The organism is Endozoicomonas sp. Z74, from assembly GCF_057680865.1.
Genome location: NZ_JBLYZI010000028.1, coordinates 1 through 56,730, shown reverse-complemented (window position 1 = coordinate 56,730; position 56,730 = coordinate 1). Strand labels below are relative to the sequence as shown.

55 protein-coding genes and 1 pseudogene are annotated in these 56,730 nt (G+C 51.9%); 21 read left to right on the top strand and 35 right to left on the bottom strand.

Going from position 1 to position 56,730, the window contains the following annotated elements; translation table 11 throughout:
• Positions 1-179 precede the first annotated feature (179 nt).
• On the bottom strand, positions 180-572 hold the full coding sequence (locus tag ACNRUY_RS10625) for a hypothetical protein (protein ID WP_488111606.1): 393 nt from the start codon (positions 570-572) through the stop codon (positions 180-182).
• A 291-nt stretch (positions 573-863) separates the two neighbouring features.
• Here ACNRUY_RS10625 and ACNRUY_RS10620 point away from each other — a divergent pair, with 291 nt between their 5' ends.
• Positions 864-1,430: a DUF4202 domain-containing protein gene (locus tag ACNRUY_RS10620; RefSeq protein ID WP_488111605.1), complete on the top strand. Its 567-nt coding sequence runs from the start codon at positions 864-866 to the stop codon at positions 1,428-1,430.
• Positions 1,431-1,482: 52 nt separating this feature from the next.
• Here ACNRUY_RS10620 and ACNRUY_RS10615 read toward each other — a convergent pair whose 3' ends face one another.
• Entirely contained in the window at positions 1,483-2,898 is a 1,416-nt protein-coding gene (locus tag ACNRUY_RS10615; RefSeq protein WP_488111604.1) for a hypothetical protein, read from the bottom strand.
• A gap of 219 nt (positions 2,899-3,117) precedes the next feature.
• Here ACNRUY_RS10615 and ACNRUY_RS10610 point away from each other — a divergent pair, with 219 nt between their 5' ends.
• The 7 genes and pseudogenes from ACNRUY_RS10610 (at position 3,118) to ACNRUY_RS10580 (ending at position 9,827) form a co-directional block, all read left to right on the top strand.
• Positions 3,118-4,539, top strand: a complete 1,422-nt coding sequence (locus ACNRUY_RS10610; protein WP_488111603.1) for an ATP-binding protein — start codon at positions 3,118-3,120, stop codon at positions 4,537-4,539.
• A gap of 51 nt (positions 4,540-4,590) precedes the next feature.
• Positions 4,591-5,153, top strand: a pseudogene (locus ACNRUY_RS10605) (response regulator transcription factor).
• 187 nt (positions 5,154-5,340) lie between these two features.
• A complete protein-coding gene (locus ACNRUY_RS10600) occupies positions 5,341-5,916 on the top strand; it encodes a TVP38/TMEM64 family protein (protein ID WP_488111602.1) in 576 nt (191 codons plus the stop codon).
• Positions 5,917-5,995: 79 nt separating this feature from the next.
• Positions 5,996-6,889, top strand: coding sequence for an alpha/beta hydrolase (locus ACNRUY_RS10595; protein ID WP_488111601.1), 894 nt, complete (start codon positions 5,996-5,998; stop codon positions 6,887-6,889).
• A 93-nt stretch (positions 6,890-6,982) separates the two neighbouring features.
• Positions 6,983-7,477 carry a LabA-like NYN domain-containing protein gene (locus tag ACNRUY_RS10590; protein WP_488111600.1) on the top strand — a complete coding sequence of 165 codons (495 nt, stop codon included), beginning with the start codon at positions 6,983-6,985 and terminating at the stop codon, positions 7,475-7,477.
• A gap of 39 nt (positions 7,478-7,516) precedes the next feature.
• Positions 7,517-9,001: an MATE family efflux transporter gene (locus ACNRUY_RS10585; protein WP_488111599.1), complete on the top strand. Its 1,485-nt coding sequence runs from the start codon at positions 7,517-7,519 to the stop codon at positions 8,999-9,001.
• 616 nt (positions 9,002-9,617) lie between these two features.
• Positions 9,618-9,827, top strand: a complete 210-nt coding sequence (locus ACNRUY_RS10580) for a cold-shock protein (RefSeq protein ID WP_488111598.1) — start codon at positions 9,618-9,620, stop codon at positions 9,825-9,827.
• 300 nt (positions 9,828-10,127) lie between these two features.
• Here the strand turns inward: ACNRUY_RS10580 and modC are convergent, their stop codons facing one another.
• From modC to mobA, 8 genes are all read right to left on the bottom strand, one after another.
• A complete protein-coding gene (gene modC / locus ACNRUY_RS10575) occupies positions 10,128-11,201 on the bottom strand; it encodes a molybdenum ABC transporter ATP-binding protein (protein WP_488111597.1) in 1,074 nt (357 codons plus the stop codon).
• A gap of 145 nt (positions 11,202-11,346) precedes the next feature.
• Positions 11,347-12,012 (bottom strand): molybdate ABC transporter permease subunit, encoded by a 666-nt coding sequence (gene modB / locus ACNRUY_RS10570; protein ID WP_488111596.1) that lies wholly within the window; start codon positions 12,010-12,012, stop codon positions 11,347-11,349.
• Positions 12,012-12,821, bottom strand: a complete 810-nt coding sequence (modA, locus tag ACNRUY_RS10565; protein WP_488111595.1) for a molybdate ABC transporter substrate-binding protein — start codon at positions 12,819-12,821, stop codon at positions 12,012-12,014. Before modA ends, modB begins: the two co-directional genes overlap by 1 nt.
• A gap of 29 nt (positions 12,822-12,850) precedes the next feature.
• Positions 12,851-13,288, bottom strand: a complete 438-nt coding sequence (gene moaE / locus ACNRUY_RS10560; protein WP_488111594.1) for a molybdopterin synthase catalytic subunit MoaE — start codon at positions 13,286-13,288, stop codon at positions 12,851-12,853.
• A 9-nt stretch (positions 13,289-13,297) separates the two neighbouring features.
• Positions 13,298-13,549, bottom strand: coding sequence for a molybdopterin converting factor subunit 1 (gene moaD / locus ACNRUY_RS10555; RefSeq protein ID WP_488111593.1), 252 nt, complete (start codon positions 13,547-13,549; stop codon positions 13,298-13,300).
• Positions 13,546-14,079 carry a cyclic pyranopterin monophosphate synthase MoaC gene (moaC, locus tag ACNRUY_RS10550; protein ID WP_488111592.1) on the bottom strand — a complete coding sequence of 178 codons (534 nt, stop codon included), beginning with the start codon at positions 14,077-14,079 and terminating at the stop codon, positions 13,546-13,548. Before moaC ends, moaD begins: the two co-directional genes overlap by 4 nt.
• A complete protein-coding gene (moaB, locus tag ACNRUY_RS10545) occupies positions 14,079-14,615 on the bottom strand; it encodes a molybdenum cofactor biosynthesis protein B (RefSeq protein WP_488111591.1) in 537 nt (178 codons plus the stop codon). The genes moaC and moaB overlap by 1 nt, the downstream gene beginning before the upstream one ends.
• Before the next feature lie 24 nt (positions 14,616-14,639).
• Positions 14,640-15,242 carry a molybdenum cofactor guanylyltransferase gene (gene mobA / locus ACNRUY_RS10540; RefSeq protein ID WP_488111590.1) on the bottom strand — a complete coding sequence of 201 codons (603 nt, stop codon included), beginning with the start codon at positions 15,240-15,242 and terminating at the stop codon, positions 14,640-14,642.
• A 98-nt stretch (positions 15,243-15,340) separates the two neighbouring features.
• Here mobA and ACNRUY_RS10535 point away from each other — a divergent pair, with 98 nt between their 5' ends.
• A complete protein-coding gene (locus tag ACNRUY_RS10535; protein ID WP_488111589.1) occupies positions 15,341-16,108 on the top strand; it encodes an HpcH/HpaI aldolase family protein in 768 nt (255 codons plus the stop codon).
• A gap of 3 nt (positions 16,109-16,111) precedes the next feature.
• On the opposite strand, the gene ACNRUY_RS10530 is transcribed toward ACNRUY_RS10535, so the two are convergent.
• The gene (locus tag ACNRUY_RS10530; RefSeq protein WP_488111588.1) at positions 16,112-16,567 is read right to left on the bottom strand and encodes a YcgN family cysteine cluster protein; all 456 of its coding nucleotides are present in this window, start codon (positions 16,565-16,567) and stop codon (positions 16,112-16,114) included.
• Positions 16,568-17,491: 924 nt separating this feature from the next.
• Between ACNRUY_RS10530 and ACNRUY_RS10525 the strand changes: the two genes are divergently transcribed.
• A complete protein-coding gene (locus ACNRUY_RS10525; protein WP_488111587.1) occupies positions 17,492-20,380 on the top strand; it encodes a hypothetical protein in 2,889 nt (962 codons plus the stop codon).
• 151 nt (positions 20,381-20,531) lie between these two features.
• The gene (locus tag ACNRUY_RS10520; protein ID WP_488111586.1) at positions 20,532-21,077 is read left to right on the top strand and encodes a porin family protein; all 546 of its coding nucleotides are present in this window, start codon (positions 20,532-20,534) and stop codon (positions 21,075-21,077) included.
• A gap of 73 nt (positions 21,078-21,150) precedes the next feature.
• Here ACNRUY_RS10520 and ACNRUY_RS10515 read toward each other — a convergent pair whose 3' ends face one another.
• The 9 genes from ACNRUY_RS10515 to hcp all read right to left on the bottom strand — a co-directional run bounded on the left by ACNRUY_RS10515 (position 21,151) and on the right by hcp (position 32,969).
• The gene (locus ACNRUY_RS10515) at positions 21,151-21,702 is read right to left on the bottom strand and encodes a protein disulfide oxidoreductase (protein WP_488111585.1); all 552 of its coding nucleotides are present in this window, start codon (positions 21,700-21,702) and stop codon (positions 21,151-21,153) included.
• On the bottom strand, positions 21,689-23,872 hold the full coding sequence (locus ACNRUY_RS10510; RefSeq protein WP_488111584.1) for a protein-disulfide reductase DsbD family protein: 2,184 nt from the start codon (positions 23,870-23,872) through the stop codon (positions 21,689-21,691). The genes ACNRUY_RS10515 and ACNRUY_RS10510 overlap by 14 nt, the downstream gene beginning before the upstream one ends.
• Positions 23,873-23,895: 23 nt before the next feature.
• The gene (locus tag ACNRUY_RS10505; protein ID WP_488111583.1) at positions 23,896-24,285 is read right to left on the bottom strand and encodes a hypothetical protein; all 390 of its coding nucleotides are present in this window, start codon (positions 24,283-24,285) and stop codon (positions 23,896-23,898) included.
• 162 nt (positions 24,286-24,447) lie between these two features.
• On the bottom strand, positions 24,448-25,062 hold the full coding sequence (locus ACNRUY_RS10500; RefSeq protein ID WP_488111607.1) for a YceH family protein: 615 nt from the start codon (positions 25,060-25,062) through the stop codon (positions 24,448-24,450).
• 47 nt (positions 25,063-25,109) lie between these two features.
• A complete protein-coding gene (locus ACNRUY_RS10495; RefSeq protein ID WP_488111582.1) occupies positions 25,110-25,925 on the bottom strand; it encodes an alpha/beta fold hydrolase in 816 nt (271 codons plus the stop codon).
• Positions 25,926-26,253: 328 nt separating this feature from the next.
• Positions 26,254-27,066 (bottom strand): protein-tyrosine phosphatase family protein, encoded by an 813-nt coding sequence (locus ACNRUY_RS10490; RefSeq protein WP_488111581.1) that lies wholly within the window; start codon positions 27,064-27,066, stop codon positions 26,254-26,256.
• Between the two features lie 36 nt (positions 27,067-27,102).
• Positions 27,103-29,916 carry a S8 family peptidase gene (locus ACNRUY_RS10485; protein WP_488111580.1) on the bottom strand — a complete coding sequence of 938 codons (2,814 nt, stop codon included), beginning with the start codon at positions 29,914-29,916 and terminating at the stop codon, positions 27,103-27,105.
• A gap of 258 nt (positions 29,917-30,174) precedes the next feature.
• Complete coding sequence (locus tag ACNRUY_RS10480) at positions 30,175-31,227, bottom strand: FAD-binding oxidoreductase (protein ID WP_488111579.1); 1,053 nt, start codon at positions 31,225-31,227, stop codon at positions 30,175-30,177.
• Positions 31,228-31,316: 89 nt separating this feature from the next.
• Entirely contained in the window at positions 31,317-32,969 is a 1,653-nt protein-coding gene (gene hcp, locus ACNRUY_RS10475) for a hydroxylamine reductase (protein ID WP_488111578.1), read from the bottom strand.
• Between the two features lie 396 nt (positions 32,970-33,365).
• Here hcp and ACNRUY_RS10470 point away from each other — a divergent pair, with 396 nt between their 5' ends.
• Positions 33,366-33,914 (top strand): hypothetical protein, encoded by a 549-nt coding sequence (locus ACNRUY_RS10470; protein ID WP_488111577.1) that lies wholly within the window; start codon positions 33,366-33,368, stop codon positions 33,912-33,914.
• A 13-nt stretch (positions 33,915-33,927) separates the two neighbouring features.
• On the opposite strand, the gene ACNRUY_RS10465 is transcribed toward ACNRUY_RS10470, so the two are convergent.
• The 6 genes from ACNRUY_RS10465 to ACNRUY_RS10440 all read right to left on the bottom strand — a co-directional run bounded on the left by ACNRUY_RS10465 (position 33,928) and on the right by ACNRUY_RS10440 (position 38,696).
• Positions 33,928-35,385 carry a hypothetical protein gene (locus ACNRUY_RS10465; protein ID WP_488111576.1) on the bottom strand — a complete coding sequence of 486 codons (1,458 nt, stop codon included), beginning with the start codon at positions 35,383-35,385 and terminating at the stop codon, positions 33,928-33,930.
• Positions 35,386-35,637: 252 nt separating this feature from the next.
• Positions 35,638-36,681 carry an N-acetyl-gamma-glutamyl-phosphate reductase gene (gene argC, locus ACNRUY_RS10460; RefSeq protein ID WP_488111575.1) on the bottom strand — a complete coding sequence of 348 codons (1,044 nt, stop codon included), beginning with the start codon at positions 36,679-36,681 and terminating at the stop codon, positions 35,638-35,640.
• A gap of 107 nt (positions 36,682-36,788) precedes the next feature.
• The gene (locus ACNRUY_RS10455) at positions 36,789-37,145 is read right to left on the bottom strand and encodes a HopJ type III effector protein (RefSeq protein ID WP_488111574.1); all 357 of its coding nucleotides are present in this window, start codon (positions 37,143-37,145) and stop codon (positions 36,789-36,791) included.
• Positions 37,146-37,361: 216 nt separating this feature from the next.
• A complete protein-coding gene (locus ACNRUY_RS10450; protein WP_488111573.1) occupies positions 37,362-37,577 on the bottom strand; it encodes a DUF3820 family protein in 216 nt (71 codons plus the stop codon).
• A gap of 23 nt (positions 37,578-37,600) precedes the next feature.
• Positions 37,601-38,329, bottom strand: a complete 729-nt coding sequence (locus ACNRUY_RS10445) for an LrgB family protein (protein WP_488111572.1) — start codon at positions 38,327-38,329, stop codon at positions 37,601-37,603.
• Entirely contained in the window at positions 38,322-38,696 is a 375-nt protein-coding gene (locus ACNRUY_RS10440; RefSeq protein ID WP_488111571.1) for a CidA/LrgA family protein, read from the bottom strand. The genes ACNRUY_RS10445 and ACNRUY_RS10440 overlap by 8 nt, the downstream gene beginning before the upstream one ends.
• Positions 38,697-38,806: 110 nt before the next feature.
• Here ACNRUY_RS10440 and ACNRUY_RS10435 point away from each other — a divergent pair, with 110 nt between their 5' ends.
• From ACNRUY_RS10435 to ACNRUY_RS10400, 8 genes are all read left to right on the top strand, one after another.
• Entirely contained in the window at positions 38,807-40,576 is a 1,770-nt protein-coding gene (locus ACNRUY_RS10435; protein ID WP_488111570.1) for a chloride channel protein, read from the top strand.
• Between the two features lie 211 nt (positions 40,577-40,787).
• The gene (locus tag ACNRUY_RS10430) at positions 40,788-42,254 is read left to right on the top strand and encodes a hypothetical protein (RefSeq protein WP_488111569.1); all 1,467 of its coding nucleotides are present in this window, start codon (positions 40,788-40,790) and stop codon (positions 42,252-42,254) included.
• A gap of 150 nt (positions 42,255-42,404) precedes the next feature.
• Entirely contained in the window at positions 42,405-42,824 is a 420-nt protein-coding gene (gene hemJ, locus ACNRUY_RS10425; protein WP_488111568.1) for a protoporphyrinogen oxidase HemJ, read from the top strand.
• A 154-nt stretch (positions 42,825-42,978) separates the two neighbouring features.
• Positions 42,979-43,803 carry a DUF805 domain-containing protein gene (locus ACNRUY_RS10420; protein WP_488111567.1) on the top strand — a complete coding sequence of 275 codons (825 nt, stop codon included), beginning with the start codon at positions 42,979-42,981 and terminating at the stop codon, positions 43,801-43,803.
• A gap of 268 nt (positions 43,804-44,071) precedes the next feature.
• Complete coding sequence (locus ACNRUY_RS10415; protein WP_488111566.1) at positions 44,072-45,262, top strand: acetate kinase; 1,191 nt, start codon at positions 44,072-44,074, stop codon at positions 45,260-45,262.
• A 193-nt stretch (positions 45,263-45,455) separates the two neighbouring features.
• Positions 45,456-47,552, top strand: coding sequence for a phosphate acetyltransferase (gene pta, locus ACNRUY_RS10410; RefSeq protein WP_488111565.1), 2,097 nt, complete (start codon positions 45,456-45,458; stop codon positions 47,550-47,552).
• Positions 47,553-47,887: 335 nt separating this feature from the next.
• Entirely contained in the window at positions 47,888-48,166 is a 279-nt protein-coding gene (locus ACNRUY_RS10405) for a GDCCVxC domain-containing (seleno)protein (RefSeq protein ID WP_488111564.1), read from the top strand.
• A gap of 49 nt (positions 48,167-48,215) precedes the next feature.
• Positions 48,216-48,698 carry a hypothetical protein gene (locus ACNRUY_RS10400; RefSeq protein ID WP_488111563.1) on the top strand — a complete coding sequence of 161 codons (483 nt, stop codon included), beginning with the start codon at positions 48,216-48,218 and terminating at the stop codon, positions 48,696-48,698.
• Between the two features lie 25 nt (positions 48,699-48,723).
• Here ACNRUY_RS10400 and ACNRUY_RS10395 read toward each other — a convergent pair whose 3' ends face one another.
• The 4 genes from ACNRUY_RS10395 to ACNRUY_RS10380 form a co-directional block, all read right to left on the bottom strand.
• A complete protein-coding gene (locus ACNRUY_RS10395) occupies positions 48,724-49,383 on the bottom strand; it encodes a YiaD family glycine zipper/OmpA-like lipoprotein (RefSeq protein ID WP_488111562.1) in 660 nt (219 codons plus the stop codon).
• A gap of 88 nt (positions 49,384-49,471) precedes the next feature.
• Positions 49,472-50,113, bottom strand: a complete 642-nt coding sequence (locus ACNRUY_RS10390) for an MBL fold metallo-hydrolase (protein ID WP_488111561.1) — start codon at positions 50,111-50,113, stop codon at positions 49,472-49,474.
• Between the two features lie 51 nt (positions 50,114-50,164).
• The gene (locus ACNRUY_RS10385; protein ID WP_488111560.1) at positions 50,165-50,770 is read right to left on the bottom strand and encodes a histidine phosphatase family protein; all 606 of its coding nucleotides are present in this window, start codon (positions 50,768-50,770) and stop codon (positions 50,165-50,167) included.
• A complete protein-coding gene (locus tag ACNRUY_RS10380; RefSeq protein WP_488111559.1) occupies positions 50,751-51,143 on the bottom strand; it encodes a hypothetical protein in 393 nt (130 codons plus the stop codon). The genes ACNRUY_RS10385 and ACNRUY_RS10380 overlap by 20 nt, the downstream gene beginning before the upstream one ends.
• Positions 51,144-51,391: 248 nt before the next feature.
• On the opposite strand from ACNRUY_RS10380, the gene ACNRUY_RS10375 reads away from it, so the two are divergent.
• A complete protein-coding gene (locus ACNRUY_RS10375) occupies positions 51,392-52,705 on the top strand; it encodes a dicarboxylate/amino acid:cation symporter (RefSeq protein WP_488111558.1) in 1,314 nt (437 codons plus the stop codon).
• 4 nt (positions 52,706-52,709) lie between these two features.
• Here ACNRUY_RS10375 and ACNRUY_RS10370 read toward each other — a convergent pair whose 3' ends face one another.
• The 5 genes from ACNRUY_RS10370 to ACNRUY_RS10350 form a co-directional block, all read right to left on the bottom strand.
• The gene (locus ACNRUY_RS10370; protein WP_488111557.1) at positions 52,710-53,201 is read right to left on the bottom strand and encodes a 6,7-dimethyl-8-ribityllumazine synthase; all 492 of its coding nucleotides are present in this window, start codon (positions 53,199-53,201) and stop codon (positions 52,710-52,712) included.
• A 176-nt stretch (positions 53,202-53,377) separates the two neighbouring features.
• Positions 53,378-54,670, bottom strand: a complete 1,293-nt coding sequence (gene bioA / locus ACNRUY_RS10365; protein ID WP_488111556.1) for an adenosylmethionine--8-amino-7-oxononanoate transaminase — start codon at positions 54,668-54,670, stop codon at positions 53,378-53,380.
• Positions 54,671-54,901: 231 nt separating this feature from the next.
• Positions 54,902-55,711 (bottom strand): hypothetical protein, encoded by an 810-nt coding sequence (locus tag ACNRUY_RS10360; protein WP_488111555.1) that lies wholly within the window; start codon positions 55,709-55,711, stop codon positions 54,902-54,904.
• Positions 55,701-56,327 (bottom strand): tetratricopeptide repeat protein, encoded by a 627-nt coding sequence (locus ACNRUY_RS10355; RefSeq protein WP_488111554.1) that lies wholly within the window; start codon positions 56,325-56,327, stop codon positions 55,701-55,703. Before ACNRUY_RS10355 ends, ACNRUY_RS10360 begins: the two co-directional genes overlap by 11 nt.
• The coding region (locus ACNRUY_RS10350; protein WP_488111553.1) for an ISAs1 family transposase at positions 56,317-56,730 on the bottom strand (414 nt) is incomplete at its 5' end. The genes ACNRUY_RS10350 and ACNRUY_RS10355, both read right to left, overlap by 11 nt.

Here is a 56,730-nt window from a genome sequence, read left to right as displayed (position 1 = left end):
CCGGAAATACCTTGTGCATCACCGGCAATGGGTGAGGGCGGCAGAGTTTTATGGAGGACACCGATCTGCTCTGGGGACATCATGGGTATGGACTTCAGGATGTCTTGGAATTGCTGAGGTTTCATGGCTGGAACTCCACTTTACACGACAATTCTCATGCTCAGGGAGTATAGACCATGTTAGCAACATTTAATTTGAACAGCGCCAAGCTCTCCCATAAACGCTGAAAACCAGAATATGCGAAACCATTGAACCTGACAGACTGTTTCAGAAGACAACAGACATGTAAAATCAAGATCAACAGCATTTGATTCCAGCTCTCTATTATTTCCACCAGCCATTGCAGAGTGGAAAATGAATCTATTATTATTCGAAATTGAGAATTGATGCTCATCAGGCAAAAAGGTAATCTTCAATCTTTTTCCAGATGCATCCCCAACACCAATAAACTGCCTATTCTGAAATCCATGGGGCCCGGCAAAAACAACTCCACGACAAGAAGAAAACAAAATAGAAATAAGAGTTAAAAATAGCAGCCACCAAAAAGAACCTCGACCAACCCGCTGTTTCATGACATAGATCAGCAGTACCTTTCAGATACTGACTCCTTAGCCAAAAACACAAAGGATAGCACTCGTTCCATCAAAACCTGGGACAACCTCAAACTGGCAGTGTTTTCTCAATCACCTTGCCAACGCCATCCAGCCACTCTAACTGAGTACCTCACTGAAGTAGAGGACGACCACTATTTCTCACTCCTGATCAACAAGGACTCGCAATAGCAGCCAAAATCCAGTACAAAGCAGGACATAACAAACGACATATGACTCTCAGTCATATCACAATAACCACTGGGGAATGCCATGACACCACTTCAGGCCACACTGGCGGCCATTGACAAACTCCACGCCCAGGATCCAAAAACCATTAACGGTGAAGCCGCTGAACTGATCTACGCCCGGCGAATGACACAGTGGCTTCAGCAGTTGGCCCCCCACGCCACTGAGGAATTGCAGATTGCGGTTCGCAGCCAGCACCTTTGCCGCTGGGAAATCCCCCGCTCCGAATTCCCAACGGGACGCACCGGATATCTGAAATGGCGGATGGAACTGGGCAGGCTTCATGGGGAGAAAGCGGCAGAGGTGATGGCCAGCCAGGGTTACCCCCGTGAGCGTTGTGACCGGGTCCGGACCCTTATTCGAAAACAGGGCATCAAGCGGGATAACGACATCCAGACCCTGGAGGACTGTGCCTGCCTGGTATTTATTGAGCATGATTTTGCCACTTTTGCCGAAAAGCACCCTGAGGAGAAGGTGCTCGATATTGTCCGGAAAACCTGGGGAAAAATGTCAGACCAGGCCCAACAACGGGCATTGGGATTGCCCTTGCCAGACAGTGCCCTGAACCTGCTTGGCAAAGCCCTGCAATAATAAAAACCCGATTAAAGCTATTTCTTTAATCGGGAATAATACAACTCTTTTATTAACTTGACTTCGGTACTAACGCAGAGTAGTGGCCTCCATGGGAAGCACTATACAAGTACTTTTTCTTTTCTTTCTGTGCATAATCAGCTGCATAGTCAGAAGAAGCGCTCCTTAATTTCTCAAGGTAATCTTGCCAGCGTTTGTTTGGACTCTCCTCTACCTCAAAGACCGAAATATTGAATTTATCACAAACCTTGACTAGACAGCGTTGATAATAATACTCATAAGCGTCCTTGTAAGCTGACTTATAAATTCCACCAGCCGTTTCCTTTACATGTTCATCTCCATAAAGTCGCCCTTCATTAGGATTAAATCGATGACAGTATTTCATACCACCGGTCTTATGATTGATAGAGCCTCTCATTTGAACCATAATAACAGGAAGCTCCCCATCAGCATCCATGCGTCGGCTTCGACTATTAACATACAGCTGACCGTTATCGTTAAAGACCTCTACAATCTCAACATCCACACCATAGCGCTGATAAATGGTTTCACATATTCGCCAACCAATATTCTCATCGCCAAGTTCAATCAGAGCTCCTTCATCTACTGTGCCTGTCAGACTGGTACGCACATCCTTGACAAAGGCATTACACTCATCTTTGTTGTCGCCAAAGACCTTCCTTGCCTGCGCTAGACTGCCGGAAAGGCTATCACCACTTATCCCTTGCGCTCTTAACGCTATGAAAACAGATCTAGGAAGGCAATTATTGTCTTTTCCACTGACAGGCAAAGAAGTGAATCCACGGGGTGAGTAGTCAGCTTCGATTTCACCAGATGAAGCAACAGGTCCCAAATAAACCTCCTCAAGCAACTCTCCATATGCTGGCTGCATACCCTGTATGTTCTTTTGTATTTGACGAGCAAGATGATAACGTGGATCATCTTTCTCTTCGGAGGATTCATTATCAGCAGCATCATTGCCCAATCCCTCAGAAGAGTCAAAGCTCTCTGTTTCAAGCTCACTCTGCCGTTCTTTATTGTCGCTACCCAATAGACTCTCATCACTGGAATCAGCACTGTCTAAATCACAACTGTCTGTATCTTCAAAACCACTATCACTATCAGAACGATCCAGGGCTACCAAGCGCGTTTCAACTTGATCATACTTTTCCCTTAGCATTCCCACATTTATATCAAAATAGTCTTTATTTATACGAACGTTGTAATACTGCTCAAATTCGTTAAATATATGAGCATTTCCCGGAGTGCACTTTAGCTTTTTCATTTTATCAAAATCAGACTTTATGCAACTCGCCATGTATAAATTGTACTTAAACCATGACGGACTAGGTTCTGCTGTTTTAACCCCATGTGAGGCAAGGTACGCTGCAGCAGGATGTTTATTTTTTTCAAAACCACCCGCCTGTCGAGGAGAGGGCATCCCGCCCTTTGAAGAAACTGTATCCATACATTACCCCTTTCTTTAATCCTTTATGATCAACAGGCAATATCACACAGATCCGATTGCAACCCCCTAACTAAAACGTTAGAACCAGTAACTAAAGATAAAAATACCACCCCCAAAAATCTTAATTTCCTCCTGTAAAGCCGTTAAGCTTCTCCCAGGACCTTCACTGGCAGCTAACCATCGCCCTGCTCACTTTCTCTGGCACATCACACAACCACAATGACTAAAAAAGCAAAAAGCTGGATCGAAGCTCCCAATCTGGCGATCGGAGCCACTAATCTCCGCCGGGTCTGCTGGCTGCGCGCTATCCTGATCGCCTCTGAAACCCTTGCCCTGCTGTTTTCTCAGTACTATCTGCAACCTTTAAGTAGCCTGGCCATTCCCCCAACAGGCCCTCTGCTTCTACTGACCACGAATATACTGGTTACCCTGATCACTCTGTGGCGGCTTCAGGCCCTTCCCCACCCAGTCAGAAACACCGAGTTTTTCGGGCAGCTGATGTTTGATGTCTTAAGCCACAGTCTTCTGCTCTATTTTACCGGGGGTTATACCAACCCCCTGGTGTCCGTTTACCTGATCCCCATCACCATTGGTGCTGCACTGCTCCCACCCCGCTTTAGCTGGGGCCTGACATTGTCATCCATTGTCGCCTACACCCTGCTGATGAACTGGTATCAGCCAGCCGGAGCTCATATCGACCATGAAATGCCCGGCGACCATCAACAGGCCATTGCTCTGCATCTGGCTGGTATGTGGGGCACTTTTGTTCTAAGCGCCCTGCTGATCAATGTTTTCATTGTATTAATGGCCAACACCGTCAGACAGCAACAGGCTGCCATCGCCCAGGCCAGGGAGAGACAGCTTCGGGATGAAAATATTCTTGGCATCGCTCTTCAAGCTGCTGGAGCGGCCCATGAACTGGGAACCCCTCTGGCTACCATGGCGGTGGTTCTTGGGGATCTTCTGGAAGAGCAGGAAGGTGAACAGGGAGGCAGTGCTGCACTGGTGGATGACCTGACGCTGCTGCGCAACCAGGTGGAAGAGTGCAAAAAAAGATTGAATCAGGTGGTTGCTGACAGTCAGCACACCCAGATAGAAACCATTGCCGTCAGCCATTTTATCAGCCAGGTTTTGAGTCAATGGCAACTGCTCCGCCCTGAATCGAACCTACAATATGCCACGCCCTCCTGGTCACACTCCACTGGCATACGCTGTGATAACTCCCTGTATCAGGCCGTCATTGCCCTGCTGGATAATGCGGAAAACGCCAGCCCCGGTCAGGTCATGCTGTCGGTAGGCATGGACGGTCATCAGATCATTATAAAGATCACTGACCAGGGCGGTGGCCTTCCAAAAGCAATAACAGAGCAAATAGGTACACTGCTTATTGATGAGGGCCTGGAAGATGACGGTCCCACAGACCTCAAAAAAACCATCAAAAAAACACGCCCTCCTCACTTTGCTCCTCTTAAAGCTGGAGCATCACACCAAAAGAAAAACCAGGGTATGGGCGTTGGGTTATTGCTCAGCCAGGCCAGCATTGAGCGTCTTGGGGGACAAGTCAGGCTGTATCGCCTGACTCGGGGCACACTGACTGAAATCTCTCTGCCCGTCACCGCCATTCAAAAGAGTCAAACTTGAGTATTTTCTCAAAACCGACAGAATACTCATAACCTCAACGAGGAGCGATGAATGACTTTACCGGCACTTTCACCGCCTGAAGCCAATACGATTCTGGTGGCCGACGATGACCAGACCTTTCTGCAGGTTCTGGCCCGCTCCCTGCGTAAACGGGGGTTTGAAGCCATCACCGCAGACTCTGTCACCAGAGCCACCACACTGCAACAGAAGCACAAACCGGATGGAGCAGTGGTCGACCTGAAAATGGGTAGCCAAAGCGGGCTTACCCTGATTCCGGAATTACTGAACTTCAATCCACAGATTCATATTGTCGTGCTGACCGGCTATGCCAGTATTGCCACTGCGGTTGAAGCCATGAAACTGGGAGCAAAGGATTACCTGTGCAAACCCGCAGACACCCGGCAGATATTGAACGCCCTGGGAATAAAGCAAAAGTCACCGAAGAGAAACCGGAAGTGCCCCCCACTCCCATGTCATTCAACCAGCTGGAGTGGGAACACCTTCAAAAAGCACTCCAGGAAAATGACGGTAACATTTCGGCGACCGCCAGAAGCCTGGGGATGCACCGGCGAACCCTGCAGAGAAAGCTGAACAAGAAACCAGGCTATCGATGAACAACCTGGACTTTTCCATTGGAAAAAGTATTCTTCAACCCTCACAATGAATCACTGATCACCTGCCTTGCTATTCAAACGTTTTCTTATAAAAAATCGAAGCCTGTTGTCAGGGGTGGGTATTGCTGGCTTGACTCCCCTGGTTTGCAGCACGCTGATCACTGCCTGGGCTGTTCAGAACCACGCAATGATTCAGTCCATGACCAGCGGCCACTGGCTACTGGCTTTTTTCCTCAGCACCTTCACCATGGCCCTGGCCATTACTCCCACCACATTCATTGCTCTGATCAGCGGCTACTTTCTGGGATGGAAAGCGCTACCGGGGATGACCGCTGCCTACCTTCTGGCTTCCGTTCTGGGGTTTATGATCGGACAGCGTCTGGACGGAGGAAAGCTGCTGAAGAGCATCCCCCACCGCTCTGCCTTCTTCAAACTGGCTGAGACCATGAAGCAAAAGGATTTTCTGTTTATGATCCTGGTCAGAGTGTCTCCGGTTCTTCCTTTCTCGCTTATCAATCTTTTATTACCGGCACTGGGCATTCGCCTGAGAGTATTTGTCACTGCCGGATTTATCGGTATGCTGCCACGAACCCTGTTTTCCCTGTGGGCCGGCATGCAGGCGTACAGCCTGGTGACCCTGGTCAGCAACCCTGACCACAACAACCTGACAATTTCTGTACTGGTCATCACCGGACTTCTTTCTGCAGGAGGCCTGCTTTACCTTGCATTAAGGGCCTCATCTCAGTGGTTAAGCTCCAACTAACTCCTGCCTGACTCAATACCCCTGCCATTCAGTCGACATCCTTTAAACGCGATGTGGACTTTCGCAGGAGGCTGAGACTATGAAAGGAGGCTATGAGGCTGTCACCCCTTTCCTCAAAAAAACCGGTTCGCTGTGGTTCGTGTTATTCCTGGTGGTATTCCTGACCGCCTGCAACAGTACCTGGTTTTACCGCCCCAATAAAATTGACTACAGAGCATTGGGGCCTATCCCACCCTATACTCCTTACACCATTCCCTCTCTTTCAGGCAATACATTGGAAGTGGCTGTTATACCCGCTGTACCTCAGGCCAACCGAAACAGAACCCTGCTGGTACACTTTCATGGCAATGCCACCAACCTGTCCTGGACATCACAGCGCTATGACTGGCTCACAGAATACGGCTATGACCTTCTGGTGTTTGACTACTCCGGCTATGGTCAGTCAACCGGTACACCTACACCCCGGAATACCACCCTCGACGGCCTGACCCTGCTGGAGCATGCAAAACGGCTGAAGGCCTCAGGGCAATGGGACCGCATCATTCTGATTGGGACGTCACTGGGGGGAAATATTCTGCTCCACAGCCTGGCTCAATTCCCCCACAGTGATGAATTCCAGCGAATCGTTATCGACAGCAGCTTTCTCAGTTTCCAGGGGGTCGCCTCCTCCCTGATTGCCAAGGGGGCCGGAGGGCAGGCCTTTACATGGCTATCCCGGCTGGTGATCTCTGACCGTTATTCCGCCGCCAGTCAACTTGAATCAATGCCCGATCGCCCGCTGATCGTGGTCCACTGCCAAAGCGACTCTCTGGTGGATTTTACTCTGGGCTATGCTCTTTACCGGCGCGTCCCCTCCTCCCATAAAACCTTCTGGGCATTGCCAGACTGCCAGCACGCCCGGGGACTTACACGGCAACACCCGGAAAACCACAGCACGTTTCTCTCCCTGCTGGCGCCTGACCGGATCAACTGAACTCTCCTCAGCAAATCCCCCCACCGTAAACATTGCCGCAATACATCCCCCTCCAGTACACTGAGGCCAGGAACAGAAGGGCCGGGGAAAAGCATGGCAGACGAAAAGGTGGCCATTTTCGTAGATGTACAGAACATCTACTACACCACACGACAGGCGTATCAGTGCCATCTTGATTACAATGCCTTCTGGGCCCGGGTTACCCGGAATCGCAAAGTGATCAAGGCCATTGCTTATGCCATTGACCGCGGCGATAGCCGACAGCAGCAGTTTCAGAACATTCTCAGGGCCATCGGCTTCGAGGTAAAACTGAAGCCCTATATCCAGCGCACCGATGGCTCCTCCAAAGGCGACTGGGATGTAGGCATTACCCTGGACGTTATGTCCTGGGCTCCGGAAGTGGATACCGTGGTTCTGGCCTCCGGTGATGGCGACTTTGACCTGCTTCTGAAGAAAGTCATCCAGGAGTATGGTGTCTCTACAGAAGTCCACAGTGTGGAACCTCTGACCGCAGCCTCCCTGATTCAGGCCAGCAGCCGTTTTATTCCCTTATCCCAGGAGTTACTGCTCCCTATCCGCAAACCCTGAACAGACGACACCGCCTTAATTTTCCAGACAGGAACAGCCATGAGCCACGCGCGCTTTACTGAAGGTTCAACCATGCGGCACATCTGCGTTATGAGCCTCAGTGGAGCAACGGGGATAACGGCCCTTTTTCTGGTCGATATGCTGGACCTGTTTTTTCTCAGCCTTCTGGGAGAAAAGTACCTGGCGGCAGCTGTCGGGTACGCAGGCACCATCCTGTTCCTGACCACATCCATCGGAATTGGCCTCTCCATTGCGTCTGCAGCACTGGTCTCAAAAGCCATAGGCGCCGGAGATCGCAGGCAGGCCAGCCGGTATATGATCAATGTTATTGCCCTCACCCTGACCATCAGTGCCATCGTCGCCCTGGTGGTGTGGCTGGCCATCCCCTGGCTGCTGACCCTGGTGGGGGCTCGGGGAGAAGTTCACGCCTTGGGGGAGCAATATCTGCGCATACTGATTCCATCCATGCCGGTAGTGGCTGTGGCTATGGGCTGTGGTGCAGGCCTGAGAGCTCTGGGGGACGCCAGGCTTTCCATGTCATCAACCCTGGCGGGCGGAGCGGTCAACGCGGCCCTGGATCCAGTGTTTATTTTTCTGCTGGGGATGGGCATTGAAGGCGCCGCAGTAGCCTCAGTTTTTGCCCGGTTTACCATCCTGGCCGTTTCCGCCTATGGCATCTTTTATAAGCACCGGTTGTTCTGTCGCTTTCAATGGTCTCATTTTACCCGGGACCGGTCCGCTATCACCCGGATTGCCTTGCCCGCAATGTTCACCAATCTGGCCACCCCATTCAGCTCCCTTTTTGTCACCCGTGCCATCTCTGATTTTGGCGACAGTTACGTGGCAGGCTATGCCATTATCGGAAGAATCATCCCGGTCGCCTTTGGCGTTATTTTTGCCCTTTCCGGAGCTGTCGGACCCATCGTCGGGCAAAATTATGGTGCCCACCGGTTCAACCGGGTAAAACAAAGCCTTAAAGACGCCTACCTGTTTGCCTCGGTCTACATCCTGGCCGTGTCCCTGGTGTTACTGCTGGGGCAGAATCTGCTCGTCTCCCTGTTTAATGCCCGGGAGCAAACGGCAGAGTTCGTTCAGTACTTCTGCACATTTATTGCCATCAGTTTCATCTTCAACGGCTGGCAGTTTATTGCCAACGCTGCCTTCAACAACCTGGGAAAAGCGACCTGGTCAACCTGGTTGAACTGGGGAAAAGCCACCCTCGGAACCCTACCCTGTATAGCCCTGGGTTCCGAACTGGCCGGTGCTGAAGGTATTCTGATGGGACTGGCCGTTGGAGGTATACTCTTTGCCCTTGTCGCAGTGGTTCTGTCTTTCCAGTTGGTCAGCCATGCCCGGTCACTGGCAGAGGAACAAAAGCTGAAGGATGCCCGTTCTGAACCCACACCCGAAAACACATCACTGCCCTGCAGTTTGAATCCCCTTTCTTCAGAATGCGCACAGATGTGCCAGATTGCTGAAGAGGCAGAATGTGAAAACCCATTAGTAGAAGAAGCCAGCCATTGAGCCACTCAACTGTTCGCTTTATAAAGTCCTGATCACTCTTCATAACCGCAACTTGAGCCTGATAATGGCTAGCATTTTCATTCACTGTTAAAACCTGAATGCCAGCTTAATAAATCTTCAATAATCCTGAAACAGAGGCTCTATCCCGGTACCTGACAATAAAGGCAAAACCGGAAACAGCTGTATTTTTATCATAAAATAAATTGACATAAGTCAGACATAACTCAAACAAATCGCTACTCACCTGGAAGTAGCAGCCGTTTTTTCCAACCTCTCAGCAAATGGCCAACCCCTGATATTCAGAGGGCTTGAACAGATGGTCAGAACCGCTTACATCCCTCTTTTTTCAGTCTGTCCCCCTTTACAAATTCTCCCGGAACAAACGCTACAAAATCTTTGACATCCCAACGGACAGCTATTAGAGTTCCTAGTGGCCATTATTGAGAAGAACGAAAATCGTGTAGCTTTTTGAGTACTTCCTTATCGTCACACCACTTCTTAGTTTAAGTTATGCGGCTTTAAATGCTTTACTCTTAAATAGTTATATGAAGATGTGACTGCACATTGGCTTAACGCGTGTACAACGCATTTTTATAGAATATTCAGGAGACATTGCATGTCTAAATCTACAGGTACTGTGAAGTGGTTCAGCGAAGAGAAGGGCTTCGGCTTTATCGCACAGGACAATGGCGGTCCAGACGTGTTCGTTCACTTCCGTGCCATTTCTGGTGACGGCTTCAAGACGCTGGCTGAAGGCCAGGCAGTTACTTTCGACGTTGAGCAGGGTCAGAAAGGCCTGCAAGCTGCCAACGTAGAAAAAGTATAAGTTTTATTGAGTCCAGACTCGATAAACAGAAAAAGAGCGCTTTATGCGCTCTTTTTTTATGACCAGGGAAGGTCTGTATGCTGGCAACGCATGGAGCAGTTGCCAGTATATAGCCATGGATGGCTTGTATCCTGAAAATGCACGACCACATGGATGTGGGAGCTAGGGCGACGCAGGATGCCAAAGCCGTGGAGCAATTTTCAGGGTATGACCAAGCTTTTGTTGCGCTTCGCTGTGCTCAGCAGCAACCTACACTCCAGAAATCCCAGAAGAATGCTGGACGAGCCCTGCCCAAACTACTTAAACAACATCCAGACAGGCCGCCTTGAAATGAGCATACACCGTCTGACCAACGGATAACCCCAACCCTTTCAGGGACTTTCGGGTAATGAGTGCCAGCATCTGCTGACTTTCAAAAGCCAGGGACAGCAGAACGTGATGAGACCCCAGCTCTCGAATCCACTGAATGCGGACTGAAAGGCGGTTTTGCACACTGGTACAGCTGATATCATCCAGAACAATACTGACTTCATGGGCAGGCAGAACAACCCGAACCCACTCCCCCTTCTGAACAGAGAGCCGGTTCACCACCAGGGTCTGATCATCCAGCTGTAACTCCGTCAAAGGGTAATCCGGATCATGACGAACCACCCGGGCTTCCAGAACCGAAAGCGCCTGGTCATCATTGGCCAATGGCGAACCTGCCCGACTCATCAGATCACGACAAAAGCCACGATCCACTACATGGCCATGGTTTATCAACAATAACTGATCCGCCAGTCTCGCCACTTCTTCCCGGGCATGGCTGACCATAATGATGGGGATTTGAAAATGCCGCTGAATATCACGGAGCCGGGGCAGAATACTGACTTTTGATGCCCAGTCCAGAGAGGCCAGCGGCTCGTCCATCAACAACACCCGAGGAGCATTCAGGAGCGTTCTGGCTATGGCGACCCGCTGCTTTTCACCGCCAGACAACCGTGCAACACCCCGTCCCAACAGAGGCTCTATACCCAGCTGCTCAACCACCTCGGAAAACTCGGGAACCTTCCCGGAAGGTCTTGCCCTGCAGCGGGCAAACTCCAGGTTACCCATAACATCCAGGTGAGGGAACAGCCTTGCTTCCTGGAAGATATAACCAATTCCACGCTGCCGGGGAGGCACCCAGATACCCTGACCGGTATCCTGCCAGACCTCTCCCTGGAAAGTAATTCGCCCCTGCGCCCGACTCTCTAATCCCGATAGAGAACGAAGCAGTGACGTTTTGCCACACCCGGAAGGCCCCATAATCGCCCAGATCGCTCCGGTATCCAGAGACTCCTCAACCTGCAACGAAAACCGGTCGCGGGGTAATTGAATTGCAATCTCCAGCATACAGCTCCCTGTCTTCTATACCCAAAGGATTTCATGTTGCTACGCGGCGGCAAAAGAATGAGGCCCCAGGAGCTTAGATAAACTAAGTGACTGGGGCGAGTGATTGCTGCCAACAAAGTAGCAACTTGAAAGGCGACGGGTATATCTATCGTCTGGTGTCCCGGCGATTATCCAGGCTGTACAACACCACCAGCATGACCATGGCAAACAGCATCAATCCCGCTGCAATACTGTGAGCCTGCCCAAACTGCTGGGACTCCACTGCATCAAACAGGGCAATGGACAGCACCTGAGTCTCACCCGGAATATTGCCACCGATCATCAATACCACTCCAAACTCCCCCACGGTATGGGCAAAGCCCATACAGGCAGCCAGCACCAGCGCCCGGCGGGAACAGGGAAGAACGATATTGAAGAACCGGTCCAGAGGCCCGGCCCCCATCATCGCAGCGGCTTCCAGAAGCCCCTTGTCCAGTTGCTCAAAAGCCCGTTGCAGAGGCTGGACCACAAAGGGCATAGAGTAAATCACGGAAGCGATCACCAATCCGGAAAAGCTGAACGCCAGGGTTCCACCGGTCAGCTTCTGCCAGAATTGCCCAAAGGCATAGTTAGGTGAAAAACAGAGCAGCAGATAAAACCCGAGCACCGTTGGTGGCAACACCATGGGCAACCCAACCAGGGCTTCCAGCACCGGCTTGAACCGGCTATTCATGGTGGCCAGCAACCAGGCCATCATTGGCCCGATCACCATCAGGATCAGTGTGGTAACCATGGCCAGCCGGACAGTGACCCACACTGCCGTCACCAGCATTAAAGGGATTCTCCTCTGGAACCTTGAGGAACGGGCTGCTCAGGGTCTGCCGCCAGATGCTGCTCACCGGCGCTTTTTACAGGAGAAAGATACCCACGACTGGCAATCATCTCCTGGGTCTTTGAAGACAAAAGAAAGTCCACAAACTGCCTGGCCTGTTGAGGCTGGCCGGTTCTTTTCAAAATGACCAGCTCCTGGCGGATCGGTTCATACAGATCCGCTGGAATCGGTGTCACGGCATTGCTGGCGGAAGTGGCGGGATCCAGCTGGGAACTGGCCACCATGCCTATGGGGGCGTTGCCACTGGCCACAAACTGCCAGGCCTGTTGAATGCTGTTGCCCTGAATCAGCCTGCCCTGATAGGTGGACCACAATCCCAGTTTTTCCAGAACCTGCCGGGCTGCCAAACCATAAGGAGCGGTCACCGGATTGGCAATGGCAAGGCGCCCTTTCCAGGAAGCCAGAGCTTTCAATCCCGAGGGCTCGCCACTGCGGTTCCATAGCACCAGCTGGCCATAAGCATAAGGTGTTCTGCTGTCCGCCATGGCCAGCCCCTGCTCATCCAGCATCCTGGGCCGCTGGCTGTCCGCCGACAGAAAAACATCAAAAGGGGCACCATGGATAATCTGGTTATAAAGAACCCCGGTTGAAGCGGAAGAAAGCACAACCTTCTGTCCTGTGGTCTGGTGATAGCGAACCACCAGCTCATCCAGCACCGGTTTGAAATTGGCAGCCACCGCTACCCGCAACTCTGACGCAATCCCCGGCAGTGCAAACAGAACCAGGAACAATCCTACAATACTTCTCATTGAGCCCCCCCGGAAGGATCCGGCTTGTTTTACCAGCGTTCAGCCGCATCCTTGTCCGATGACCGCTCTTCCACCCAGCGATCCCCCTCAGGCGTACTTTCCTTTTTCCAGAAAGGGGCACGGGTTTTCAGGTAATCCATCACAAATTCACAGGCATCAAACGCTTCCTTGCGGTGAGCACTGGAGACACCCACAAACACAATACGGTCACCGGGGTGCATCTGGCCGACCCGGTGAATCACCCGCACCGCCAGTAAATCCCAGCGTTCACGGGCTTCATCGATAATGGCCTGCAAGGCGTTTTCAGTCATGCCCGGATAGTGTTCAAGGTACAATCCCCCGACCTGGTCTCCCAGATTCATATCCCGAACCGTGCCGGTAAAGGTGACAATCGCACCGGTGGACTGACAGCCAAGACGCTCATGCTCATGGCCCGGGTTAAAATCTTCGGTTTGAATGGAAATCATCTTGTTTCCTCAGCCGCCCGTAACCGGGGGGAAAAACGCGACTTCATCCCCCGCCTTAAGGGCGCTGTCGGAACGGGTCATGGCCTGATTAACGGCGACCAATGTGCGCTTGTCATTCAGTACCTCACGCCAGTCGTCGCCTTTTTCAGCCAGCTGGGAGCGCAGATCCGACAGATTCTCTGGGTACTCCCCTTCAGAAAGGGTCAGCTGGTCACAGTTGAGCTTTTCACGGTAGCTGGCAAAAAACAGCACCTTAATCATGTCTTTTCTCCAGTCAGGGCTTTTCCTGCCTGATTTTCTCCTGTAGGAGCGGCGGTTTCAGACCACTGATAATGCCCGCTGCGGCCACCGCTTTTTTCCAGGACACGAATACCTTCAATGTGCATTTCCTTGTCTACGGCCTTGCACATGTCGTATACAGTCAGAGCCGCCACTGAAGCAGCGGTCAGCGCCTCAATTTCCACTCCGGTTTTACCACTGAGTCGGCAGCAGGTTTCGATGCGAATTCTCTGATGCTCTGGCTCCAGCCCGAACTCAACACCAATGAAATTCAGCATCAGGGGATGACACAGTGGCACCAGCTGGCTGCACTGTTTGGCCGCCTGGATACCGGCAATTCGGGCAACCGCTAGTACGTCCCCTTTTTTGAGGCCGTTATCCTGCACCAGTGACAGGGTTTGCGGCGCCATGTAAATAAAACCTTCAGCTCTGGCCTCACGGCGGGTGATGTCTTTATCACCCACATCCACCATGCTGGCCTTGCCCTCGGCATCGGTATGGGTCAGAGCCATCAGTCTGCCTTCTTCAGCTGTTCAATAAAGTTACAGGGGCGGTGCTGGCTGTTCAGCTGGTCACGGATAATCCCTTCCCAGGCGGTCTTGCAGGCATTGTTAGAGCCCGGCATGACAAACACCACAGTCCCATTGGCCATACCCGCTACAGTACGGGACTGAATGGTGGAAGTTTTGATCTGTTCGTAGGACAGCTGACGGAACAGTTCACCATAGCCATCGATCTGTTTATCAAACAATGGCAGAACCGCTTCCGGAGTGCTGTCTCTCCCGGAAAAGCCGGTGCCGCCGGTAATCAACACCGCCTGCACAAAAGCTTCAGAAGCCGGTGTGCTGGCAATCCAGCGGGACAGGACTTCACGGATCTGGTAAATATCATCTTTGACAATCACCTTGTCCGCCAGCTTATGGCCTGCCGCCTGCAGGCTGTCCACCAGCAGGTGACCGGACGTGTCATTCTCTTCCGTACGGGTATCGGAAACGGTCATTACCGCAATATTTACAGGAATAAACTCACTCACCTGTTTATGCGCCATGGGAATTTTTACTCCTGTTCAGGTTTAAGCACTGTCTTCAAGCTGCTTGATGCAGCTGCGCCAATCTTCGGGGGTATTGGCATTACCGAAAGCACGAGCCAACGGTTCGGGTAAGGGGATAATGCCGCCATCCAGCTTCCGGTGAAGCCGCCACAGGGCATAGTCTTTTGGGTGATCACTCTCAATGGCCTGCTGCACAGCCTCTCGCAAAACTTCACCAACCACCAGCAACAGGGGCAGGGAGTAATCCCTGAAATGACACGTCCGATGCTCTCTGGTCAGCAGCTTCAGGGCAGACTCGGGCAGCAGGGGCATATCCACTGGCACCACCACCAGCCGATCGCCGTCGTCTAACTCTGGTAAGACCCCGTGGATTCCACTGAGAGGCCCCCGTCCAGGAATACGGTCAGGGACAGAAGCGGTTTCAGTGGTCCCGAAGCCGCTGCCACTGATCAATACCCTGTCCATACCGGACCTTTCCAGAAGTGAAACCATGTGCTGGTACAGGGGCTTTCCCTGCCAGAGCAGCTGAGATTTGTCCCGCCCCATTCTGGAAGAGCGCCCCCCCGCCAGAACCAGTCCTGTCAACCTGCCGGGACGGGTGGTGATGAAAGGTTTTTTTTGCACAGGACGAGCCAGGACCACCAGAGGCCTCCCACCGGAACCAAAATGAAATCGTCTAGTCTAAAGGTTTCCCCCCCACAGGCAAGTCTCTGGATTTCAGAATGAAAAAAAACCCGCTTCGCGACTTATTCCGGCAGAAAAAAACCGCCATCAATGGCTGGCTGATCCATCCCTGTCCGCTCACTGCCGAACTGATCGCCCACCAGGGCTTTGACTCCCTGACCATTGATATGCAGCACGGCATGATCGGGTTTGAAACAGCCCTGGCCATGCTTCAGGCCATTGCCACCACCGAGGTCACCCCGCTGGTTCGGGTTCCCTGGCTGGAACCGGGCATCATCATGAAAATGCTGGATGCCGGTGCTTATGGGGTTATCTGTCCGATGATTGAGACCGCCGGGCAGACCCGGGATTTTGTAGCCGCTTGTCGTTACCCCCCCAGAGGGTATCGCAGCTTCGGCCCAAGTCGAGCCATGATCCATGCAGGTCCTGACTACGCGGAGTACGCAGACGACACTCTGCTTCCCATGGTGATGATTGAAACCCGGCAGGCACTGGACAATCTGGATGAAATTCTGGCCACCGAAGGTCTTGGTGCCGTGTATATAGGCCCCTTTGACCTCTCCTATGCCCTCGGCTGCCGTCCAGAACCGGATCATTATGAACAGCCGGTACTGGACGCCATTGACCATATCCTTTCGCGCTGCCAGCACTTCTCGGTACCGGCCTGCATTCACTGCATTGGCCCGGAATATGCGGCCAAAATGAGGAAAAAGGGATTCAGTCTGGTGACCGCGGGCTGCGATGCGGACTTTATCCGTTCAGGCGCCACCCATAGCCTTCGTCAGTTGCGCACATCACAAGAGTAACGATCAACCAACCCGGATAATATAGTCAAACCACTGCGAGGGGTCTGGCTGATCCTCTTCAGAGACCAGATCTTTGCCTTTCACTGAAAACCCGGCTTCGTGGACGGACTCAGGTGAACCGGTGATCAGAGGGTGCCAGTCCGGCAGATCGAACCCATCATAGATCAGCCGGTAAGCACAACTGTCCGGCAGCCACTTCAGGTGCTCATGCATGGACTTGGGGGTAAATTTAATACAGTCCGGTACCTGTTTGCGACGATGCTTGTAGTTTTTACACTGCCCGGTTTCCAGATCCAGCAACCGACAGGCTACAGCCGTTGTGTAAATTGCATCGGTATCCGCATCAACCACTTTATTCAGGCAACATCGACCACAGCCATCACAGAGCGATTCCCATTCATCAGGGGTCATCTGCTCCATGGCTTTTGTGCGCCAGAAGGCAGGTTTAAATTCATTCATAGCCATTCATATAAATGCAACACGCAGGAAAAGGCGGTCATTGATCGCTCACACTAAAGGGCTCATCTTACGCCCACTTCGCTCAATCACAATAGGCAATGTCCATACTCTAGAGCCTTCTTTTAAACCTCGGCACCTGGCATAAAAGGGATATCTCTTCTAGTTTTTATTCCACTTGGACTTCATCTCATTTCATGGCCACAATGACGTAAACAATGCTCAAAACATGCCGGATTCTTTTTTTACTTGCTTTGCTACAGGCAACCTTCTGCTGGGGAGCAAAGTGGAGAATTGGATACCTCCATGACCCAGAACTGCCTGAACAAGTGGTGAAGAAAGCCAGTGAAGAAAATAGTCAAGGTCGTTTACATGTCTATATCAATGGCCTGAATGAAAACCTGGTTTTCTTCCCAACGCTTTACGTCTCCGAGGCTCTGCAAAGCCAGCTCCCGGAAGATCTGCAAACAAATCACCCTCCCCCCTCAGAAGAAGCAATGGCTTCATCGGAAAGCACCGTTGGCGGAGCCACAGCCTTTTCAGGTAACAACGTAGGCGCTGGACTTAATCCCAATGCACCCAGCTACATTCCACTATCACGCAGGCAACCCACCAACTCAGGGAAACAACGCCATTTACGGTCAGGAATGCTTGGAAAAATAACCAATGAGAAAATAAAAAAAATAATCAAACACCTTATTGAGCACGGTTACACGATAATCTCAGGAAATTTTAATTATTCGCCGCTCCACTCCAGTGCTTCAGTCCACCTTCCCGTCAACTCCGAAAATGCTTCGTGCCTCCTGCCTGAAGGAGATGACGAGCACTGGCAAAACGACATATGGTACGCCACTCAGATCGAGGGCGAAGCGGATGCCTACTGGATAGAGCTAACTCCGGCCATTCAAGCTCACCTGCTCCGGAACATTGATAATAACAACGAAATTCATACACCACAGGAGCTACTGCAACCACCGACGGCGCCCCCCTTCACCTCCGATATCGCTACTGAAACCCATCACAACATCCATAGCCGGTGTTCAGGTCACTCCAGATGCAATAAACCACCAAAATCAAGCGGAAGCTTCTATTAACGCATTCCAAAACCTGGCAACGCAAACCATCACTGAAGACATCCCACCTGACAGTGCAGAAGACATACAAACAGAAGCATCTGACCATAGTGAAGCCAACGATGCAGATAAACTCCCCCCCCCAGAACCAGAACCACCTGCAGCAACAGAATCTGAAGCTCAGGCATGCGCGCAGGATCAATGCTCCCTGGAGCAAACGACATCAGCGAGCACTGATAGGACTGCTGAGACAACAAACCCTGGCCAGCCTGCATTATCTGGATCAACATCTGACTCAAAAGAGAAAAAAACAGACCCTCCAGACAATAAAGTAAACACCATTACAGATGAGGTGAAAACCCAGCCCCCAGAACCACCTGCTGCAACAAACTTTAATAATGTGTCGGAGCATGAAAAAAAAGACAGCACACCAGTCCAGAGGGTTGCACCAAGACTAAGAGAGCCTGAAAAAACTTGTTCTTCTGTCTGTACCAGCACCACTCGAGGCAACAATATAAAAGCACCCTATTCCAGAAAAAGCAGAAAAAATGCAGAAGCACACAAAAAAATTGAGAGTAAAAAAGCGACAACCTCAAATCCAGGCAATCAGAAAAATGAAGAAAAGCCTCTTTCAAAAAAGGAGATCAAAAAAAAACTTGCCTCATCAGGCTCTATTTTTAATGACATCCGGGTTATGGTGTTTGCTATGGGAGCATCCGGCCTGGCTGTCTTCGCATACATTATTCATGCATTAAACCAGCTGGACTTTTCTACAGCAAACGTCAGCCCCCACAACCCCGACAACCCCGACAACCCCGACAACCAGCCGCCCCAAGCAGAACGACCAACTGCTACAAAAAAAATGTCCTCTCAACGGGAAGAAACCAGAGAACTATCTGAAGCACAGCCAACAAAAACGGCCGCCCTCCCCCTTGTTCCAGAACCGCTGAAAACAGCCTTTGCAGAAGATGAACTTATGCTGGCATTACTGGAAGAATTACAACAAACGAACCCTTTTATTCGAACAACTTCATTACATGAACCTGGATCTTCTTTAAGTAGAACCGTGACACCGGATGATATTGAACCAAAACTAAGAAAATACAGCTCGACAAAATCTGCTCAAGAAGGAAGTGTTCTGTTTATCTCCAGCCTGGGTAAAGAGGTTCAGTACTCCAAAATGCCCCTCAACGAAAAAGAACGATTCCTGAAGTATCTATACCCCAGGTTGAAAGAACTCTATCAACAAGCAAGACTTGATTTCATGGAGTCCTTTCACTGGTTAAACTTACTTTGTGGCTATACCTCAAAACAAGAAATATCCAGGCTCAACTGCCTTAAAAAAGCGACCAACCTCCTATCAACTCCCCAGTGGCTAAAACAACCGCTGCATCAGTCTATGCACCTGGGCTATCAACCAGGCAACAGGCAGAAACCCCTGACTGAATGGCAGCTGGCCCCTTTATGGCGCCTGGAATCAAAGCAATCAATAGCTCCTCCCATCATCATTCCTGTAATTTCTGAACAAGGCAGAAAAAGGCTCGTGCTTCATGAAAAACACACGTCTATGATTGAGGGATTTGACCCGACTGTCTTGAAGGCTTATCAGCACATTGAACGAATATCAAATGATCTTAAATGGATTCCTATCTCTTCAGCCAACTTAATACATGACAAAAAATCCAGTTTTAAAAGCACAGTACTAAAAATAACAGTTCACAACCAGGAAGAAGGATTTCTGGTTTTTGAGGACGCAAAAAAAATCAACCCAGGAAAAATGCGCCTCAGGGAGGCAGCAACCAGCAGCTTTGAGCTCTGTCATCGGCTTGAAACACAGCAAGCTATCGAGCTGTGCTATGAGTTCAACGGTCACTTTTCATCACAATTCAACCTCTTTATGGAGGTTATAACAACACATCCAGACCTTGAAATACCTTTATATCTATATTTAGTCTCTGCATCTTATGATACAGAGACAACGGATCACAGATGGAGTGAAAATTTTGAAGAACATGAAAAAAAAATTAATCTTCATATTGATCAAAGAAAACCAACACTGTTAGCAGCGCATACTCTGAAAAGAGTCGATCAACTGAGGGGCAGTCAACTCTCCCACATTTTTGAGGCCATAACTAAAATCGTTCCTAATCATCTTGTTAAGCACTCTGTGGCAGACTTATTACAGCTCTGTGGGTACATCCCCCACAGCCTGACTCTGGAGCTCTGCATTGCCAACCATTTATCTGAGCTATCCTCCCCCCCCTCATTCTCATACAAGGCCATCACCCGAAGTTACCTTGCCGGTCTGCCCAGGTTTTATCATGACCTCTCAGCGAACCACTGCCGCTATTTGCCAACAATAGCTTTAACTCACTCAGGCAAGGACCGACACCTGAAAATGATCCCATCTGCCCAGATCATACGTGAAGGGTCTCCTGAAGAAATTATTCAAGAGCTGCCTGAAGACAGGGAGATTTCAGCCTCCTCAGGCGGCCATGAGATATGGTTAGGCGTAGACCCAAATAAAGAGATCAAATCGATAATGGTGGCATACATTAATGCTGAAGGACTCAACCAAGCTGATTCAACATTTTATTACCCTGACGATTCAGACAGAACCAGAGTCATTCCTGAACGCCTTCACCCAACCTCCACTTATATTATCTATTACGAAAATACAGAGCAGGTGACTGTGTACACTTTTTACAGAGGTCAACTACTCCCTGTGGCAGCCCCCCTATAAATCAGATCATAACTCCATACATCAAAAAATGTGACATACATCACATCCTATATTTTGAGCCAGACTCAACAGCTGCATCGACTGAATATTCCCCTGTACAATCCGATCGTCGTTTATTCGGACAAACCCACCAGAACCACAGGGAATAAGAATGAAAAAACAAAGCTTTCTGGCAGCAGCACTTTTAACCACCAGCCTGGCAACCTGGGCTGAACAGGGTGCCTACATAGGAGCCAATGTCGGCTATGGCGTCTACGACATTGATGCCTGCAATGGCGCCAGCTATTGCGATGACAAGGCTACCGCATGGAAGTTGAACGCGGGCTATCAATTTATGGAGTATTTCGGTGTTGAGGCGTTTTATCAGGACCTCGGCAAAGTGTCCTATGAAATTGGCGGCAATATTGATACCAAAGTAAAAAGTTATGGCGCCGCCCTGACCGGCACATTGAGCCTGACCAATGAAATTGATGTCACACTCAAGGCCGGCCTGATGCGCTGGGATGCAGACTATCAGTATGTGAACAGTTCAGAAAAAGGGACAGAAAACGATTCAGAGCTCTACCTGGGATTAACTGCCGGTTATCGTTTAACAGACACCATCAAGCTGGTGGGCAATATTGACCGCTATAGAGGTAAGGGCACCACCAAAATTGAAGGCTTCGTTTACGGGGCAGGTGTTCAGTACCACTTCTGATGCCAAATATTCTTAGGCTCCAGAAAAACAACCAGCGGACAAGCCTGTTAACTTCCGGGCTTGCCGCTTGATACTAACCGGCAAACAGCATTCTCAACCAGATACCGGGTGGAGTGGTAATACCGGTTGTGCTGGACACCACCTGCCCGTCTTTAATAATCACCAGCGTCGGAGTCGCAGAAACGCCCCAGTTTCTGGCAATGTTACCCCTGCTATCACTGGTCACGGGAAACTGATACCCATGATGACTCATCCAGGACGATACCCGTTGACCGTCTCCCGAAGAGACTGCCACCGACATCACTGAATAATCACGGCTTATCCAGTCAACGGCGGGAGATACAAACCGGCAGGCGGAACACCAGGTGGCCCAGAAATAGAGCAGTACAGGTTGCTGATAGCTCATGGCCTTCACATCAAACAATTCCCCATTCAAGTCCTGCACCACCATTTCCGGCATTGTTCCGGAGGCCATCTCCCGGCCTCGCCAGAGGTCTATCCCTGTAGAAATGGCAATCAAGAGCAGAGTCATAACCAGAGCTTCCCGCCCCCAGCGTTTGAGACGCCCTGAACGGTCAGCCCGCTTCCGGGTTTCAGCAGCCTCTTTGACCTCAGGGGCCTTCATCCCGCTCCTCCTTGCTTGCCTGATCTATAGCGCTTATTACCCCGTCCCTGGTCAGAATAACCGGCAATGGAATACCTTCCGGAGCCCCGGGGCCATAAACAATATTAAAAGGCACCCCAAAGCGGCCATAATGCTGTAAAAAACCTGTTACATATTCTGATGGCTGGGTCCAGTCTCCCTGCATACGAACAACACCATCGGACTGTAGCCGGGTATACACAGGGTCCTGCTGCAAGACCCCCACCTTATTGACCTTGCAGGTAATGCACCAGTTCGCCGTAATGTCCACAAATACCGTTTTCCCCTGTTTGACAGCAACCCCAATAGCCTCGGTATTCAGTGGCTGCCAATAGAGCGCCCTGTGACGGTCTGTAGACAAGTGCCCATTGATAAAATGGTTTAACAGAAAAGCGGCCACCACAAAACAGACAAAGGCCAGTGTCAGAATCACCGAGCGGCGACCTTTCACTCTGGCAACCCGCCAGATCAGGGCAAACAGATAAACCAGCCCGGAGGTCACCGTAGCCACCGTTCCAATAAACGTCGCCATAAGACTGATTAACCAGAAACTGGTGGCCAACATCATCCATCCAAATAACGTTTTAACGACCTCCATCCACTTGCCTGGTTTCGGAAGCAGGCCGGCCAGCTGGGGAAATGCAGCCACCAGCAGCCAGGGCATGGCCATTCCCACCGCCAGTGCCGTGAACACGGCAAACAGCTCAGAAAAGCCAGCCCCCAGCGCAAAGGCCACGGCTGTCCCCAGAAAGGGTGCACTGCAGGGGGTCGCCAGTAACGTTGCAAACATCCCCTGAACAAAGTGCCCAAGGCAGGAACTGTCACCACGGCTGGCCATCCAGGTCTGGACAGAACCGGGCAGCTGGATTTCAAACAGCCCCATCATATTGGCCGCAAACAATCCCGTCACCAGAATCATGCCCCCGATAAACCAGGGGCTTTGAAACTGTACCCCCCAGCCCAGTGCCTGCCCTGACAGTTTCAGCGCAGCCAGAAAACCCGCCAGCAGCCAGAAAGAGGCCAGAATCCCCCCGGATGAGGCAAGAAACTGTCGTCGAATCTGCGTTCTTTCCAGGCCTTTTGCCATCACCACACTGCTCAATTTCATACCCAGCACCGGAAGTACACAGGGCATGACATTGAGGATCAAGCCACCGGCCAGGGCGATGAGAATGATGACCAGCAAGCCTCTTTCTGGGCGGATATCAATCGCTTCACTGCCAGGGGTTGCCTGCAGTTTAACGGCCAGGCCCTGGTCACTGATGACCACTGGCAGGGTTTTGTTAAGTAAGTCCACCGGCCCCAGCCAGCTGCTGGCTTTGAACGACGCAGTGAGGGTAGTACCGTTCACTTGAAGGTCCGGCACTCCAAATGAGATGTCTCTCAAACTCCGGGAGCTGCTGTCCACAAATACATCCGGCTTATGCCATCCCTGGTCACTTACAACCTGGATAACAACCCTTTCTTCTTCCTGATCCCAGGATGCCTGAGCCAGCTGGTACGAAGCAGAAGCCACCGGCACCTGGCCTTGCCCCTGACTGTAGAGGTACATGGCTTCCCGGGAAGCCTGCAGATGACCGGGATGAAAGTGGACTTGAAGGGAAAAATCATTGAGCACACAAATATTGGTGCACGACGGCAGGGTCAAATCCGCCAAAAACGTCACCGGGCTGTTCATATCCTGCACATGCAGGGTCATGGGAAACACCACATGCCCCTTGTACCCAAGGGTGTGGACACCAAGATACTCATGGCGGCGGGGAACCGGCCACTGCCAGTCAAGCCCCGTCAGATTGCTGGACCGGCTCCAGTCCAGGGAAGGCGCAATCCCTCCTTCTCCGGGCGCTCGCCAATAGGTTTTCCAGTCCCCTTCCAGCTTGACCTCCAGCAATCCTTCCACCGTTTTTGCTTCAGGATCACTTTCCCCCGTTAACATAAATCGAACCGAGAGAGGAGGATGTTTGGGATCACTTAACCAGCCCGTGGTAACGTCACTGGCCAGTACTTTCATGGAAACAAAAAAACATAACAGCAGACTGACAAAAGGCACAAACACCCCTGTCGATTTAACGGTTTTATTCAACGCCGGGAACTCCATACAGACACAATCCAAACGACCCCACAGGCTTTTCTGCCATAAGGCCGTATACACTCAGTAAACCTGTGAATGAGTGCCTATTCCCTGAATATGCAATGCACCAGATGGGGCCTTCGTTGTGGAAAAGCCAGAACCATCCGGGAAACCAAAGGGGGACTGGCAAAACGAGGCCAGACAAGAAAGAAAATAATCAGTGGTAAAAGCAGCATACCCAGTTCAAGCAGCTGACTCTGAACCTGCAGCAGGTGGTCGCTGAGTTCGCACTCTCCGTAAGCAGTACGTTCCTGGGCAGACGTCTCCAGCAAAGCGCCAGGCGCCAACAGAGAGACCTCAATACTGTGCGGGGCCGACGAGACAGGGCACCCTGCCCCAAAGCCTGCACGCTGCCACGAGCAGACCAGCAGAACCAGCCCCACCAGAGTCATCATCCCCCTGGCTGCATAGTCTTTATTTATTTGGTTGAACATAGAAGCTTTCAAGCTGGACCAAAGTCCGGAACAGCTGCATTCTGTCGTCAAATAATGAGTGATTGGGTGAACAGGTCTGTATTCTGTCTATCTTTGGATGGAACCTCAATCCACACCCCCAATGTTTACAAGCCCCATACCCTGAAAACCGGATGGGGCTCCTTATGCCCTGCCCAGCTCTCCGTTCAGTCGCTCAATCTCGGCTTTCAGTACCATTACCTCATGCTCCAGCTCCTGAATACGGGCTTTATCATCCGCGGCCAGGTCTGCATGGGTCACCACTTCCACTTCACCGGAAAAAAGATGGGCATAACGACTTTCCCGCTTGCCTGCCTCCCTAGGAAGCTGCATGACATATCCTTTATCTGCCATGCCCTGCAGCGCCTTTTCCATCTCACTGACATCGGTAAACTCTGCCAGCCTGCCAGTGCGACTGCGAAGCTCTCCCGGTGTCTGAGGTCCCCTTAGAAACAACACACAGAGAATCGCCCGCTCCTGGGGGCTCAGCTGCAACGAGCCAAATTCAGTATTACAAAAGCGATGCCTGTATTTATTGACACGGGAGCCCCTCTCTTCACTGACCAGCCTTTCCTTCATCAGGGCTTCCAGGGTGGCCAGGACCTCTTGTTCTGTCAGGCTAAGAACCGGGTCCCGATTACTTTTCTGGTTGCAGGCATTGGTCAGGGCATTTGATGAAAGCGGGTACTGATCCGGTGTCGTACTTTCCTTTTCCAGCAGACAACCAATCACCCGGGTTTCATTAAGGGACAGGGACATCTCCACGGTAAAGCTCCTTATGTCATATCGCGCCCATCTTCAGGGGGTTATACCAGAAAATCAATGACTGCCCTGGCAAAAAGGGCAGGAGCCGTGTCCATGGCCATATGCTGCTGCCCCTCAAGCACCTTCAGCTGGCTGTATGGAAGACTGGTTTCAATCATCTCTGCAGCCACTTTAAAGAAAGGCAGGCTGTCACTGCCACAAAGCAATAGAGTAGGAGTACTCATTGTGTTGAAATACTGTTCATCAAACTCATAGCTCACCGCTGCGTATAGTTCCCTGGGCAGGGTGTGGGCAGCGGCAAGCTCTGCAGTCCACTGATCACCCTGTTTGAATTCTTCAAACTCCTTAGGTGGGAGTTTCACCACTTCCTGAAGAAAAGCCGAAACGACGCCCTTTCGGTCACCTGCGGCCAGCATGCTGTCGAGCCGGCTCAAAAAACCCTGGGGAAACACCTGCACTCCAAGACCGGAAACCGGGGGCTCATACAGAATCAATCGATCCACATGAGGTGTGAACCGGGTGGCTTCCAGGGCACAGATACTGCCAAATGAGTGTCCCAGAAGATAAATCATCCCGACACCCGCCTGGTGGACTGAGTTAATCAGCGTTGCAATATCCTGATACTCAACATCGATGGAATAGGGGCGGTCACGATCATCCCCGTTAGATCCCCTTCCTCGGCGGTCAATGGCATACACCTGGAAATAAGGCTCAAATAGCGGAAGTACTGGAGCCCAGCGGGCATGATTTCCTCCTGTACCATGAACCAGCACCAGAGCAGGGGCACTACTGTTCACCTTCTGACCACTGACAGAATAAGCGATGGCCGAACCATCGCAGGAAACCACCCACTCCATTTTCAACTCACCTGTCACAGAACAACATCAGCCCACTGAATAAGCAGTATAGAAAAAATCGATGCAGGGCTTTGTCGAAGAACGATGCTGAGAGCGCGTCCTTACAACAAAAAAGGAGTTGCAGAAGTTTGCTGGCTTTTGCCATCACCCAAACCCTCTCCCAGAGGGGAAGGGCTTTAAAGGTTTGCACAGCCAAACTCCCTCTGGGAGGGGGGCTTTAAAAGTCGGCACAGCCAAACTCCCTCTCCCCCTGGGAGAGGGCTGGGGTGAGGGAAAACGGTCAACGACAAGATAAAGAAGAGGAGGAATTGCCCGGCCCGGGAAATCATCAGTTGATTTCCCCAACCGTTGCTATGCCCAGAATATCCCTGAGGTAGTACGCATACCACTGCAAGCCATTTCGGCTGAATGAACTGATGGGGCGGCCGGCAACCTGGTTGGCTTCCCGATATGCCTCCTGGTAGCTTCTGGAAAGAAACTGCATCTGATAAGCCGCTATTGCCTCGCCGGTACGGTCATGCCCCCCCTCACAATGAACATAGAATACACCTGCCCGGTCGGTTTTTGTTTCCAGGGATTGACGCAGCCGGGAGATCAGCCCCCTCAGATTGCCAAGACTGGGAATCGTTGCCAGTTTTTTCCGATACCATGCCGGGTATTTCTCCGGGCTGATCAAAGCGCCATAGATGGGGTGGTGAACCAGCTCACCCAGGTCAGGATGACTGTCAAAAAAGACCCGCTCTTTTTCAAGGTCACCCTCTTCAACCACGGCGTTAATCAATGAATAGTCCTGTAACAGGGCATCCCCGGGAATTGGATTCTGGAGCTGTTTCACGGCAATTTCATTCATGACTTCTAACAGTTCACTGTAGGCAAAACCGCCATCCTTCAACGGCATGTTTCCCCTGAACAGATAATTGCCTGTCTCTGCATGATATTCAACCAGGCGAACACTCTCTGGATTAAAACTGCCCGTCCGCTCCAGCTGATAAGCAAGAAATAGAGTGCGGGTTCCCTGAGGCAGAGCCTCTCCCTGACCGGCCTGATAAAAGGAGGGGTTGGGATAAACCGCCCCTGAAATCCCTGACAACAAACCAGCCAGAATCCATTGATACATTTTCAGCACAAAATCCTTTTTCACCCCAACCTCCTGTTCTTTTGCAAGACCGACTTCCTGTCAAAAATTCAAGCCGATATTAAATAGCATCAACCAGTCATCATTACCTGCTCTATTGCCATAGTCCCTCACCCGGATCAGGTTGACTTTACCCGACAGTGGCAGGCTGTCAGAACGCCATCCGGCTGCCAGCTCATACTCAAGATGTCTTCCGGAGGGAACCAGGTCAATATTCACCTGCTGGTAGGCAAGCTCACTGCCATGGTACCCATAGGGCAACTCAAGCAGCGCCTCCCCCTGGCTGACCCTCAGTGGCTGGGTGATAAACAGGCCGTATTGCCAGGTGCTATCCACTTCAGCCAGTAGCCCGGTACTGAAGCTATTACCTTTGAGAGTATCCGTATATTGAAGCCCGCCTTCAGACTCCCCCGCCTCTGTTGCCAGTTGGTAGTAACTCAGCAGCAAGTCAATCTCCGGGCTGACTTCATAACTGAGGTTAAATCCCGCCATCCAAGTCTGACTGCCTTCATCCGTATTCCAGATACCGGCTCCCCCTGTGCCCAGAAACGACTCCTGTTCGTTCAAGCCCCCCAGTTTGAATGCCCCTGTTAACCGGTGGGCAATCTTACCAGTGAGACTGATGGATAGACTGCTGGCGTCCATCCCCTCTTGCTGGTTGTTGAAGTTTTCATCGACCTCCCCCTGCCATAACCCAACCTGAAAAAAAGCGTTATCAGCCAGCGCCATGCGGTAACGGACACTGTGAGCCTGATTCATAAACGGAGAGAAGGGATGATTGAATGCCTGGCTCACCACCAACCCCTTTACTCCAGGACTGGAATGCTTCATGAAAGCAAAGTCCTGCTCGGGCTGCAGGCCATACCCTATTGCCACGCTAGTGTCAGGGTTTAGGTCTACATCGAGCTGATAGCGTCTGGAAGAAAGGTCACTTTCAATCCCGTCTGGAAGGCCTCTTGGAGAGACGCCTGATGTAGAGCGTGAAACACTGAAACGCATATCCGGGCTGATGGCCGTTGTGCTCAGGGCGTCCACATCCAGACTTCTGCGCAGGAACGACAACGTATCCACCTGGTGTTCATTCCCTCCCTCCCCCAGAAGAGCAGTGCCAGGATACTGAAACCCGGCTTTGTCATAGGAGTCCACCGCCGTAAATTGAACCGACGCCAGCTGTTTGGCCACACTGTCCCCAACCACCATAGAGGGATTCAATTGGCTGTCAGCCAGGTCATGGACAATACCGGCCCGTGTCTGAATCTGGGCCTCTCCAATCAGGGAGGTGGCGCCATCAAGGTTCAACAGACCCCGACCATAAACTGGATCAGTGCCCTCAGCCCCAATATCTGTAGCCGACACCAGCAGTCGGTTCACCACCGCCTTGCTGTGGCATTGCTTCTGATTAAAATCGCTACTGCCGGAGTCACACATCGACGCATGGGGATTACCCCCTGGCAACTCAAGACCCGGGAAGGCTCCCGCCACCAGGGCGAAGCCTCCAGAGACCTGAGGTGCCGCCATGGAGGTGCCCGACAGGTTCTGATACTGGTTGCCTGGCATGGTGGAAGTAATGCTGGTTCCTGGGGCTGCCAGGCAGAATTCCGCCGCATCGCCACAGGCATGGGAAGAGGAGGCAATAACACCGTAATTATCGGTGTTCACCACCGTCAGCCACTGGTACTCAAGATCTTCCGCAAGGTCCGTGTCGCTATAGATTTTGGGCGCCATGGCCATAACCGAAGGCTGACCGGTTTCTTCAGCGTGCCCTATCAGGAGGTAGTCGTAATTACCTGCAGACAGCACAGTCACCAGCCCCTGCTCCAGGGCCATTTTGGCTTTCTGATACTCACTTTGAGCATCCTGACTGACGGCACCGAACAGATAACCTTTTAAGCGGGCATCGTCATAGCCTGGAGCACCACCAATAATATCGGAAGCCACTTTAGAGCGGCGGCCCTGGGTGTAGGAGTAACTCATATTGGCGACACTGGCCCCATGACTGGCAGACCAGGACATCAACTCCCCGTCTCCAACCGGACTATCGAAACACCCTCCTCCCACATAAGCGCAACCGGGCAGAATGCTGGCATTGAAAGCAACACCGTGCATACTCCGGGCGTCTTTGCTGGCTGCAGCAATACCTGCCACATGGGTACCATGACCATCAGGGTCCGAAGCGCCATAATGAGTCTGACAGGAAGCTGAGTCACTGCAGCCAGGGAGAATGTTGTCGTCCAGATCAGCATGGGCAGTATCAACACCGGTATCCAGTATGGCAATGACCACACCCTCCCCCCCTTGAACAGCGCCATTAATGCCATTTAATGCAGCAATATTGGCGTAGGCTTCCTTGGCACGGATCGTATCCAGATCCTGACGCTGCCGGTACTCTGATGTCTGATAATAATCCGGGCTGGTGATATCCCCCTGGCCACCACTGCCCTCCGGAAATGCCACAAACTCTTCGGTAACGGGGGCACTAGCATCCCCCCCTCCTCCGCCACCACCCCCGGCAGCAGCTGCAACGCCTGCCCCGGCACCCCCCAGCAATAACCATGGACTCATACCACCACCGGACACCGCTCCCGGTAAAAGAGAGTGGGTGAACTTGAAAGCGAACTCTGACTTTTTTTCACTGGAGGCCTGCCCACAAGTCAGTCGGTCATCGATCGCCTCATACTGTTCAGACAGGCATTGGCTTTTTCCCAGGGCCTCATACTCAACCCTCTCTTTCACCCCATCCGGAATCTGGGCGAATGCCAACTCAAACGCCCATAACGAAAGAAGGGGATAAGCAAACGCTGGGTTAAGGGAAAAAAGACAGCAGGCAAAGGAGCGGGCACAGGACAGAGAAGGCATGGTTTGAATTCCTTTTCAAAGTATCGCCACCCCCACACAGCCAGTGAATACAACCCTGTTCCACTGATACGCTGGCGGAAGGTTTTTATCCATAAAAAAACAATTATCCAAAAGATGCAAGGCTCTTCAACGGCCGTTTCACCCACATGATCACCCCCCTGAAAGCCAGGCAACTACAGCCCCCTGGACCACAGGGATACCAGGAAAAAACAACCGGATTGGAGAAACACGAAAAAAAGCAGCCTCTGCAAGAAACCCTCAAATCTTAATACTCAGATCGGACTTTGGCGTCGAACAACAGGACAGCACAAACCCCTGGTCAATTTCCTCTGGTGTCAGGGCCACCTGGCTGGTGCTTGCTACCTCCCCTTCCAGGATCTGAACCTTGCAGGAACCACAGATCCCCTGACGACAGGCCGCAATAACCGGAGCCCCTTGCCCCTCAAGAATATCCAGCACCGAGTTGTCAGAATAAGCCGTTACCTGCTGGCCAGTGGTGCGAAAAGAAATCTGATAGGGTTCATTGGCCCCCTCCGTTGTTTCCTGCTCCAGCTCTGCATCCACCAGATCCGCCGTAAACTGTTCATAGTGGTACCGACTCATGTCATAACCACTCTCTGACAGCATTGCTCTGACCGCTTTCATAAACTCCGGAGAACCACAGACATACGTCGTACGTTGATGCAGATCGGCGACAGACTGATTCAGTCGCTTTTTGTCCAGATACCCTTCTTTCTCTTCCACCACGAACTCAACGTTGAAATGGCGGTGGGTCTTTGCCATGGCCGCCAGCTCTGGCACAAAAAGCAGATCATCGGCGGTGGCGCCGCAATGAATAAAGTGAATATCCACATCGGCATGGGTGTCCAGCAGCCATCGGCTCATGGACATCATCGGTGTAATGCCACAACTGGAGCTCAGGAACAGCAGCTGTCGTGCAGGCAGGTCAATAATATTAAAACCGCCACCGGGACCGGTTGCCCGAACCAAATCCCCCGCCTTGAAATGATCCAGAAGCCAGCCGGACATTCTACCGCCCTCCACTCGCTTGACGGTCAGCTCAAGAGAGTAAGGACGGGAAGGGGAGGAACTCATGGTGTAAGAGCGGCCGACCCGCTCTCCATCCAGCTCAATCTGAAGGGTGACAAACTGCCCTGGCTTATAATGAAAACGCCCTGGCGGACTGGTCTGAAAGACAAACGTACTGACATTTTCTGTCTGGGGAATGACCTGCTGACAGATCAGCTCAACCGTTCCCGACTGCCAGACCGGTGCGCCGGGAAGTTGCTGGAATGTATCTGAAATCTGCATGATAAAGCTCTGCCAATAACGGCTTTCTGAAGAAAGTCAGTCACCGGCTCCTGCAAGAGGGGAGGCCACTGACTTTCTGGCATCAATAATCAGGCGGCGTTGAGGATAGCGCTCATATCCTGTTCAACCGTTGTCGTGAGTTTCAGGTCGAAGGTATCCACCAGAATGCCCAGCAGGTTATCCGTCAGAAAAGCGGGGGCGGTAGGGCCTACATGAATGTTTTTTATGCCCAGGGACAATAGGGTCAGCAGAATAACGATGGCCTTCTGTTCAAACCAGGACAGAATCAGGGAAAGAGGCAGCTCATTCACTTCACACTCAAAGGCTTCTGAAAGGGCCAGTGCCAGCTGGATGGCAGAGTAGGCATCATTGCACTGCCCAACGTCCAGCAGTCGGGGAATACCATTGATATCGCCAAACTCCAGCTTATTGAACTTGAATTTGCCACAGGCCAGCGTCAGGATCAGGCTGTCCTGAGGCACGGATTCCGCGAACTCTTTGTAGTAAGAGCGTTCAGCCTTATCTCCGTCGCAGCCACCAATCAGGAAGAAGTGTTTGATATCACCGCCCTTAACGCCTTCGATAACGGCAGGCGCCGCGGCCATCAGGGCATTTCGGGCAAATCCGGTCATGATGGTGTGAGGCACCTCATCGTATTCAAAGCCCGGCAGTTCCAGTGCCCTGTCAATCACCGCAGAAAAGTCATGACCTTCGAGGTGAGTCACTCCTGGCCAGCCGACAATGTTCCGGGTAAAAATACGGTCGCTGTAATGCCCCACTTCCGGGTCAATAATGCAGTTCGATGTCATCAGGATGGCGCCGGGAAAGTCCGCAAATTCCCGCTGCTGATTCTGCCAGGCACTGCCATAATTCCCCACCAGGTGCTGGTATTTTTTCAGCTCAGGGTAGGCATGGGCCGGCAGCATTTCACCATTGGTATAAATATTGATGCCCTTGCCTTCGGTCTGCTTGAGCAACGTCTCAAGGTCAATCAGATCATGGCCGGAAACCAGAATGCACTTGCCCTTCACCGGTTTTACATTCACCTGGCTGGGCTCAGGATGACCAAAGGCGGTGGTTTCCCCTTTGTCCAGCAGGGCCATCACCCGGTAATTCAGCTGCCCGATGGCCATGGCGCACTCCAGCAGTTCCGAGGCATCCTCAGGGTCCGTCGCCAGCCAGGCCATGTGCTGATGAAACTCCCCATAGATACTTTCATCACTCTGGTGCAGAACCCGAGCATGCTCCATATAAGCCGCCGCCCCTTTTAATCCATACAGGCACAGCAGCCGCAGACCTATAATGTCTTGCCCTGCCTCTTCAAGCCCCCGGTTGGGCAGCATCGCCGGTGCCTGCTCCAGCATTCCCTCCATGGATTCCGCCAGTTTGAACAAAGCCGCACCGGAGGCATCGGATAAGTCAACCCCATTTTTGGCACAGGCTGCCTGCAAACGGTCACGGGCCGCACTGGCTTCCCGGGTCAGGGCGACAATGCGGCTGGAGTCAAAATTCACATTGGTCAGGGTGGCGAAAAAAGCACGAGGTACGAACGCATCAATGTCTGCCATGACAATATTGAACTCACGGGCACGCCGGGCATACCAGGAAACCCCCTGAAGCATATAGATCAGCACATCCTGCAGATCCGATGTTTCAGCCGTCTTACCGCACATCCCCCGGGCGTAAGCGCAGCCATTACCGGCAGGTGTTCGTATTGTCTGTTCACACTGTACGCAGAACATGATGGAGACCTCGCGACTTAAAGATTCATTATTTATGCATGTTCATTGTTACTCTAAACGACAGATGACCAAATACGTAAAAACACGGCACAGCCAGAGGGCATTTAACTGACCTCCGATAAAGCCCGAGACTGATCATGTGATGCCCTCCCCCAACCCTCTCCCAGAAGGAGAGGGCTTTATAACGCTAGCACCGGCAAACTCCCTCTCTCTCCGGGAGGGTGCTGTATAAAGCTGGCACAGCCAAACGCCCTCTCCCTTTGGGAGAGGGCTGGGGTGAGGGAAAGCAGTGAATACCACCTGCCCCATCAAACCCATTTCTCAATAAATAGCTCATCGTTGTCAGCCCTTGGCTATACTGGACGCTCCGCAACTTAGCTAGTTGAGCCCACTCCCATGCTGATTAAGGAAATAAAACAACTGCTCCATGATAAGGAGCTGGTCTCACTGGAGCTGTCTGACCACGACGGTTCCGAGATCACCGGTTTTTTCCTGTCGATCACCAGGGAGCTGGCCGTCATGCAGTTGATTGGAAACGACGGTCGCAGTGAAGGATTTACCTTATTTGAACCGGAGTTGATTGCAGAACTGTTCTGGGGGAACCGGGAACATTCGTGCATAAAAAAACTGGCTCTCCAGAAATCCCAGATTACTCCGGTTCTATTGAAATCCCGGAATTTTCACGACGCCATGATTGAGCTTTTCAAACGCTATCATACAATCGGTCTGTTCACCTTTGAGGAGGGCGAGAAGTTTGAAGCAGCCCGACTCCTTGACCAGGATAAGGACTGGTTGAAACTGGAGTGCTATGGAACATTCAAAACCCTGTCAAACCTGACCAAAATGGTACGCATTGATCAGGTTTGCAGGATTGAGTTTGGTACCACCTATCTTAATGATTTAGCCCTTGTGCAGAACAGTGCTTTGAATACCTGCGGAAAATGAATAGAACGATGACCTACTTAAAAAGTGAGTATGGAACTGGTTTCCCGCCACGATAAAGAGTGATGCCTGCATACGTCAAATAAATGGCCACCTCGACACCTATCAAAGAACCAAAAGCTATCCAGCCATTGTAATCAGTCTCCACTTTCGACTCTACCTTAGGGCAGGGGATTGAAGAACCAGTCTTGAATACAATAACACTGTCATCCATTAACCACTTTTTCTGGTAGTAGCTACTGATATTGGTTGCATTTGCGTCTTCATGAGCTTTCAGTATATTTTGCAGCACAAAACGATCGGCTAACTGGTTGCCTGCATCAGCCCCCTTTTTGAAAAAGTCATCCATTGTTGGCAGGGGAAGCAATTCATCTGACTGATAATTTTCATCGACATCGCCAGTCACCTCAGTTACTGAGTCATCATGGCTCCTCAACTTATTGGCTTTATCAGTTCCGCTATTTACCAGAACACTGACTTTCACCTCACTGGCCTGTTTTTTTACCAGATCCAACACCCAGTCTTTTTCCCGTTTACTTTTTTCTTCCGAATAAAAAACCATCTCCTTGACTGCAATGCCATTCGAATCTTCAAGGTGCAGAAGCTCCCGCTCTGGTGTGCCACTCCCTGTGTGCTCTCTAAAAGCTAAATGGGCGTGCTCTACCTCGCCTGTACCATTCACTAAATGCAGAGCCTCTTGCTTGGGATGCCTCGAGTCCCCGCCTCCCCCAACAGTAATCACAGACCGCTTGACCTTGACCATCTCAACCTTGTCCGGGTTATCCACTAAAGGCACCTCAAGCTTGACAGTGGTTTCTGCTCCCCGCCCCTCAATGTAACTGTGAGTTATCAGCTGCAAAACCTCTTCGGGGCCAGAAACCGTGACATCGTCATTCTCTCCCCAAACCACCTTATCAAGATCACCGGAACCGGTTAATTTCAGCCAGGTTGCCTCAAACTTTTTTATCCCCTCCGAGTACATAAGCACTTTGGTTTTGGCATTTGTGAATGCCGTTCTGGATGTGAAGGAAGCAACATCAATCTCTATTCCACCCTGTCGACTGTTCTCTCCCATTTCAAAGACCGTGAACAGGTCTCCTTCAATGGCATAGGCACCCGTTGGTTCCAGCCTGATAAAACCATCTCCTTTGTCAGGCAGAAGCCCCTGGCCAGACTTACTTTTCAGAGGTTTCGTCAGGGAATGGGCTCCGGAAGGAATGATCAACAACCAGCCTTCCGGCTCCTGTTCAATTTGAGTAGAGAGATCAGATTCTTTGGAAAGAACTTTGACTTTGCCTTTGGGGTATTGGTTACAGATCTCAAGATAAGCAGGGTTTTCTGAAAACCGACCCTGACACTCAGGGCTACGGGGCAAGGGTCCGCCCACAGCATACTGGCTGGCAACCATAGCCCCAGTAAGTACCGCTATTAATGATACATTTTTCTGAGATAGTTTAAGAAGTTGAACAGACATCACGTACCCCTAACCCAAACGATAAACAGAATCATTTACAAGTAGTGAGTCTAATGAATAAACAGAGATGGTCTTAGAATCTTTTCAAGTTAAATTCACAGCTAATACTTCAAAAATATGAAAACCCCATGAGGTAGACGATCAAAGCCTAATAAAATAATGGATAACAAGGAGGGGCTTGAAGAGGTAAAAACAAGTGCATCATAGACAAAGTGACAGCCTTATCACGAAGACTGTCACCACAAGGAACAGTCAGGGCATCATCGCCGGAGCATCCAGCCCACAAAGCTCATCCATCCCAAACATAATGTTCATATTCTGAACCGCCTGACCCGCGGCGCCTTTTACCAGATTATCAATCACTGACAGAATAACCACGGTATCTCCACCCTGGGGACGATGCACAGCAATACGACACTGGTTGCATGCACGAACTGAACGGGTTTCCGGATGACTGCCTGCGGGCATAACATCCACAAAAGGTTCATCCTGATAGGTCTGCTCATACAGAGCCTGCAAATCAATGTTTCGGTTCTGGACCGTACAATACTGAGTGGCATGAATTCCGCGGATCATGGGCGTCAGGTGGGGGACAAACACCAGCTCACCCTGAAAGGGAGCCTGGCCTGCCCCCGGCATTCTTGAGATACCCTGGCGGATTTCCGGCAGATGGCGATGACCCGCAACACCATAGGCCTTAAACGACTCGGACACCTCGCACATCAGGCTGCCAACACTGGCTCCCCGGCCAGCGCCACTGACGCCGGACTTGGCATCCACAATAACAGTACCGCTGACCAGCCCCTCCCTGACCAGGGGCAACAGCCCAAGCTGGGCAGCTGTTGGATAACACCCTGGATTGGCTACCAGCCGGGCCTGGGAGATGGCGGCTCGATTCATTTCCGGCAAGCCATAGACCGCCTCGTCCAAAATGCCCGGACAGGCATGCTCAACCCCATACCACTGCTGCCAGTCACTGGGGTTACTGAGCCGGAAATCAGCAGCCAGATCAATGACTTTCACGCCCTTTTCAAGCAGACCCGGCACAGACTTCATGGCGATGCCGTTAGGCGTGGCAAAAAACACCAGGTCACAGGCCCCAAGCAACTGATCGTCAGGCTGTGAAAAAGCAATGTCCAGTTGACCTCTCAAACCGGGGAACAGTTCACTGACGGCTTTCCCCGCTTCAGAGCGGGAAGTAATCACACTCAGTTCAACCTCCGGGTGAACCGCCAGCAGGCGCAACAGCTCTGCACCGGTGTAGCCAGTACCGCCTACAATTCCGACTTTGATCATCTGATGTATCCGTAACCTTTGATGTTATTTATCCGAATGCCTGGGAGCCTGTCACCGAACACCCACAATGCATATTATTCCACAAAAAAAGAATAAATATGCAATATTTATTTTTCAATCAGGGCTATTCCATCAAAGACAACCCCCTCCCAGCCAGACACCATAAAAGCACGAATATTACCGTGCCCCTGCCCTGTGGGATCCTTGAGCACATCATCCCGGTAAAAATGCCCAAAACAGGCCAGAGTCTGACCCTCACTCAGATCATGGATCCGGCCAAAAGCTAAAATCTTGCAGGACCCTTCATTGGTACCCGGCTCATTGACCTGCTGAAGACGGCCCAGACCATTGGTAAAACGAACCGGGGTGTAGTGATAGCTGTCAGTAATCACATCCATCACAACCTGAAACTCAACCTGTTCCGGACGGTTTCTGATCTGATCAAGCAATTCATTCAGCGTCATGGGAATCCCCTTTTCTGATTATTGATTGGGCGCCAGCAAAAGCCCGCCAGACCCGGAGTATAGTCAGAGAAAATGAAAAAACACCAGCTCAGGCGAAGCAGGACAGGGGTTATCAGAAAGGCCTGAGAGTCAGTAACAAAATGCTGTTTGCTGCTGTGATGAATGAAAGCACTCCGGCGGGATTCGAGCTTGATCTTCATCAATCCCACAGGGTGCCTATGGCTGTTTAAGAGGGGTAATTAACTCGTTCAGTCCATTGATCTGTATTTCAAGGGTCAGAGCCATCAGCCGCCCAAGTTCACCTTCGGGAAATCCTTTCCCGGAAAACCAGAGCAGATAGGGCTCTGGCAGATCGATTAAACGACACCCCTTATATTTACCAAAAGGCATAGTGCTATTGGCCACTTTGAGAAGGTCTTCCTTTTCAAACATCCGATTGCCTCATTGGAAATGGCTTACAGAAACAAAGCGATCAGCCAGGGAACCATCAGCGGCATATAAATAGCCCCAAGGCACATACCCAGGCTGGCATAAACCCCCATGGTCAGATCAAGCTCAAATGCCCTGGCCGTTCCACTGGCATGGGCGTTGACCCCCATGGCAAAACCAATGACCCGGGGATCCCGAATACCCAGCTTTTGGCATAAGAAAGGCCCCACCAGTGAACCATAGACACCTGAAATAATCACTACCGCCGCCACCAGCGGAATAATAGCGCCGTATTCCTCCCCCATCACCAGAGCCACTGCAGTGGTCACCGCTTTGGTCGAAATGGCAAGCACCACATCGGGAGAACCACCAGCCAGTAAGGCCAGCCCCATTCCCAATGCTACCGCCAGTGCCCCCCCCATCAGCAGCGTGCCCAACAAAGGGCCTGCCAGCTGGCGCAGGTGGTGAAGCTGGCGGGACAGAGGGATGGCAAGCGCAACAGTAAAAGGCGCCAACAGCATCTTCAGCAATTCACTGTACTCGGTGTATAGATCAAGCTCCAGGGGAGAGTAGCGAATGATCAGGAACACCAGGAAACTACAGGTAAACAGGGGGTGCAGCCAGCCTTTCCGCCCCATCCGGATAAAAAACTTCTCCGCCAGAAGGTAGGCCCCAAGGTTGATCAGCAGAATCGTCAGGGGGTTGTTCAGTTGCTGGTGAAGTAAATCGAGAAACGGCATCATCCACTCATCCATTGTGACGCTCCTCAACAGGAAAAGCCTGCCCGGCCCTTTTCAGCAACCATTGCATCAACAGGGCCGTTAACACCAGAGAGACCGGAGTAGCCACCAGCATCGCCAGCGCAATCGGCAACCACTGGGACAACAGCAGATCCGTGAGAAAAAACATCCCCACACACCCGGGAATAAACAGTACCGCCAGATAACGGATGCAAAATTGGCTGACCTTATCCAGAGGCTCACTGATCTCCCCCCGCCACTGGATATAGACCACCAGCAGGATCAGTCCCACCACAGACCCGGGTACAGGTAAATTCAGTCCGTCACTTAACAGGTTACCGATCACGGTAAACAGCAATAGGGTGACTATTCCCGATAGCATAAGGTGGTATCTCCTGAAACAATCAGTGTGTTTTACCGCTAGAGAAGTGGAATGGCAATCCGGTAAACTTCGAACATCCACTTTCATAGCAATAGCGCAGGATGCCAGATTTGCTGAACAAACGCCTCCCTTCAAACCGACTGTCCATGCACCAGCTCCGGGTCCGACTGGCCCAGGCTGAAGCTCTGCCCCAACTTACTCTGATGGGGTTACTGACCGGACTGCTTGCCGGCGGACTATTGATTCTATTCCGGGAACTGGTCGTCTTTTTCAGTGAGGGCGCTCTACAGGTGTTCACTGAAACCGGTTTGGCTTCTCATCAGGAAGGGGTCGAAATTCTCTCCCCCGTGGCCCGGTTCCTCTCCCCCATTATGGGAGCCGTCTTACTGGCTCTGTTAATCAAAGCCAACCGCCCGGACCGGAGGTCGTTTGGCATTGCCCACGTCATTGAGCGACTGACGTTTAATCGGGGGCGTCTGCCTCTGGTCAGCACCATCACCCAGTTCTTGGGAGCCCTGGTGGCTTTATGCAGTGGTTTTTCCGTGGGCCGGGAAGGACCCGCCGTTCATATGGGAGCCGGCGCGGGCAGCTACCTTGGTCAGAAACTGAGGCTGCCGGAAAACACCCTGGGAGTCCTGGCGGGGTGTGGTGCGGCTGCGGCAATATCCGCCTCATTCAACACTCCCATGGCCGGTGTTATTTTCGCCATGGAAGTGGTGATGAAAGAATACTCCCTGGAAAGTTTTATTCCTGTTATGGCGGCCTCTGTGGCAGCATCGGTGCTTTCCCAGGTGGTCTACGGCCCTGACCCAGCATTTATCGTGCCTCCCATTCCCATGGCCTCCCTGGAAGAACTGGCTATCTCTGCCGTAGCCGCCATGGTCATTGGCACCCTGGCAGCGCTGTTTATCCAGATCAACCTGTTCGCCCTGCGCCAGCGCCGTCAGCAGGTGGTTCTACCAATAATGGCTGCCGGACTGCTCATGGGCATTGCCGGTTTTCTGGTGCCAGCCTCCATGGGGATTGGCTATGACACCATTGATGCATTACTGAACGGAACCGGACTGGATGTCGGTTTTCTGCTGCCTCTGCTGTTAATAAAACTGGTTATTACCGCTCTGGTCATAGGCTTTGGTGTACCAGGGGGCGTCATCGGCCCCTCACTGATGCTTGGGGCAACCGCTGGGACATTGGTTGCCATGGTGGCAAAACAGCTGTTGAACCTGCCCGATATCAATGTCACATTTCATGCCCTGACCGGTATGGTGGCCATGATGGCAGCCGTATTACAGGCGCCCCTGGCGGCACTGGTCACGGTGCTGGAACTGACCCATAACCCCCAGATTATTCTGCCTGCCATGCTGGCCATCATCATTGCCTGCCTGATGGCCAGCCAGCTGTTTCAGCAGCAGGGGATCTTCGCCATGCAATTCAAGGCCATGGGCAAACAGGTTCAGATATCCCCTCTGGCTCAGCTGCTTCATCGAACCGGCGTCGCCAGTCTGATGGAAAACCCGCTGGTGATCACCGGGCAATACATTACCCCGGAAGCCCTGGAACTTTGCGTGGCTAATCCGAAGCAGTGGCTGCTGATCCAGGAAGAGGGTCAAACCCGCCATATCCTCGCTTCGAGAAAACTGCCCCTTCAGCCTCCCCACCCGGATTCCAGCCCGGGCAGCCTGGACCTGTTGTCGGTATCCGACACAATCCCTGTCCATACCATCAGCATGCAGGCCACTCTCTATGACGCCCTGCAAATGATGAATCAACACCATGTGGATGCCTTGCTGGTTGAATCACTGCCGGGAAGAACTACAAAACCTGATGAATACTGTGGCGTGATCACACGCAGGGCCATCGAAGGTCACTATGAGCTTTGATCAACCATCCGACTATGAGCGAAGCATGCTCATGTAACAGTCCAGTGAAAATGGCTGAAACGCCAGAAGCATCCGGGTTTTACCCGTCCACCCAAGATGAACAATAAAAAGGCGGCTTGTGGCCGAAACAACATAAAGAACAAAAGGCGAATGGCATTACCGCGGGTAATGAGATACTCAGTTCGCCAGAGATCATCGAAGGGAAGGAATCATGTCGATCGATAAACCCGGCAGCTCATCACGACAGCATCTTGAGTTTGAAAACCCATCCAAGGCAGAAGGGGCTGAGGGCTCATCACCGGAACCCAGCCCTAACCCCACCAGCCCAAAAGGAATAAAGTTTTTTGGCAAGAATATATCCCTTACAAACCCCTTCAAAAGAAAGCCTCGCCCAGACAGCCCAAGCCTGGACTTCTCAAAACTGGAAAAAAAGAGAGTACGCCACCACTCATCCTCTGAAAGCCCTGGAATGACAATCAAGCATCAAATCCTCAGGCTGGCTGAAAAAAGGATCACTTTTGAGGAATTCACTGACTGGTATGATACTGAAATGAGCCGAGTAAAAGCGGAAGTAGACCTTTATTTCACTTTGACAAAGCTGACAACACTCATTGAGTCTCTGTCATTACCGGCTGAACCAACAGAAGAAGCTGACGTAACGTTTCAAAAAGAGATCACCCCCCTCCTGAACGAAGTGGTGACATTACAAGCTCACTTAGGCCTGCAAACAGAAGCCCCCCAAACAAAAAGCCTGCTATCCCCAACCACGCAATTTGAACAGCTACTAACTCTTTCTACCCCTGAGGAAAGCTCATCACCCCCTTCAGACCCAAGTCCTATGGAGCTTAACCCTTTTCAGAGGTTACAAGTTAACCCTGAGCAAATCATGGCACTGTACAAATCAACTGAACAGCAACAGCAGCTGCTTGAAAGCTCAAGACAATTAATACAAACCTGCCGGGCAAGAATTGAAGGGGATGGAAGGCAGATTCCAAAAAAGGAGTTGCCATCCGACTTTAAGAATGAATATTTCTATTCCATCTGCCCTGTTGATCCCACTGATATTGACCTTTTAAAAAAACTAAAGAAAGTGGAGCCCCAGTCATCAAAGGTGATAAACCAGCTTAAAGTGCTCGTCTGTGAGCCATTTATTATGAAGAGTCTTGAGGCTGATTCACTCGCCAACAGACACATCAGGGTGAGCCCAGCCAGAAAAGAGGAAGCAAGGCAGGCCCGTCGCCAGTGGTTAACGGATACTGACAAGCCCAAGCTTGATATGGCCGACACTATTCTCGGACGCCCCCAGTGCCTGAGGGAGGATCTCAACGGGCTAGTCCAAATGTGGACAGCCGAGAAAGAAAGCATGCCACCGCGCACTGCTAAATCCATTGAAAAAATACTGAAAGACGTCAACAAATTGCTTGAAGATGAGGATAAAAAAAGAGATCTCATCGCCGTCAACCTACTCGTTTTAGACGTTATGCAGAAAATACAAGACCTTCCCATGCCTCTGGCTCAAGAGCTAAAATCCTGGCCTGAGAAATACGCCACTTACATGATTGAGCAGCTCTCTGCCACTATGCCCTGGGAAACGACAGAAAAAACAGAGCCCCAGAGCAGCCAGACCAGGGAACCCCAGCCAGGTCCATCCAGATCCCCCCGGCAACCTAAACCCTGAAAACCGCCTGTCGTATTTTCATACCACTTTCGCTACCCTTGTATTTCGCCCCTGGATGAATGGAGGGAGGCATCATCCTTCTCCCCATTCTCCAGCATCAAAGAGCAGAACGACTTTACCTGTATAACAACCACAACCGGAACTCTCCTCATGCTCTGGATCAAGTCCTTTCATATCATCGCCATGGTCTGCTGGTTTGCTGCCCTGTTTTACCTGCCCAGGCTGTTTGTCTACCATGCCATGAGCGAAGACCCCATCAGCCGTGACCGTTTTATCATCATGGAGAGAAAGCTGATGCGAGGCATCGCCACTCCCTCCATGATTGCCACTATTGCTCTGGGGCTATGGCTGCTCCACTACCTTCCCGGCTATCTGAGCGCTGGCTGGATGCATGCCAAGCTTGCCCTGGTGGCCCTCACCCTGGTTTATCACCATATGTGTGCCCGATACATGAAACAGCTTGCCAACGGAACCAGTACCCACAGTCATAAATTCTTTCGGGTATTCAACGAAATACCGGTTATTTTTCTGGTGGGAAGCGTTATTCTGGTGGTCGTCAAACCTTTTTAGAAAGCATTTCATAGCAAGCATTGCATAGAAAACCTCCCCTGAACGGCCGATAATCCTCTTCAGGGGACTTGTCCGGAGCCTCTCCAAATGCCCATAGCGCAAATGCCTATAGCGCAAAAAAACCGCCACAAAATCGCCAAAGAGGCCAGCGAACATGGATGACACCTTTTACAAGCTGATCTTTCAGGGGAAAATCCAGCCGGGCTTCAAGGAGAAAGAGGTCCAGAAGAACCTGCAGGCGCTGCTGAAAGTGGATCAGGCCAAGATGAAAAGGCTGTTTTCCGGCGACCCCATTGTGCTTCGCAAAAACCTGCCTGAAGCCACAGTCCGTCATTATGAAAAGGCCCTGGTCAAGGCAGGGGCGCAGTGCCGGATCATTTCAGTAGCCGGCGATGAAGAGCTCTCCCCTGTTTCTCCTGAGGCTACACTTTCAACCTCTGAGGAGGTCCATCCCCCCATCTCCCCCCCTAAAGACAAAAGGGAAACCAGCCTCTTCCAGCGCCTGGGGAGGATTCGTTTTATTGCCCTGTGCTGGCTGGTGCTTCTCACTGGCCTGGCAGCCTGGTGGCTGCCGGACAAACTCTACTCACCTCTGTCTATCCTTCACAGAGGTCAGGTGCCCCTGACCCAGGCTGGGCTGGCAACACTGGCAGGGCTGATACTGTTTTTGATCACCGCATTACGCCTTCATGACATGAATCAAAGTGCCTGGCTAAGCCTGTTCCTGATCATCCCCGGGCTGAACCTGCTGTTTATCCTCTGGTTGTCTATTGCCAGAGGCACCCGTAACACCAATGGCTTTGGCCCCCAACCTTCAGAGGCAGGCAATCTGGCCCGGGTCTTTGGTCTCTGGCTGCCCCTGATGCTGTCCATTTCAGCAGCGGGTTATGGCTGGTTGTACCAGGACCAGTTACAACAACTCGCCAGTCATTTTCCGGACACTGTCATCCAATGGGATATACTGGGTTTTGAAGAGTAAAGCGGTCAGGTTCAGGCTAACATTGGTGAACAATTAACCACACTCACGCTACCTTATACGCATCAATACGCAGTCAAATGACGCAGGTCAATGGTTATAATATTTTTCTACCGCTTCTCTACATCCACAAGCCGTGATCATCAAGATGACCGGTTAAGGCCGTAGCTTTCGGCGATACTCTCTTCAATGCTCCCTTCTCGAGCCATTACCGAGCATCACCGGAAACGTTCGGTCGTTTTCACTGGTAAAAGCACTGGTAATAGGTTCTATGAGCAAAGACAGCGTTCTGGTTATTAACTGTGGCAGTTCTTCCCTGAAGTTTGCAGTGATCAACCCGAAAACCGAAGAGGAAAGCATCAATGGCATCGCCGAGCGCCTCGTCGGCAACGAAGCGTCCATCACCTGGAAGCTGAACGGTGAAAAGCAGACCCAGGATCTGGGTGCTGCCGGTCACGATGGTGCTATCGAAGCCCTGGTCGGCCTTCTGCGTGACAACAACCTGATGGACCGTATTGAAGCCATTGGCCACCGTGTGGTCAGTGGTGGTGAAAAGTTCACCGCGTCCATGCTGGTTACCGAAGAAGTCATCAAGGGCATTGAAGACTGCTGCACCCTGGCCCCTCTGCATAACCCGGCTCACCTCAAAGGCATTCATGCCGCTCTGAAGTTCTTCCCGGGCCTGCCCCAGTCTGTGGTATTTGATACCGCCTTCCACCAGACCATGCCTGCAGAAAACTATCTGTACGCTGTACCTTACAGCCTGTACAAAGAGCATGGCCTGCGTCGCTATGGCGCCCACGGCACCAGCCACCGCTTCGTCAGCCGCGCGGCTGCTGACATGCTGGGCCTGGATTATGAAAACAGCGCTATCCTGGTAGCTCACCTGGGTAATGGCGCCAGCGCCTGTGCCGTTAAGAATGGCAAGTCCATTGACACCACCATGGGCCTGACCCCTCTGGAAGGCCTGGTGATGGGCACCCGCTCCGGTGACATTGACCCCAACGTCTTCAGCTTCCTCAAGAAGCAGTGTGGCTACACCCTGGAAGAAATCACCGACATCCTGAACAAGAAGTCCGGCCTGCTGGGTCTGTCTGAAATGGATAACGACTGCCGCGTCATTGAAAATGCCGCCAGCGAAGGCAACGAGCGTGCCCAGCTGACCCTGGACATCTTCTGCAATGTCCTGGCCAAGAAACTGGCAGGCTATGCAGCCGAGCTGGGCAAAATTGATGCCCTGGTCTTCACCGGCGGTATCGGTGAAAACTCCAGCAACATCCGTAAAAATGTTCTGAAGCGCCTGGCCATCTTCGGCTTTGACATCGACGAAAAAGCCAATGAAGAAACCTTCCGCGGCAAGAGCGGCGTGATTACCAAAGAAGGCTCTACCGTAGCGATGGTGGTCGCCACTAACGAAGAGCTGATGATCGCCCGCGATACTGAAGCCCTGATCGCTCACTAAAGCCCCCATCCCCCTGAAAAGCGCAGGCTGTGCACTCAGCCTGTCTTTTTTCATGGAAAACAACGGGAGGTCATTGCCTCCTGTTGTTATATTTATAGGTAGCCACCCGGTCACAGCTCGCGCTTCTGCAGCCTTTTTCCTGCCGTTCGCCGCTGGCTTAACCGGAGCCTGACAATTGCTGGAAAGTCCCATCATGCGTACATTTTTCCTGGCCCCAACCCGCTACGGTGTCGGCCTCACCTCCGTTACCCTGGGTCTGGTTCGAGCCCTTGATAACCTTGGCCTGAGAGTCAAATTCTTCAAGCCTATCGCTCAGCTGCACGTGGGTGACAAGGGGCCTGAGCGCTCGACCAAGCTGGTTCAGAGAATCATGGACCATGAACCGCCAGCCCCCATCAGTTCACACCGGGCGGAAGACCTCCTGGGTGACAACAAAGGCGATGTACTGATGGAAGAGATCGTCGCCCTGTTTGACCAGGCCTCCCAGGACTGTGACGTCATCGTTGCAGAAGGCCTGGTGCCCACCCGGGATATGCCTTATGCCAACCGCCTGAACAGCGACATCGCCAAGACCATCAATGCCGATATCATTCTGGTCTCCGAGCCCGGCGAAGACTCCCTGGCGGACCTGGCGGACAAGCTGGAAATCGCTGCAGACAGCTTTGGCGGCATCAAAAACCCCAGAGTTGTGGGTTATGCCCTCAACAAACTGGACGCTGATAACGCCACCCGACTGAATAACGACGGGCACTTCCAGAGCCTGCCAGAGTTCACCCGCAAGCCGATCCAGCCTATCGGATACATCCCCTGGGACAGCCACCTGGCCTCTCCCCGGACCATGGACATTGCCGATTACCTGGACGCCGAAGTGCTTAACCGGGGTGAACTGGAAACCCGCCGGGTCACCTCTTACACCCTGAGTGCCCGTACTCCGGCCAACATGCTGCACCACCTGAAGCCGGGCAACCTGATGATCACCCCCGGGGATCGTGACGACATCATCCTGGCCACCTGCATGGCGGCTCTCAATGGTGTCCCCCTGGCCGGACTGTTGCTGACCAGCGGCATCAAGCCCGCCCCGGCAGTGATGGAGCTTTGCAACAAGGCCATCAGCACCGGCCTCCCGGTGATGCTGACCGACTCCGACTCGTACACCACTGCCACCAAGCTGGACCGTCGCCACAATGAACTCCCTGTGGATGATAATGCCCGGGTGGAAATGGTGATGGATACAGTGGCCGCCCACCTGAACACCGAGTGGCTGAAAGAGCACTGTGAAGAACTGGCCGAACGTCGTCTGTCTCCACCCGCTTTCCGCTACCAGCTGGTTCAACGTGCCCTGTCCGCCAACAAGCGTATTGTCCTGCCGGAAGGTGATGAGCCCCGTACCATTCAAGCTGCTGCCATCTGCCAGGAGCGTGGCATTGCCCAGTGCATTCTGCTGGGTAAGCGGACCGAGATTGAGCAAGTGGCCAAGGACAACGGCATCAGCCTGCCTGAAGGCTTGGTGATTATGGAGCCGGACAGCATCCGCAGCCGTTATGTGGAGCCTATGGTTGAGCTTCGCAAGCACAAAGGTCTGAGCGCCCCCATGGCGGACGCTCAGCTGGAAGACACCGTGGTTCTGGGCACCATGATGTTGGCCCTGAACGAAGTGGATGGCCTGGTTTCTGGTGCCGTTCACACCACCGCCAACACCATTCGCCCGGCTTTCCAGCTGGTGAAGCCGAAGAAAGAGTCCGGCGGGCTGGTCTCCTCCATCTTCTTCATGCTGCTGCCTGACCAGGTTCTGGTTTACGGTGACTGTGCCGTCAACCCGAACCCCAACGCAGAACAGCTGGCCAATATCGCCATCCAGAGCGCGGACTCCGCCCAGGCCTTTGGTATTGAGCCCCGCGTTGCCATGATCAGCTACAGCACCGGAACCTCCGGTATTGGTGCGGACGTCGAGAAGGTTCGTGAAGCCACTGAAATCGTCAAGGCCAAACGCCCGGACCTGGTGATCGACGGCCCTCTGCAATACGACGCTGCCTCTGTGGAGTCCGTTGCCAGAAGCAAGGCACCTGACAGTAACGTTGCCGGTCGTGCGACAGTGTTTGTATTCCCGGACCTGAACACCGGCAATACCACCTACAAAGCGGTTCAGCGCAGTGCTGATGTGATCAGTGTCGGCCCGATGCTTCAGGGTCTCAACAAGCCTGTCAATGACCTGTCCCGTGGCGCCCTGGTAGACGATATCGTTTACACCATCGCCCTGACGGCCATTCAGGCAGAAAACGACAAGGCCTGATACAGCGGTCTTTCCCCATGTGTGCTGGAAGGGTTCTCCTTCCAGCACCTCTCCTCCAGCCGTATAAAGCCCATTCGGGTGAACTTTTTCTTTTCCCCGTAGTCGAAACACTCCTGACCCACCTTCTTTTTCTTACCGACTGGTTTAAGGAAAACAGAAGGGATTAACTGTGTCGTATGCACCCCATAGGATTTACTGCCGTCGAACTACAAAACAAAACTGTCATCAAAGCTGAATAAAGTGAAATAAAGAACCCAGCCTGATGGTCGATATCTCAACCCTATGCCCCAATGAAAAACAAAAAAGAAGGCTCATGAAGAGCCAGGAGAAACACCATGTCTAAAACATCAAAAACAAATCATAACCCTGCTTCAACTTCTATTATCACCTGCCCGGACTGCCAGCACCATGCCGTAGAAGTGATGCCCCAGGACGCCTGCATATACCTTTACGAATGCCACAACTGCCAGAAACTGATTACTCCACAACAAGGGGACTGCTGCGTATTCTGCTCTCATGGCAATAACCCCTGCCCCACCTCCCAGAGGGACAAAAAAGCGTATGCGGCTATGCAACCACTGCGTCCGGTACTGGTGGCCGGAGGTAATGGCTAAGCCAGCGATAGAAATAGAATCCTTACCATATTAAACACCGGCCAGGACGATGACAGAAGAAAGAAAGCCTTACCCGGATAATGACCCTGTCACCTGCTTTCTCAGAGATAAGGGGTTTGAAATCACCGCCTACTATATGGGCAGTACTTCACTGCTGATTGGAGGGCGAGTCGAATATGATGGCTGTGAGATTATTTACCGGGTCGAGGAGGACGTGGTGATTCCGGTTATCTACCGACGGGTAGAGTCTGCACCGAAAGGGCTGAAAAACCGGTCCAGGTCCTTACTGTGGTTTATTGAGCGTCTGGCTTATGACATCCCCGAAATACGCTATGTAAGAGGCAATCTTGACTCCGTCCCCGCCAGGGACAACGACGGACTTTCCATCAAGAAGATGTACCGCTTTTGTTTTGAGCTATTGGGGGCAGAGCATGACCCGGAGCCAGGCTGGTATCGCATTGACCTGTCCAGGTATCAGTCTTTAAAGGCACGTCAGCGGGAAAAAGCCCGCCAACGCAAAGAGCAACCCTGAATACTAACCCAGTCAAAGGATCGTTTTATCTCTGGGGAGCCGGTCTCAGGTTGATTTCCACACGGCGGTTCAACGCTTTGCCCTCAGCGGTTTTATTGCTGCCAATAGGGTTCATTGCTCCCCGCCCAATTGCCGTAATCCGGGTGGGAGAGACCCCTTGGTAAACCAGGTAGTTGGCAACACTGTCCGCCCTCTCCTGGGAAAGCGGCAGGTTGATTTTGTCGCCTCCGGTACTGTCGGTATAACCCACCACCTCAATCAGGTTCTTATCGAACTCCTTAAACACTTTTGCCACAGAGCCAAGCACGGGATAAAACGCCGATTTTATATCCGCCTTGCTGGAGTCAAAGGTGATGTTAGAGGGCATGATCAGCTTGAGGTCGTTGCCCTGACGATACACCTGCACCCCGGTCCCCTGCAGCTCAGCTCTCAGTTTGGCTTCCTGACGGTCCGTATAATAACCATAACCCGCACCGGCCGCTCCGCCGATCACCGCACCTTTCAGAGCACCTTCACCACCATCGGCCAGGGCACCAATGGCTGCTCCCGCCAAGGCCCCACCCAACCCATACTTGGTCGATTTAGTGGTTTCCTGCTCACCGGTGTAAGGATTAGTTGTCTGACAGCCTGCCAGGAGAATTCCTGCTGACACCACTACCAGTGCCATTACTTTTTTCAACTGCATGATCGATTCCTTATTATCACTTAAAACACGTCGACGGCTGTTTCCGGTCAATATCAACTGCTTCTGTAAAAAGCGGAAGAAAAACAGCTCATCCTCGAATAATACTGTTTTCCCGGATCTCTTCACCGATGGTGGTGTCCGGACCATGCCCTGTGACAACCACGGCCTCTTCATCCAGAACATACAGACGCTGACGTATGGACTTCTCTATTGCCTTGTAATCACCACCCCACAGATCCGTACGGCCTATGGACCGGCGAAACAGGGTATCTCCGGCAATCAGCAAACCGTGCTTTTCAAACCAGAAGCACATGGAACCGGGTGTGTGGCCGGGTGTATGCATGGCCACTCCCTCACAACAGGGTAGCTCCTGATCGTCTTTCAGCCAATGATCCGGATCCGGAACCGGACGGTAGGGAACGCCAAACATACGACACTGCATTTCAAGATTATCCCAGAGAAACTTATCCCCCTCATGGAGATAGATCGGGGCCCCCGTTTGCTTTTTTATATCGCCACTGGCCAGAAAGTGATCAAGATGGGCATGGGTGTGTATTAACGCCACCACCTGGAGACCCAGTTCCCGAAGCCTGTCCATGATGATCTCCGGATCACCACCAGGGTCCACCACAAAGGCCTTGCGAGTGACCGGATCACCAATGATGGTGCAGTTGCATTGCAGGGGGCCGACAGGAAACGTCTGTCGGATAAAACCAGTTGGGTGTGTCATTGAGCCTTCACAATTGGGTCTGAGTCATCAGGCGATGATTTTAATATTTTTTTACCGAGAGGGCACTGAGATCATTTTGACCCCAGCCGTTGTCAGGCGTTCACCCCCACCTCCCAGATATTCCTGAATCAATAACAACGGCACCCCATGACTGACAATCACAATAAACTGATGCTCCAGATCCCATTGCTGGTCATTAAGCAATGACTCAACCAGTTCAATTACCCGTGCCTGCACCTGCTCCCGGCTCTCTCCCCCAAACCGTTCCGGATTGTCGGGAAACCAGAAGTCTTTGTCATTGTATTCCCGATAGCACTGCCCATCTCGCTCCCCGGCATCCACTTCTATCGCCCTGCTATCAATTTCGCGACAGGTCACAGGCAGCTTCAGGGTATCCATAAGGATTTCCGCCGTTTCCAGGGTTCTGGGCAACGGCGAAACAACCACCCGGCACACCGTGTTTTTATCCAGCCCTATCGCTTTTAAAGCTTCCGCAGACTGACGAACCTGCTGGCGCCCAGCCTCTGTTAACCGGGCAGGTGTATACCCCAGGTTGTTCGGGTTGCTGCTGTATACAGAGGCAATATTGTGTTCACCCTCACCATGGCGCATCAGTACAATACCACCCCGTTTCTCGTTACTTACAAGTCTTTTCATTCCAGTTCCTGACGTATTTATCTGTTATCTCCGACTTCCCCCTGCCCTCCTTGTTCCATACCCACTTTTCCACATCGTATTTTGATTTAACCGCCCTTAATAAAGGGTGGGGATTTCCCCGACAAGCAACACTGTTTCCCAGAAAACCTTTATTCGCTGGATAAGGAAATTCCCGTTCATGGCCATAGCCTTCATAGTCATCCACCTCCTCCCAGTCATCAATAAAAGAGACAGTAGTGCTTATTATTTTCCTGTCCCTTTTAAAAGTCGCATTATCGCCCCCCTTCCGGGCTTTGGTTCCAGTCCCCCGCCCCCCCTGCACCAGCGCAGACTGAAAAGCCCTTGATAACGTAAGTGACTTCAAAATAACCACGACGTCTCTCCTCTCAAACAAATCCCATATTGCAGGCTTGAAAGATGACGAAGTGTAGCTAAAAAACCCTTGGCCAGGCGTTCCAACAAACCACTGCTAACCACCACCATGGCCAAAAAACCAGAAGAAGCCCATGCTTTCCAGCATCATGGCCAGAAAGGACTATGCAAATACCAAACAGGCATAACAAGGTAAGGATAAAATGACTAATCTGAAGAACTAAGCCCATAGCAATAACTGATACGTCAATGTGCGAAAGCCATAACAGCCCTCACAAACAGCCTGTTCTCAGCAGTACCGTCATTTTGATACTGGCAGCCCTGCTGGGCCTGGTCTCCGGCTGGCTGAATATCAACGAACTCAACCAGGCCAGTCAGGTGATATCGGACTTGTTTATCCGCCTGTTAAAGCTGATCAGCCTGCCCATTATCTTTTTCTCCCTGCTTTCAACCCTGTCAGGGATGGGAGGGGTATCCGATGTCAAACGTCTTGGCGGCAGGGTGCTGAAATATACGCTGCTGACCACCTTGATCGCAGCCAGCGTTGCCCTGATGCTTTATATCAGCATTAATCCTGTCCGAACGACAGCCCCCCTGGGCAGCAGCATTAATGAACCGGTTCAGGCAACCGGCTACTGGTCTTACCTGCTGAGTGTCATTCCCTCCAGTTTTGTAGAGCCCTTTTACACCCACAATGTCATGGGTGTTCTGTTCCTTGCGCTGTTGCTGAGCGCAGCGATCATCTCCCTGAAAAAGGAACACAAAGCAGTATTGCACTCTCTGTTCGACAGCCTTTTCGCTGCGGTTATGAAAATGACCCAGTTTATTCTAAAGCTCATGCCCTTGGCGGTCTGGGCCTTCGTTACCCTGTTTGTCCATGACCTCCAGAATCAGGACATTCTCCAGGGGCTCGCCCTTTATCTGCTCTGTGTTCTGCTCGCGAACCTTCTTCAGGCCGCTGTCATCCTGCCATTGCTGCTTCGTTATAAAGGCCTTTCCCCCTGGCATGCTCTGCGCGCCATGTGGCCAGCCCTGACCGTGGCTTTTTTTGCAAAATCCTCCAGCGCGGCCCTGCCCTCTGCCGTGGACTGCGCCGAAAAAAGAATGGGAGTCCAGCATAAAGTGGCTCGTTTCAGCCTGCCCCTGTGCATTACCATCAATATGAACGCTTGCGCTGCTTTTATTCTGATTACCGTGCTGTTTGTCTCGCAAAGCAACGGAATGACCTACTCACCGTTGGAGCTGGTATCCTGGATTCTTATCGCCAGTATTGCCGCAATAGGTAATGCCGGGGTTCCCATGGGCTGCTATATGCTATCCAGTGCTTTTCTGGCAGCCATGGGCGTTCCTTTGCAGTTGCTGGTGGTGATACTGCCCTTCTATGCGTTCATCGATATGCTGGAAAGTGCCATAAACGTCTGGTCAGACTCCTGTGTAACGGCCATGGTCAATAAAGACCTGAGCTCCGCAGAACAGGCGGATAGAGTCTCTGATGACCGCTCTTATGAACTGGATAGAAAAACACCCACCAAAAATGGAACAGGCCAGAAAAGCAGCCAGTAATGCCCTACTGGCGGTGCCGGATCTCATGCAACCAATTCAACAACTCTGAGGTGGCAAAAACGGCCTCAACCCCTTTGTTAAGATGGTCATCACCCGAACGTTTTCTGGCATCGGCAATGTCCGTTACGCCGATGACTTCGTTGATAATGGGCTTGCCAAAGTGGTTGGTCACATCCCTGAACCCATTGACCACATTGTGGATAACGGATTCATCATGGCTGGTGATGCCCTGGAGGATGACGCCAAAGGCCAGAATAGCGCTCAGCGCCGGATCCTCCTCAAAGAGGACCCTGGCAGCAAATGGCAGTTCGAGAGACCCGGGCACATGGTGAATGGCAATATTGCCAGGCTGAACATCCAGAGCCAGCAACTCTCTTTCAGCCCGGGCAATCATTGCATCCACACACTCCCCATGCCAGCGACTGCCGATAATGGCCAGCCGGGCATGGGGGATTTTATGAAACTCACCCGGCTGTTTTGGAAGACCTGCACCCATTCGAGGCTCTCCTGAGATGACTGTCTGGAACACTCAAATGCCCATAGCGAAAGAAAAACAGTTTGCGCCCCCCAAAAAAAACGAGGAAGCAAACGGCTTTTCTCGACAATCAAGGTAGAAGGTAGACAGCTACAAGGATACTGGCAACTCTACCTACTCTCTCCTCGACGGTTTCCTCAACGACTTCCAACCCCATACACCACATTTCGAAGCCCACGGCATAATGTCTCCAGCTCCTCCTCACAGATCACATAAGGAGGCATCACATAGACCAGTTTGCCAAAAGGTCTGACCCAGACCCCTTCATTGACAAAACGGGGCTGAATCTCCGCCATCACTACCGGCTCTTTCATTTCGACCACACCGATGCCTCCCAGCACCCGGACATCGGCCACTCCAGGGAGTTCTGCACAGGGCATGAGGCCCTTCCGCAACCCCTTTTCAATCATCTCCAGCTGCGGCTGCCACTGACCCGTTTGCAGAATTCCGAGACTGGCATTACCTGCGGCACAGGCCAGAGGATTGGCCATAAAGGTCGGCCCATGCATAAAAGGCCCCTGTTCAGAAATGGTTTCGCTGACCCTTTCGGTACAAAGCGTTGCAGCCAGCGTCATGTACCCTCCGGTCAGGGCCTTGCCCACACACATGATATCCGGCACCACACCGGCATGTTCACAGGCAAAGAGCCTGCCGGTCCTGCCAAAGCCCGTAGCAATTTCATCGTGAATCAACAGCACTTCATAGTCATCACACAATTGCCTCAAACGCTTCAGGTAGTCGGGAGAATAGAAATACATCCCCCCCGCCCCCTGGACAACCGGCTCAACAATCACCCCGGCGACGCTGCCATTGAGCCGCTCCAGGCTTTCTTTCAATTCATGGATGTGGCACTCCTCAAAAGCTTCCCCATATCGGCATTGGGGGCGGGAAACAAAATGGTGTTGCGGCAGTATTCCGGTAAACCAGTGGTGCATCCCCCCCTCAGGATCACAGATGGACATCCCTCCCGTGGTATCCCCGTAATATCCCCCCCGGACAGTGAGCATTTTGTTTTTCTGGCTTTTCCCCAGGGATATCCAGTACTGCATGGCCATTTTGATCGCCACTTCCACGGCGACGGAACCGGAATCCGCAAAAAACACCGTCTGAATCGGCTCCGGTGTCATGGCTACCAGCTTGCGGGCCAGATCAATAGCCGGCTTGTGAGTTAGCCCGCCAAACATCACATGGGAGAACTCATCCACCTGCTGCTTCAGGGCCTGGTTCATCACCGGATGGTTGTACCCATGTACCGTGCACCACCAGGAGGACATCCCGTCAATCAGCCTGCGGCCATCATTCAGCTGGAGATAGACCCCTTCTGCCCCGGTGACCGGGAACATCTCAGCCCGCTTAACCGTGGTACTGTATGGATGCCAGATATGCCTGGCATCAAAGGCCAGGTCTTCCGGGGAAATCTGTAAACTCAAGTGATACTCCTGGTGAGCCGGGTTTCTTGGAATCGCCCTTTTGCTGTGGGAAAGGTAATCGGACGCAGGCTCAGGGGCAAGCTTTGGAAGGGCATTCACTCAGGTTGTTTGATGAGAGGAAGTGCAGCCTTCGTATCCTGACGTTACTGCCGTAAGACAAATCAAAGGCCTTTCACTTCCCTGATAGATGATTTATCACTGGCTCACCCCCATAAGCCAGCCAGAAAAAACTTACTGGACAGAACGTACCCCGGCTTCAGGCTCCGAAATCGACGACACTTCATCATCACGATCCACAATGGCTTGATTCAGCTCTGCTTCCCAGTTCACATCAGGAAGCTCATTCAGGGCGTGCCGGGCCAGCATGGCATCCACCACCTGCGCCGATTTTCTATTGGTCCAGAGCACATCGCCGCTCTCAGTACTGACCAGAGCGACTTCCAAAGCGGCGCCGGAAGAAGGGAGCACCGTTGTACTCCCCAGAAGAGCGGCCATCAGTACACTGGCGGCAAAATCCTTGGCCTGCATGCCCGAGGACTTTTCGAAACCATAATACTCCATTAGTAATACCGCTTCTGCGCCGGTTCGCTCTGCAATGGTATTGACCACTGGCCCCAGGGAGGCCTGGAATTGATTCTTGTTTTCCACCGTCACGGATTGACCGTTATAAAGGTCTTTTTCTGCCTGCTCCAGTGCTTCCAGGCTCTGGGTAACGGCATAGGCAAATTCATCATCTTCTGCCATGACTTTTTCAAAATCGAATTCCACCACTCGCAGCCCTTCCGCTGTCAATCGGGAAGCAGCAATGTCAGACAATCCCTTTTTTATCCCCCGCTCTTTATCAGTAAGCCGCTCATTTTCTCCGGTAAATACCACCAGCTCTATATTAACCTGGGGAGGGGCAATGACAACGGATTCAATGTCATTAGCCACACGGGAAAAATCCTGATGTTCTCTGACACTGGTGGTTGGTGTAGCGCAACCGGCCAGGATGGACAAAGTGCTGACCACCACAAGAAAGCGAAACAACTTAGACATCATTGTTAATATTCCTTTTTATTTTTTTCAGCAGGCTTTTGATGTACAGGGTATCTTTAATGGGCTTATGGCTATCCAGGTAACTCTTCAGAAACTGCTCCGCCTGTTGAGGCTCGTTCCTGGCCAGGTAGGTCAGCCCCAGCCCTTTTTTGGCCAGAATGTAATCCGGATCAAGGGCCAGGGAACGCTGATAATGGCTTAATGCTGTTTCATAGTGTTGACCGGACTGCTGGCTGAACTGTCGCTTCAATTGATCGTTGTTTTTTTTGTCGTAGAGCCAGGCATGCTCCCGGGCGGCGGCATTGGGATTATCCGCTCTCAGGCGAAAACTCTCCGCCAGATAATACTGCCATTGTGCCGACTCCCCGCCACTTTTTTCTTCAGCCTTTACGGCATCTTCCGCAAGCTCATAATGCTGCTGCCTCAATCTGAGCCGGATATTGTATTCAGTAATGCCACTTCGGAAAGACTCATAGCGCTCTGCTCGAACCAGCCCTCCCTGATTGTCGGCATACTCCCGGTTAATCATCTCTTTTGAATACTGGTAACGGGATTGACTGTCAGGATGACTGCTCCAGACAGAGCCTCCCTCCAGGGCAAAAACATGATCAAGAATCAATCAGTCCAAGCACTTTCATCATATAGTCTTCATCCCAGCCACAGGTTTTACGTTTGTTCTTGATACCAGCCTTCACTGAAGTATCAAGCTTGAGAAGGTTGAGTGTCACCTGTCGAACAACTGCCAGGTTCTCAGCAGCAAAGCCTTCCCTTGCCCTGCAACGGTCTTCATCGAAAGCAACGTCCAGAACCCAGTGCAACTGGTTCTCAACCAGCCAGTGCTGTCTGGTAGCCTGCAGAACCACTTCGGCACAAAGTTGGCGACTGGATACGAAGTAGCGGATCAGCGTGCTACCTTTGCCTTTCTTACAACTATCCAACTGAATAGCCGCTATGGTTTTCGCTCCCCATGCAGCAGCACTCGAGCCTTCTTTGATGTCATGGCTGACCCAGCAACGCCGGTG

Coding starts and splice junctions, on each gene's coding strand:
- ACNRUY_RS10420 (WP_488111567.1), top strand. CDS start 42,979: ATGGATGACACCTTTTACAAGCTGATCTTTCAGGGGAAAATCCAGCCG.
- ACNRUY_RS10390 (WP_488111561.1), bottom strand. CDS start 50,113: ATGACACACCCAACTGGTTTTATCCGACAGACGTTTCCTGTCGGCCCC.
- ACNRUY_RS10465 (WP_488111576.1), bottom strand. CDS start 35,385: ATGTCTGTTCAACTTCTTAAACTATCTCAGAAAAATGTATCATTAATA.
- ACNRUY_RS10415 (WP_488111566.1), top strand. CDS start 44,072: ATGAGCAAAGACAGCGTTCTGGTTATTAACTGTGGCAGTTCTTCCCTG.
- ACNRUY_RS10455 (WP_488111574.1), bottom strand. CDS start 37,145: ATGACGCTGAATGAATTGCTTGATCAGATCAGAAACCGTCCGGAACAG.
- ACNRUY_RS10585 (WP_488111599.1), top strand. CDS start 7,517: ATGAGCCACGCGCGCTTTACTGAAGGTTCAACCATGCGGCACATCTGC.
- ACNRUY_RS10590 (WP_488111600.1), top strand. CDS start 6,983: ATGGCAGACGAAAAGGTGGCCATTTTCGTAGATGTACAGAACATCTAC.
- ACNRUY_RS10375 (WP_488111558.1), top strand. CDS start 51,392: ATGTGCGAAAGCCATAACAGCCCTCACAAACAGCCTGTTCTCAGCAGT.
- ACNRUY_RS10580 (WP_488111598.1), top strand. CDS start 9,618: ATGTCTAAATCTACAGGTACTGTGAAGTGGTTCAGCGAAGAGAAGGGC.
- moaE (WP_488111594.1), bottom strand. CDS start 13,288: ATGATTTCCATTCAAACCGAAGATTTTAACCCGGGCCATGAGCATGAG.
- ACNRUY_RS10610 (WP_488111603.1), top strand. CDS start 3,118: ATGACTAAAAAAGCAAAAAGCTGGATCGAAGCTCCCAATCTGGCGATC.
- ACNRUY_RS10370 (WP_488111557.1), bottom strand. CDS start 53,201: ATGGGTGCAGGTCTTCCAAAACAGCCGGGTGAGTTTCATAAAATCCCC.
- ACNRUY_RS10495 (WP_488111582.1), bottom strand. CDS start 25,925: ATGGAGTGGGTGGTTTCCTGCGATGGTTCGGCCATCGCTTATTCTGTC.
- ACNRUY_RS10615 (WP_488111604.1), bottom strand. CDS start 2,898: ATGGATACAGTTTCTTCAAAGGGCGGGATGCCCTCTCCTCGACAGGCG.
- ACNRUY_RS10450 (WP_488111573.1), bottom strand. CDS start 37,577: ATGTTTGAAAAGGAAGACCTTCTCAAAGTGGCCAATAGCACTATGCCT.
- ACNRUY_RS10515 (WP_488111585.1), bottom strand. CDS start 21,702: ATGAAGGCCCCTGAGGTCAAAGAGGCTGCTGAAACCCGGAAGCGGGCT.
- ACNRUY_RS10430 (WP_488111569.1), top strand. CDS start 40,788: ATGTCGATCGATAAACCCGGCAGCTCATCACGACAGCATCTTGAGTTT.
- modC (WP_488111597.1), bottom strand. CDS start 11,201: ATGCTGGAGATTGCAATTCAATTACCCCGCGACCGGTTTTCGTTGCAG.
- hemJ (WP_488111568.1), top strand. CDS start 42,405: ATGCTCTGGATCAAGTCCTTTCATATCATCGCCATGGTCTGCTGGTTT.
- hcp (WP_488111578.1), bottom strand. CDS start 32,969: ATGTTCTGCGTACAGTGTGAACAGACAATACGAACACCTGCCGGTAAT.
- moaD (WP_488111593.1), bottom strand. CDS start 13,549: ATGATTAAGGTGCTGTTTTTTGCCAGCTACCGTGAAAAGCTCAACTGT.
- ACNRUY_RS10440 (WP_488111571.1), bottom strand. CDS start 38,696: ATGCTATCGGGAATAGTCACCCTATTGCTGTTTACCGTGATCGGTAAC.
- ACNRUY_RS10405 (WP_488111564.1), top strand. CDS start 47,888: ATGTCTAAAACATCAAAAACAAATCATAACCCTGCTTCAACTTCTATT.
- ACNRUY_RS10445 (WP_488111572.1), bottom strand. CDS start 38,329: ATGGATGAGTGGATGATGCCGTTTCTCGATTTACTTCACCAGCAACTG.
- ACNRUY_RS10505 (WP_488111583.1), bottom strand. CDS start 24,285: ATGTTCAACCAAATAAATAAAGACTATGCAGCCAGGGGGATGATGACT.
- ACNRUY_RS10400 (WP_488111563.1), top strand. CDS start 48,216: ATGACAGAAGAAAGAAAGCCTTACCCGGATAATGACCCTGTCACCTGC.
- pta (WP_488111565.1), top strand. CDS start 45,456: ATGCGTACATTTTTCCTGGCCCCAACCCGCTACGGTGTCGGCCTCACC.
- ACNRUY_RS10385 (WP_488111560.1), bottom strand. CDS start 50,770: ATGAAAAGACTTGTAAGTAACGAGAAACGGGGTGGTATTGTACTGATG.
- ACNRUY_RS10500 (WP_488111607.1), bottom strand. CDS start 25,062: ATGTCCCTGTCCCTTAATGAAACCCGGGTGATTGGTTGTCTGCTGGAA.
- ACNRUY_RS10480 (WP_488111579.1), bottom strand. CDS start 31,227: ATGCAGATTTCAGATACATTCCAGCAACTTCCCGGCGCACCGGTCTGG.
- moaC (WP_488111592.1), bottom strand. CDS start 14,079: ATGGCTCTGACCCATACCGATGCCGAGGGCAAGGCCAGCATGGTGGAT.
- ACNRUY_RS10530 (WP_488111588.1), bottom strand. CDS start 16,567: ATGAATGAATTTAAACCTGCCTTCTGGCGCACAAAAGCCATGGAGCAG.
- ACNRUY_RS10470 (WP_488111577.1), top strand. CDS start 33,366: ATGCTGATTAAGGAAATAAAACAACTGCTCCATGATAAGGAGCTGGTC.
- ACNRUY_RS10625 (WP_488111606.1), bottom strand. CDS start 572: ATGAAACAGCGGGTTGGTCGAGGTTCTTTTTGGTGGCTGCTATTTTTA.
- argC (WP_488111575.1), bottom strand. CDS start 36,681: ATGATCAAAGTCGGAATTGTAGGCGGTACTGGCTACACCGGTGCAGAG.
- ACNRUY_RS10595 (WP_488111601.1), top strand. CDS start 5,996: ATGAAAGGAGGCTATGAGGCTGTCACCCCTTTCCTCAAAAAAACCGGT.
- ACNRUY_RS10600 (WP_488111602.1), top strand. CDS start 5,341: ATGATTCAGTCCATGACCAGCGGCCACTGGCTACTGGCTTTTTTCCTC.
- ACNRUY_RS10395 (WP_488111562.1), bottom strand. CDS start 49,383: ATGCAGTTGAAAAAAGTAATGGCACTGGTAGTGGTGTCAGCAGGAATT.
- modB (WP_488111596.1), bottom strand. CDS start 12,012: ATGCTGGTGACGGCAGTGTGGGTCACTGTCCGGCTGGCCATGGTTACC.
- moaB (WP_488111591.1), bottom strand. CDS start 14,615: ATGGCGCATAAACAGGTGAGTGAGTTTATTCCTGTAAATATTGCGGTA.
- ACNRUY_RS10535 (WP_488111589.1), top strand. CDS start 15,341: ATGAAAAAAAACCCGCTTCGCGACTTATTCCGGCAGAAAAAAACCGCC.
- ACNRUY_RS10520 (WP_488111586.1), top strand. CDS start 20,532: ATGAAAAAACAAAGCTTTCTGGCAGCAGCACTTTTAACCACCAGCCTG.
- ACNRUY_RS10360 (WP_488111555.1), bottom strand. CDS start 55,711: ATGATGTCTAAGTTGTTTCGCTTTCTTGTGGTGGTCAGCACTTTGTCC.
- modA (WP_488111595.1), bottom strand. CDS start 12,821: ATGAGAAGTATTGTAGGATTGTTCCTGGTTCTGTTTGCACTGCCGGGG.
- ACNRUY_RS10620 (WP_488111605.1), top strand. CDS start 864: ATGACACCACTTCAGGCCACACTGGCGGCCATTGACAAACTCCACGCC.
- ACNRUY_RS10485 (WP_488111580.1), bottom strand. CDS start 29,916: ATGCCTTCTCTGTCCTGTGCCCGCTCCTTTGCCTGCTGTCTTTTTTCC.